The 55,214-nt window shown below is 63.8% G+C and carries 55 protein-coding genes and 1 tRNA gene (2 of these 56 cut by a window edge); 27 read left to right on the forward strand and 29 right to left on the reverse strand.

Annotation, left to right across the window (positions count from 1 at the left end):
- The 5 genes from AC0NIL_RS08130 to argH form a co-directional block, all read right to left on the reverse strand.
- Window positions 1-270, reverse strand: the beginning of a protein-coding gene (locus AC0NIL_RS08130) for a TIGR02302 family protein (RefSeq protein WP_473572626.1). It extends 2,319 nt beyond the left edge of the window; only the first 270 of its 2,589 coding nucleotides appear in the window; its start codon is at window positions 268-270; its stop codon lies off the left edge, out of view.
- Between the two features lie 238 nt (window positions 271-508).
- Window positions 509-1,450 carry a threonine/serine dehydratase gene (locus AC0NIL_RS08135; protein WP_473572625.1) on the reverse strand — a complete coding sequence of 314 codons (942 nt, stop codon included), beginning with the start codon at window positions 1,448-1,450 and terminating at the stop codon, window positions 509-511.
- Window positions 1,451-1,489: 39 nt separating this feature from the next.
- Window positions 1,490-2,758: a diaminopimelate decarboxylase gene (gene lysA / locus AC0NIL_RS08140; protein WP_473572624.1), complete on the reverse strand. Its 1,269-nt coding sequence runs from the start codon at window positions 2,756-2,758 to the stop codon at window positions 1,490-1,492.
- 63 nt (window positions 2,759-2,821) lie between these two features.
- A complete protein-coding gene (gene lptM / locus AC0NIL_RS08145; protein ID WP_023811112.1) occupies window positions 2,822-3,028 on the reverse strand; it encodes an LPS translocon maturation chaperone LptM in 207 nt (68 codons plus the stop codon).
- A 151-nt stretch (window positions 3,029-3,179) separates the two neighbouring features.
- Window positions 3,180-4,580 (reverse strand): argininosuccinate lyase, encoded by a 1,401-nt coding sequence (gene argH, locus AC0NIL_RS08150; RefSeq protein WP_127388293.1) that lies wholly within the window; start codon window positions 4,578-4,580, stop codon window positions 3,180-3,182.
- A 35-nt stretch (window positions 4,581-4,615) separates the two neighbouring features.
- Here argH and tlpA point away from each other — a divergent pair, with 35 nt between their 5' ends.
- Window positions 4,616-5,305: a thiol:disulfide interchange protein TlpA gene (tlpA, locus tag AC0NIL_RS08155; RefSeq protein WP_063169085.1), complete on the forward strand. Its 690-nt coding sequence runs from the start codon at window positions 4,616-4,618 to the stop codon at window positions 5,303-5,305.
- 1 nt (window position 5,306) lies between these two features.
- On the opposite strand, the gene AC0NIL_RS08160 is transcribed toward tlpA, so the two are convergent.
- Window positions 5,307-7,739, reverse strand: coding sequence for a putative bifunctional diguanylate cyclase/phosphodiesterase (locus AC0NIL_RS08160; protein ID WP_473572623.1), 2,433 nt, complete (start codon window positions 7,737-7,739; stop codon window positions 5,307-5,309).
- A 361-nt stretch (window positions 7,740-8,100) separates the two neighbouring features.
- Here AC0NIL_RS08160 and ugpB point away from each other — a divergent pair, with 361 nt between their 5' ends.
- The 4 genes from ugpB (at window position 8,101) to AC0NIL_RS08180 (ending at window position 12,417) form a co-directional block, all read left to right on the forward strand.
- Window positions 8,101-9,411: a sn-glycerol-3-phosphate ABC transporter substrate-binding protein UgpB gene (gene ugpB, locus AC0NIL_RS08165; RefSeq protein WP_013529413.1), complete on the forward strand. Its 1,311-nt coding sequence runs from the start codon at window positions 8,101-8,103 to the stop codon at window positions 9,409-9,411.
- A gap of 158 nt (window positions 9,412-9,569) precedes the next feature.
- Window positions 9,570-10,490: a sn-glycerol-3-phosphate ABC transporter permease UgpA gene (gene ugpA, locus AC0NIL_RS08170; RefSeq protein WP_050580468.1), complete on the forward strand. Its 921-nt coding sequence runs from the start codon at window positions 9,570-9,572 to the stop codon at window positions 10,488-10,490.
- A 9-nt stretch (window positions 10,491-10,499) separates the two neighbouring features.
- Window positions 10,500-11,348, forward strand: coding sequence for a sn-glycerol-3-phosphate ABC transporter permease UgpE (gene ugpE / locus AC0NIL_RS08175; RefSeq protein ID WP_013529415.1), 849 nt, complete (start codon window positions 10,500-10,502; stop codon window positions 11,346-11,348).
- Window positions 11,349-11,355: 7 nt separating this feature from the next.
- Window positions 11,356-12,417, forward strand: a complete 1,062-nt coding sequence (locus tag AC0NIL_RS08180) for a sn-glycerol-3-phosphate import ATP-binding protein UgpC (RefSeq protein ID WP_013529416.1) — start codon at window positions 11,356-11,358, stop codon at window positions 12,415-12,417.
- 36 nt (window positions 12,418-12,453) lie between these two features.
- Here the strand turns inward: AC0NIL_RS08180 and AC0NIL_RS08185 are convergent, their stop codons facing one another.
- From AC0NIL_RS08185 to AC0NIL_RS08195, 3 genes are all read right to left on the reverse strand, one after another.
- Entirely contained in the window at window positions 12,454-13,536 is a 1,083-nt protein-coding gene (locus tag AC0NIL_RS08185) for an ABC transporter ATP-binding protein (protein WP_013529417.1), read from the reverse strand.
- Entirely contained in the window at window positions 13,533-15,113 is a 1,581-nt protein-coding gene (locus AC0NIL_RS08190; RefSeq protein WP_024503777.1) for an ABC transporter permease, read from the reverse strand. Before AC0NIL_RS08190 ends, AC0NIL_RS08185 begins: the two co-directional genes overlap by 4 nt.
- A 174-nt stretch (window positions 15,114-15,287) precedes the next feature.
- Window positions 15,288-16,295: an iron ABC transporter substrate-binding protein gene (locus AC0NIL_RS08195; RefSeq protein WP_013529419.1), complete on the reverse strand. Its 1,008-nt coding sequence runs from the start codon at window positions 16,293-16,295 to the stop codon at window positions 15,288-15,290.
- A gap of 261 nt (window positions 16,296-16,556) precedes the next feature.
- On the opposite strand from AC0NIL_RS08195, the gene AC0NIL_RS08200 reads away from it, so the two are divergent.
- The 3 genes from AC0NIL_RS08200 (at window position 16,557) to AC0NIL_RS08210 (ending at window position 19,922) form a co-directional block, all read left to right on the forward strand.
- Window positions 16,557-17,108: a sigma-70 family RNA polymerase sigma factor gene (locus tag AC0NIL_RS08200; protein WP_013529420.1), complete on the forward strand. Its 552-nt coding sequence runs from the start codon at window positions 16,557-16,559 to the stop codon at window positions 17,106-17,108.
- 1 nt (window position 17,109) lies between these two features.
- Complete coding sequence (locus AC0NIL_RS08205) at window positions 17,110-17,748, forward strand: NrsF family protein (RefSeq protein ID WP_027162893.1); 639 nt, start codon at window positions 17,110-17,112, stop codon at window positions 17,746-17,748.
- Window positions 17,749-17,882: 134 nt separating this feature from the next.
- On the forward strand, window positions 17,883-19,922 hold the full coding sequence (locus AC0NIL_RS08210) for a PAS domain S-box protein (RefSeq protein WP_027162892.1): 2,040 nt from the start codon (window positions 17,883-17,885) through the stop codon (window positions 19,920-19,922).
- 56 nt (window positions 19,923-19,978) lie between these two features.
- On the opposite strand, the gene AC0NIL_RS08215 is transcribed toward AC0NIL_RS08210, so the two are convergent.
- The 7 genes from AC0NIL_RS08215 to AC0NIL_RS08245 form a co-directional block, all read right to left on the reverse strand.
- A complete protein-coding gene (locus AC0NIL_RS08215) occupies window positions 19,979-20,857 on the reverse strand; it encodes a 3-hydroxybutyryl-CoA dehydrogenase (protein WP_013529423.1) in 879 nt (292 codons plus the stop codon).
- 207 nt (window positions 20,858-21,064) lie between these two features.
- Window positions 21,065-21,994, reverse strand: a complete 930-nt coding sequence (locus tag AC0NIL_RS08220; protein WP_027162891.1) for an electron transfer flavoprotein subunit alpha/FixB family protein — start codon at window positions 21,992-21,994, stop codon at window positions 21,065-21,067.
- 158 nt (window positions 21,995-22,152) lie between these two features.
- The gene (locus AC0NIL_RS08225; protein WP_013529425.1) at window positions 22,153-22,902 is read right to left on the reverse strand and encodes an electron transfer flavoprotein subunit beta/FixA family protein; all 750 of its coding nucleotides are present in this window, start codon (window positions 22,900-22,902) and stop codon (window positions 22,153-22,155) included.
- Between the two features lie 198 nt (window positions 22,903-23,100).
- Window positions 23,101-23,901, reverse strand: coding sequence for a rhomboid family intramembrane serine protease (locus tag AC0NIL_RS08230; protein WP_024503780.1), 801 nt, complete (start codon window positions 23,899-23,901; stop codon window positions 23,101-23,103).
- Between the two features lie 28 nt (window positions 23,902-23,929).
- The gene (locus AC0NIL_RS08235; RefSeq protein ID WP_013529427.1) at window positions 23,930-24,511 is read right to left on the reverse strand and encodes a cob(I)yrinic acid a,c-diamide adenosyltransferase; all 582 of its coding nucleotides are present in this window, start codon (window positions 24,509-24,511) and stop codon (window positions 23,930-23,932) included.
- A gap of 25 nt (window positions 24,512-24,536) precedes the next feature.
- Window positions 24,537-24,728, reverse strand: a complete 192-nt coding sequence (locus AC0NIL_RS08240) for a twin transmembrane helix small protein (RefSeq protein WP_013529428.1) — start codon at window positions 24,726-24,728, stop codon at window positions 24,537-24,539.
- A gap of 24 nt (window positions 24,729-24,752) precedes the next feature.
- The gene (locus AC0NIL_RS08245; protein ID WP_082827492.1) at window positions 24,753-25,619 is read right to left on the reverse strand and encodes an SDR family oxidoreductase; all 867 of its coding nucleotides are present in this window, start codon (window positions 25,617-25,619) and stop codon (window positions 24,753-24,755) included.
- 55 nt (window positions 25,620-25,674) lie between these two features.
- On the opposite strand from AC0NIL_RS08245, the gene AC0NIL_RS08250 reads away from it, so the two are divergent.
- On the forward strand, window positions 25,675-26,526 hold the full coding sequence (locus tag AC0NIL_RS08250; RefSeq protein WP_013529430.1) for a YihY/virulence factor BrkB family protein: 852 nt from the start codon (window positions 25,675-25,677) through the stop codon (window positions 26,524-26,526).
- Window positions 26,527-26,636: 110 nt separating this feature from the next.
- Here the strand turns inward: AC0NIL_RS08250 and AC0NIL_RS08255 are convergent, their stop codons facing one another.
- Window positions 26,637-27,533, reverse strand: coding sequence for a DMT family transporter (locus AC0NIL_RS08255; protein ID WP_063169083.1), 897 nt, complete (start codon window positions 27,531-27,533; stop codon window positions 26,637-26,639).
- Window positions 27,534-27,678: 145 nt separating this feature from the next.
- Window positions 27,679-28,554 (reverse strand): tRNA glutamyl-Q(34) synthetase GluQRS, encoded by an 876-nt coding sequence (gene gluQRS / locus AC0NIL_RS08260; protein WP_275954239.1) that lies wholly within the window; start codon window positions 28,552-28,554, stop codon window positions 27,679-27,681.
- Between the two features lie 74 nt (window positions 28,555-28,628).
- On the opposite strand from gluQRS, the gene AC0NIL_RS08265 reads away from it, so the two are divergent.
- On the forward strand, window positions 28,629-29,270 hold the full coding sequence (locus AC0NIL_RS08265) for a DNA-3-methyladenine glycosylase family protein (protein ID WP_275954238.1): 642 nt from the start codon (window positions 28,629-28,631) through the stop codon (window positions 29,268-29,270).
- A 128-nt stretch (window positions 29,271-29,398) separates the two neighbouring features.
- On the forward strand, window positions 29,399-29,956 hold the full coding sequence (locus AC0NIL_RS08270) for an HNH endonuclease (protein WP_006328497.1): 558 nt from the start codon (window positions 29,399-29,401) through the stop codon (window positions 29,954-29,956).
- Between the two features lie 472 nt (window positions 29,957-30,428).
- Here AC0NIL_RS08270 and AC0NIL_RS08275 read toward each other — a convergent pair whose 3' ends face one another.
- Window positions 30,429-30,947, reverse strand: coding sequence for a disulfide bond formation protein B (locus AC0NIL_RS08275; RefSeq protein ID WP_063173147.1), 519 nt, complete (start codon window positions 30,945-30,947; stop codon window positions 30,429-30,431).
- 34 nt (window positions 30,948-30,981) lie between these two features.
- Window positions 30,982-31,569 (reverse strand): YqaA family protein, encoded by a 588-nt coding sequence (locus AC0NIL_RS08280; protein ID WP_013529435.1) that lies wholly within the window; start codon window positions 31,567-31,569, stop codon window positions 30,982-30,984.
- A 274-nt stretch (window positions 31,570-31,843) separates the two neighbouring features.
- Between AC0NIL_RS08280 and AC0NIL_RS08285 the strand changes: the two genes are divergently transcribed.
- Window positions 31,844-31,928 (forward strand) — tRNA-Leu (locus AC0NIL_RS08285).
- Between the two features lie 97 nt (window positions 31,929-32,025).
- Here AC0NIL_RS08285 and AC0NIL_RS08290 read toward each other — a convergent pair.
- The 4 genes from AC0NIL_RS08290 to secA all read right to left on the reverse strand — a co-directional run bounded on the left by AC0NIL_RS08290 (window position 32,026) and on the right by secA (window position 39,455).
- Entirely contained in the window at window positions 32,026-33,309 is a 1,284-nt protein-coding gene (locus AC0NIL_RS08290; RefSeq protein ID WP_224674416.1) for a coiled-coil domain-containing protein, read from the reverse strand.
- A 233-nt stretch (window positions 33,310-33,542) separates the two neighbouring features.
- The gene (locus AC0NIL_RS08295; RefSeq protein WP_013529437.1) at window positions 33,543-34,823 is read right to left on the reverse strand and encodes a GNAT family N-acetyltransferase; all 1,281 of its coding nucleotides are present in this window, start codon (window positions 34,821-34,823) and stop codon (window positions 33,543-33,545) included.
- Complete coding sequence (locus tag AC0NIL_RS08300; RefSeq protein WP_473572622.1) at window positions 34,823-36,223, reverse strand: lipopolysaccharide biosynthesis protein; 1,401 nt, start codon at window positions 36,221-36,223, stop codon at window positions 34,823-34,825. Before AC0NIL_RS08300 ends, AC0NIL_RS08295 begins: the two co-directional genes overlap by 1 nt.
- A gap of 499 nt (window positions 36,224-36,722) precedes the next feature.
- Window positions 36,723-39,455: a preprotein translocase subunit SecA gene (gene secA / locus AC0NIL_RS08305; RefSeq protein WP_013529439.1), complete on the reverse strand. Its 2,733-nt coding sequence runs from the start codon at window positions 39,453-39,455 to the stop codon at window positions 36,723-36,725.
- A 246-nt stretch (window positions 39,456-39,701) separates the two neighbouring features.
- Here secA and AC0NIL_RS08310 point away from each other — a divergent pair, with 246 nt between their 5' ends.
- Entirely contained in the window at window positions 39,702-40,619 is a 918-nt protein-coding gene (locus tag AC0NIL_RS08310) for a peptidylprolyl isomerase (RefSeq protein WP_024503787.1), read from the forward strand.
- A 70-nt stretch (window positions 40,620-40,689) separates the two neighbouring features.
- On the opposite strand, the gene AC0NIL_RS08315 is transcribed toward AC0NIL_RS08310, so the two are convergent.
- Entirely contained in the window at window positions 40,690-41,289 is a 600-nt protein-coding gene (locus tag AC0NIL_RS08315) for a TetR/AcrR family transcriptional regulator (protein WP_013529441.1), read from the reverse strand.
- A gap of 458 nt (window positions 41,290-41,747) precedes the next feature.
- Between AC0NIL_RS08315 and argJ the strand changes: the two genes are divergently transcribed.
- The 5 genes from argJ to AC0NIL_RS08340 all read left to right on the forward strand — a co-directional run bounded on the left by argJ (window position 41,748) and on the right by AC0NIL_RS08340 (window position 44,925).
- Entirely contained in the window at window positions 41,748-42,989 is a 1,242-nt protein-coding gene (argJ, locus tag AC0NIL_RS08320; RefSeq protein ID WP_063169075.1) for a bifunctional glutamate N-acetyltransferase/amino-acid acetyltransferase ArgJ, read from the forward strand.
- Between the two features lie 29 nt (window positions 42,990-43,018).
- A complete protein-coding gene (locus tag AC0NIL_RS08325) occupies window positions 43,019-43,771 on the forward strand; it encodes a GNAT family N-acetyltransferase (protein WP_013529443.1) in 753 nt (250 codons plus the stop codon).
- On the forward strand, window positions 43,764-44,186 hold the full coding sequence (locus AC0NIL_RS08330) for a (deoxy)nucleoside triphosphate pyrophosphohydrolase (RefSeq protein WP_024503790.1): 423 nt from the start codon (window positions 43,764-43,766) through the stop codon (window positions 44,184-44,186). Before AC0NIL_RS08325 ends, AC0NIL_RS08330 begins: the two co-directional genes overlap by 8 nt.
- Before the next feature lie 129 nt (window positions 44,187-44,315).
- Window positions 44,316-44,630 carry a hypothetical protein gene (locus AC0NIL_RS08335; protein WP_013529445.1) on the forward strand — a complete coding sequence of 105 codons (315 nt, stop codon included), beginning with the start codon at window positions 44,316-44,318 and terminating at the stop codon, window positions 44,628-44,630.
- Between the two features lie 109 nt (window positions 44,631-44,739).
- Window positions 44,740-44,925, forward strand: a complete 186-nt coding sequence (locus AC0NIL_RS08340) for a Flp family type IVb pilin (RefSeq protein WP_013529446.1) — start codon at window positions 44,740-44,742, stop codon at window positions 44,923-44,925.
- Between the two features lie 27 nt (window positions 44,926-44,952).
- Here the strand turns inward: AC0NIL_RS08340 and AC0NIL_RS08345 are convergent, their stop codons facing one another.
- Window positions 44,953-45,828 carry a class I SAM-dependent methyltransferase gene (locus AC0NIL_RS08345; RefSeq protein ID WP_473572621.1) on the reverse strand — a complete coding sequence of 292 codons (876 nt, stop codon included), beginning with the start codon at window positions 45,826-45,828 and terminating at the stop codon, window positions 44,953-44,955.
- 65 nt (window positions 45,829-45,893) lie between these two features.
- Here AC0NIL_RS08345 and AC0NIL_RS08350 point away from each other — a divergent pair, with 65 nt between their 5' ends.
- The 5 genes from AC0NIL_RS08350 to AC0NIL_RS08370 all read left to right on the forward strand — a co-directional run bounded on the left by AC0NIL_RS08350 (window position 45,894) and on the right by AC0NIL_RS08370 (window position 48,967).
- Window positions 45,894-46,694, forward strand: coding sequence for a ComF family protein (locus tag AC0NIL_RS08350; RefSeq protein ID WP_013529448.1), 801 nt, complete (start codon window positions 45,894-45,896; stop codon window positions 46,692-46,694).
- A 27-nt stretch (window positions 46,695-46,721) separates the two neighbouring features.
- Window positions 46,722-46,991: a glutaredoxin 3 gene (grxC, locus tag AC0NIL_RS08355; protein ID WP_024503792.1), complete on the forward strand. Its 270-nt coding sequence runs from the start codon at window positions 46,722-46,724 to the stop codon at window positions 46,989-46,991.
- Window positions 46,992-47,001: 10 nt separating this feature from the next.
- Complete coding sequence (locus AC0NIL_RS08360) at window positions 47,002-47,868, forward strand: carbon-nitrogen hydrolase family protein (RefSeq protein ID WP_473572620.1); 867 nt, start codon at window positions 47,002-47,004, stop codon at window positions 47,866-47,868.
- Window positions 47,865-48,290 carry a DUF1178 family protein gene (locus AC0NIL_RS08365; RefSeq protein WP_013529451.1) on the forward strand — a complete coding sequence of 142 codons (426 nt, stop codon included), beginning with the start codon at window positions 47,865-47,867 and terminating at the stop codon, window positions 48,288-48,290. The genes AC0NIL_RS08360 and AC0NIL_RS08365 overlap by 4 nt, the downstream gene beginning before the upstream one ends.
- A 122-nt stretch (window positions 48,291-48,412) precedes the next feature.
- The gene (locus tag AC0NIL_RS08370) at window positions 48,413-48,967 is read left to right on the forward strand and encodes a hypothetical protein (protein ID WP_473572619.1); all 555 of its coding nucleotides are present in this window, start codon (window positions 48,413-48,415) and stop codon (window positions 48,965-48,967) included.
- A 6-nt stretch (window positions 48,968-48,973) separates the two neighbouring features.
- Here the strand turns inward: AC0NIL_RS08370 and AC0NIL_RS08375 are convergent, their stop codons facing one another.
- Window positions 48,974-49,459 carry a MarR family winged helix-turn-helix transcriptional regulator gene (locus tag AC0NIL_RS08375; protein ID WP_013529453.1) on the reverse strand — a complete coding sequence of 162 codons (486 nt, stop codon included), beginning with the start codon at window positions 49,457-49,459 and terminating at the stop codon, window positions 48,974-48,976.
- Window positions 49,460-49,555: 96 nt separating this feature from the next.
- Between AC0NIL_RS08375 and AC0NIL_RS08380 the strand changes: the two genes are divergently transcribed.
- Together AC0NIL_RS08380 and AC0NIL_RS08385 are read left to right on the forward strand one after the other, a co-directional pair.
- Window positions 49,556-50,446, forward strand: coding sequence for a DMT family transporter (locus tag AC0NIL_RS08380; RefSeq protein WP_127387724.1), 891 nt, complete (start codon window positions 49,556-49,558; stop codon window positions 50,444-50,446).
- Window positions 50,447-50,588: 142 nt separating this feature from the next.
- Window positions 50,589-51,107 (forward strand): flavin reductase family protein, encoded by a 519-nt coding sequence (locus AC0NIL_RS08385; protein WP_473572618.1) that lies wholly within the window; start codon window positions 50,589-50,591, stop codon window positions 51,105-51,107.
- A 2-nt stretch (window positions 51,108-51,109) separates the two neighbouring features.
- Here the strand turns inward: AC0NIL_RS08385 and ubiG are convergent, their stop codons facing one another.
- A complete protein-coding gene (gene ubiG, locus AC0NIL_RS08390) occupies window positions 51,110-51,859 on the reverse strand; it encodes a bifunctional 2-polyprenyl-6-hydroxyphenol methylase/3-demethylubiquinol 3-O-methyltransferase UbiG (RefSeq protein ID WP_013529456.1) in 750 nt (249 codons plus the stop codon).
- Between the two features lie 286 nt (window positions 51,860-52,145).
- Between ubiG and AC0NIL_RS08395 the strand changes: the two genes are divergently transcribed.
- Complete coding sequence (locus AC0NIL_RS08395) at window positions 52,146-52,715, forward strand: putative glycolipid-binding domain-containing protein (RefSeq protein WP_473572617.1); 570 nt, start codon at window positions 52,146-52,148, stop codon at window positions 52,713-52,715.
- Window positions 52,716-52,726: 11 nt separating this feature from the next.
- On the opposite strand, the gene AC0NIL_RS08400 is transcribed toward AC0NIL_RS08395, so the two are convergent.
- The gene (locus tag AC0NIL_RS08400) at window positions 52,727-54,583 is read right to left on the reverse strand and encodes a CHASE3 domain-containing protein (RefSeq protein WP_473572616.1); all 1,857 of its coding nucleotides are present in this window, start codon (window positions 54,581-54,583) and stop codon (window positions 52,727-52,729) included.
- 258 nt (window positions 54,584-54,841) lie between these two features.
- Here AC0NIL_RS08400 and AC0NIL_RS08405 point away from each other — a divergent pair, with 258 nt between their 5' ends.
- Window positions 54,842-55,214, forward strand: the 5' portion of a protein-coding gene (locus AC0NIL_RS08405; protein WP_013529459.1) for an aspartate kinase. It continues 881 nt past the right edge of the window; 373 of the gene's 1,254 nt are visible here — the first part of the coding sequence; its start codon is at window positions 54,842-54,844; its stop codon lies beyond the right edge, outside the window.

The raw sequence follows: 55,214 nt of genomic DNA on the forward strand, positions 1-55,214 counted from the left end.
GGCGCCCGGCAGGCGGAAGAAACGCAGGGGATAAAGCGCGGCCAGTGCTGCTATGGCAAAGGCAGCGACCAGGCCGATGCGCGTCATATCCGGCAGCCGGGAGAATAGCCCGAGCCAGGAGATGCTGAGGAACAGGCTGGCAACGATGACCAGGGGAAGCAGCAACGGCCAGCCGCGCTCGACCACCATCGAGACCCGCGTGGCCAGCCTGCTCAAAGCCAGCCGCCTGGCGAGGCCGCGATCGCTGCTGAAGGTGGGTCGTTGCGTCATCGGCCCTTCCTTGAGCCTATGGCATCCCGAAACCGGGATGCGGCCCTATCCCTTTGAGCATGATCTGTTCCGAAAGGGATTCCATGTTTCGGGATCATGCTGTGGAGCGGGCAGATAGCCCGACGCCTCACGACTCAAAGAATACCAGCAAACACGGCAAAGGCGAGGCGGTTCGAAAAAACGTGAAGTGGACCGTTATAGTTCCATCCTGCATACCCTTTAGAAGGTGGTAGGCACTTTAGAAGGTAGCGGGGTCCGCATTCGCCCCGCAAACCAGCACGGCGAGCCGTTCGCCCTGCGCCGGCGCATAGCGGCCCGACAGGATCGCGGCAAAGGCGGCCGCACCTCCCGGCTCGGAGATGATGCGGGTTCGGTTCCACAGCGCCTTTTGCGCGGCGACGATGTCGTCGTCGCCGACCAGGATCGAGCGTTCCACATAGGCCTCGGCGATCGGGAACATCATTTCGCCGACGCGCTTTGGCGCCAGCGAATCGGCGGCGATGCCCTCGGCCGGCGCATCGACGGGGTGTCCGGCCTCGAAGGCGCGATGCAGCGTCGGCGCTCCTTCCGGCTCGACGGCGATGATGCGGATGCGGCCGGCAAACCAGGCAGCGATGCCGCCGATCAGGCCGCCGCCGCCGACAGCGACCAGCAGCGTGTCGATCCGAGGCAAATCGGCCTCGATTTCGAGCCCGAGCGTGCCTTGGCCGACGAGCGTTTCCTCCTGGTTGAAGGCATGGATCTGCAAGGCGCCGGTCTCCTCGGCGAATCGTTCGCTGGCCGCCAGCGCCTCGGCGTAGCGGGCGCCGCCGACGATCAGCTCGGCGCCATAGGAGCGGATTCGCTCCAGTTTGGCTGGCGGGCTCACCTCGGGAACGAAGATGGTAGCCTTGTGGCCGAGCCGCATGGCGGCATAGGCGACGGCCGCACCATGGTTGCCGCCCGATGCGGCGACGACACCGGCTGCGGGAACCGGCCGCTCCAGGAGATTGGTGAAGGCGCCGCGCGCCTTGAACGAGCCGGAATGCTGCAGGCATTCGAGCTTCAGGTCGACGGCCAGCGGCGGCCGGTCGAAGTCGGCCATGTCGACGCGAAGTACTGGCGTGTGCCTGATATAGGGGCGGATGCGCGGTTCCATCGCGGCAATGCGCTCGCGTGTGACGGTGATGCCGTTCGTCATGATTGCTCCCTGTGACGGGTAGGTATGTTCCCAGCGCTTCTATGCAAGCCAGTCGGGCACGGAATCCAGCCTGATCAGGTCGTCATAGGTCAGGCGTGGGCGCACGACGTGGAACCGGTCGCCGTCGACCAGCACTTCCGGAACCAGCAAGCGGGTGTTGTAGGTACCGGCCTGCACCGCGCCATAGGCGCCCGCGGTGGAGACGGCAATCAGGTCGCCGGCCTTCAGCCTGGGCAGATCGCGGTCCAGGCCGATATAATCGCCGGTCTCGCAGACCGGGCCGACGACGTCGACCATCATGCGCGGCGTGTCCGCCGGCGGCTGCACGACTGGACGGATATCGTGGAAGGCATCGTAGAGCGTCGGCCGGATGAGATCGTTCATGGCGGCGTCGACGACGAGGAAGTTCTTGGCGTCGCCTTCTTTTACGAAGATCACTTCCGAGACGAGGATACCGGCATTGCCTACGATCAGCCGGCCCGGCTCGAACATTACCTTCAGCCCGAGCTTGGTGACATGCTTCCTGACGATCTGGGCATAGGCATCGGGCAGCGGCGGCGGGTTGTTGTCGACGCGATAGGGGATGCCGAGGCCGCCGCCGAGGTCGATATGCTCGATGGCATGGCCGTCCGCCCGCAGCGCGCCGACCAGATCGACAAGCAGGGCGAATGCGTCGTCGAAGGGCTGCAGCTCGGTGATCTGGCTGCCGATATGGGTGTCGATGCCGGTGATCCTGATGCCGGGAAGCTTTGCCGCGCGGGCATAGACCTGCCGCGCCCGCTGCCACGGGATGCCGAACTTGTTCTCGGCCTTGCCAGTGGAGATCTTCTTGTGGGTCCTGGCGTCGACATCGGGATTGATGCGCAGCGAGATCGGCGCCACCTTGCCGAGGGCAACGGCTCGCGCCGACAACAGCTCGAGTTCAGGCTCGGACTCGACGTTGAAGCAGAGGATGCCGGCGGCAAGGGCAAAGTCCATTTCGCGCGCGGTCTTGCCGACGCCCGAAAACAGGATCTTGCCGGCCGGAATGCCGGCGGCCAGCGCCCGGCGCAATTCACCTTCCGAAACCACGTCGGCGCCGGCGCCGAGCTTCGCCAGCGTCCGCAGGACGGCCTGGTTGGAATTGGCCTTCATGGCGTAGCAGACCAGCGTGTCGAGCCCGGTGAAAGACTGGGCAAACACCCGGTAGTGCCTGGTCAGGGTGGCCGTCGAATAGCAGTAGAATGGCGTGCCGACCTGTGCGGCGATATCTGGTATCGCCACGCCCTCGGCATGGAGCACGCCATCGCGGTAGTCGAAATGGTTCACGGGAGTGGTTCCGGAAAGTTGGGGCGCGATGAGATCGGTTTGGAGGCCCGGCTCTCGTCGGCTCTAGATCAGCGGGTCGAGGATGAATTTCTTGTCCTTGACCGGTTTTTCCGGCTCCGGCGGCACGGGCTGGTGGGCCTTCGAGGCATCCTTGCGCGCCTGCACGGCCGCCTCATAGGGCGTGTCGAGAGCGCCCCTCCTGCCGCAGGCCGAAACGGCCGCGATCGCCACCAGCAGCGTCAGCGTCACCAAAATCCTGCTTCCGGTCATCGATCCATCCGTCCGAAACGTTTGTCAGCCGCCGCTTTTAGCCGAGTTCTCGGCGCATTGCACCCCGAGATATTGCTCGTCGCAATATCTGGCGCAACGTCCGGATATTGCTGGTCGCATGTCCGGGATATTGCTGGCGCAACATCCGGCATTACGCTTTCGCCAGTCGCTTTTTCCAGGCGCGGATCTGCTTCCTCACTTCCGACGGCGCGGTGCCGCCGAAACTGGTGCGGCTCTTGACCGAGTTCTGCACCGCCAGCACTGAGAATATGTCGGCCGTGATGCCGGGATCGATCGACTGCAGATCCTCCAGCGAAAGCTTCTCCAGCCCCACCTTCTTGTCTTCGGCCAGCGCCACCGCCCGGCCGGTGACATGATGCGCCTCTCGGAACGGCAGGCCGAGCGTGCGCACCAGCCAGTCGGCAAGGTCGGTTGCTGTCGCGTGGCCGGAGCCGGCGGCCTTCTTCATCGCGGCTGCGTTGACCGTCATGTCCGAGACCATGCCGGTCATCGCCGCCAGCATCAGGTCGAGCGTCTCGGCGGCGTCGAATACCGATTCCTTGTCTTCCTGCATGTCCTTGCCATAGGTCAAAGGCATGCCCTTCATCACCGTCAGCAGGCCGACCAGATGGCCGGTGACGCGGCCGGTCTTGCCGCGCACCAGTTCGGCGGCATCGGGATTCTTCTTCTGCGGCATGATCGACGAGCCGGTGGAAAACGAGTCCGACAGCCTGACGAAGCCGAATTGCGGCGTCGACCAGATGATGATCTCTTCGGCCAGCCGCGACAGATGCGTGGCGCAGATCGCGGCAAGAGCGAGGAACTCGAGCGCGAAATCGCGATCCGAGACGCTGTCGAGCGAATTGCGCATCGGCTCGCGGAAGCCGAGCCCCTTGGCGGTCCGGTGGCGGTCGATCGGGAAGCTTGTGCCGGCAAGTGCGGCGGCACCGAGCGGGCTTTCATCCATCCGTTCGATGGCATCGCGCACGCGCGACAGGTCGCGCGAAAACATCTCGACATAGGCCATGCAGTGATGGCCGAAGGTCACCGGCTGGGCCGCCTGCATATGGGTGAAGCCCGGCATCACGGTCGCCGCATGCTCCTCGGCCCGCTCCAGCAACGCCTCAATCAACCCCTTCAACGCCTCGGCGACGCGAAAGCACTCCTCCTTGACCCAGAGCCGCAAATCGACCGCGACCTGATCGTTGCGCGAGCGGGCGGTGTGCAGGCGGCCGGCCGCCGGACCGATCAGATCGGCAAGGCGCGCCTCGATGTTCATGTGGATGTCTTCGAGCCGCGTCGAGAACTCGAAGCTGCCCGCCTCGATCTCTCTCAGGATCGTGTTCAGCCCGTCAGCGATTTTTTCTTGATCGGCCGCCGAAATAATGCCCGTTTGCGCCAGCATCTCGCTATGGGCGATCGAGCCTTTGATGTCCTGCGCATAGAGTTTGCGGTCGAAGGAGATAGACGCGTTGATCGCTTCCATGATGGCGGCCGGACCCGAGGCAAAACGTCCGCCCCACATCTGGTTGCTGGTTTTCTTGTCGCTCATGGCTATAACCCGTGCTTCGGAGCAGTTTTGAGAAAATGGCAGACGGTAGTAGATTCTTCCCGGCCCCGCGCCTGATCCTCGCCGCCTTGGTGGCGGGCGCGCTGGCGGGCGCGGTCGCGGTATATGTCAGCGAGAGCCGGTCTGGCAACAATGCACCGGCACAAGCTGCCGTGGGTGAGAGCAAGGACGACGTGGCCTGCGCGGCCAAGAGCGACCGCGCCAAGAAGGTCGCGGCTTCGGCCACCGGTGAGGTCGCGGCACTTTTGCCGGCCGATCCGCCACAATCCCTGAAGAGCCTTGCCTTCAACGGTCCGGACGGCAAGCCGATGACGATTGCCGATCATGCCGGCAAGACGGTGCTGCTCAATCTGTGGGCGACATGGTGCGCGCCGTGCCGTGCCGAAATGCCGGCGCTTGATGCGCTGCAGAAGGAAAAGGGCAGCGACGCCTTTCAAGTGATCGCCGTCAATGTCGATGCCGGCGACGATGTGAAGCCGAAGAAGTTCCTCAGCGATACCGGCGTCGCGACGCTTGGCTATTACCGGGATTCGACGATGGCGCTGTTCAACGACCTCAAGAAGCGCGGCCTGGCGCTAGGCCTTCCTGTCACCATGCTGGTCGACGGCGAGGGCTGCCTGATCGCCCATATGAACGGCCCGGCCGAATGGTCGGGGCCGGACGCCAGGCGGCTGGTCGAGACGGCACTCAAGCCCGAGAGCCTCTAGTCTAGCGTGTGGCTAGCGCAGGTGCCGGTGCGAAGGCCAGAACGCTTCTGTCGCGCAAGGTAGCGGGTTTGCTGCCGACAGCGGGTGCGACGACACCGGTCAGCTCGCCGAATTCTTCGATGAGAGCTGGCCTGCCGATATAATAGCCCTGGCCGATCTCGCAGGCTTCGGCGTCCAGGAATTTCAGTTCGCCGAGCGTCTCGACCCCCTCCGCCAGAACCGGCAGGCCGAGACCACGTCCAAGTCCCAGGACGGCGCGCACGATCGCCGCGACCTGGCCGTTCTTGTCGACCGACTTGATGAAGGAGCCATCGATCTTGATCTTGTCGAAGGGGAAGGCGCGGAGGTTGGAGAGCGAGGAATAGCCGGTTCCAAAATCGTCCATGGCCACGCGCACGCCCAGCGCCTTGACCTGCCGCAAGGTGGCCAGCGCCCGCGGCATGTCCTTGACAAGCGCCGTCTCGGTGATCTCAAGCTCGAGCCTGCCGGGCGCCAGGCCGGAATTCAGCAATGTTTCGTGGACCTTGCGGCTGAAATTCGTGTTGTGGAGCTGCACCGCCGAAACGTTGACGGCCACTGTCAGCGGATTTTCCCAGCGGGCGGCTTCCTCGCAGGCAGCCGTCAGCACCCATTCGCCAATCTGGCCAATGGCGCCGCTGTCTTCGGCCACCGGGATGAATATGGCCGGCGACACGTCGCCGCGCGTCGGATGCCGCCAGCGGACCAACGCTTCGAAGCCGACCATCTTTCCGCTGCTGATCTCTTTCTGCGGCTGGTAGACGAGATAGAACTCCTGGCGTGCGACCGCCTGGCGCAGTTCGTGCTCCATGACGCGCTTGTCGCGGGCCTCGGCCCCCATCGATGCTTCGAAATAACGGTAAGTGTCCTTGCCTTCGGTCTTGGCCCGGTAGAGTGCCGTATCGGCGTGGCTTATCAGGCTGGCCTGGTTTTCGGCATCCGACGGATACAGCGCAATGCCGATGCTTGCCGACACAAGGCCGCCGCCGACCGAGAGCCGGTTTTCCTCGCGCATGGCGGTCAGCACCGCGTTGGCGATACGGCCCGCCTCCAACGGGTCGGCCAGGTTCGGCGCGATAATGGCGAACTCATCGCCGCCCAGCCGCGCCACCATCTGCCCTGGACGAAGGATACCGGTCGCGCACTGCGCAACTTTCTGCAGCATGGCGTCGCCCGCGCCGTGCCCATACAGGTCGTTGACCTCCTTGAACCGGTCGAGATCAAGCAGCAGAAGCGCAAGCTGGCCGCCTTTCCTGGTCCGGACCATCGCAGCGATTTCCGTCTCCAGCCGGCCGGAAAAGCTGCGGCGATTGGCCAGTCCGGTCAATGGATCGAAATGGGCAAGCCGCAGGATCTCCTGTTCCGCCTTCTTGCGCTCGCGAATGTCGCGGACCGCGACCACGTTGTGCGGTTTGCCACAGTAATCGATGCTCCTGGCGATCAGCTCGACAGGAATGCTCGTGTCATCGCGACCGCTCAATTCGGCCTCCTGCGGCTGTTCGCCGAAGCCCGACATATCGGATCCGAAGAGATCGCCAAGCTGCATTCCGTTCAGGGTCGCTGTTGCTATGCCCGTCAGTGCCGCAATGCTGTCATTGGCACTGATGATGCGGTTGCCGTCGCAGACGATCAGCCCCTCCACGGCGGCATTGGCCAGGCCGTGCATGCGGTCGACCTCGAGCTTCTGGCGACGGAAGCGCAAATCGATCCACAGCGCCGATGCCGACAGAACCAGGATCACCAGTGTGGCGGCGGCGGCGGCGAAAGCCTGCGAGGTCGGCTCGATCGTGTATTCGGATATGACGATCGAGGGATCGGGGAAGATCGAGACGGCACCCATACCGATGAAATGCAGGGTGCAGATCGCCAGCGTCAGCAGCACCGCGCCGCCGGATGTCGCCTTCAAGGAGGGGCGGCGCTGCACGACACGCAGCGCCAGCGCCGCGAGCGTTACGCCGGCCAGCAGGGAAACGGCGACAAGCAAGAGGTTCCACTCGATACGGCCCTGAACCTCGAACGCCGCCATGCCGATGTAGTGCATGGCTGCGATACCGCCGCCCAGCACGGCGCCGCCGACGAGATGATAGTCGAACTCATCCCGCAAGGTGGCGATCCACATGCCGGCTGCCGTCAAAGTGACCGAAGCAGCGAGCGAAAGCACGGAGAGTGCCGGATCATAAGCACTGGGTATGCCCGGTGTGAATGCGAGCATGGCGATGAAGTGCGTTGCCCAGATGCCAAAGCCGGTCGAAGTGGCCGCGATCATCAGCCAGGCAAGCCGGTTCCGATCTGTGGAACGGCTTATGTGCTGAAGCAGGTTGACAGCAGAGAAGCAGGAAATTCCGCAGATCAGCGCGGCGAGTGCGACCAGTCTCAGATCATGTTCGTTGACGATACAATTGTAGACCGTCAGCATTTATTTCACCTGATCTTTGGAAATAAACAGGGCAGCAGGATTGAGTAGCGCGTTGCCGTTGAGGGATCGATAAAGTCGGCTGCAACCTTGGCGTGTCTCTTCGGGTTGCTGCGGCTGCAATCAGGGCTGACACGCCGAAAGCCAGCTTGACAGTCCCGACGGTGCTTCCTGGCGCGCTTGTCGTCGCGCTAAGCCGGCTAACCGTATCGCTCTCCATGCCTCCAAGCGGAGGCGAGCGTTGCGTCAGGTAAAGGGTGAAGTTCGTCGATCTGCAACAAAACCGTTGTCTGATTGTCATGAGCGACACATATTGCCTTCGCGGGAGTGCCCCCTTTCGCCAATGACAAACGGGAGATGAAACATGAAGTCCTTCGGCTTCGCGGCCGGTGTTGCCGCTACCTTTATGACGCTTTCCTCAACCTCCGCTTTTGCCGTCACGCAGATCAGTTGGTGGCACGCCATGACTGGCGCCAATGCCGAAGTCGTCGACAAGATCTCCAAAGATTTCAATGCCAGCCAGAGCGACTATGAGCTCGTTCCGGTGTTCAAAGGCACGTATCCCGAGACGCTGAATGCCGGCATTGCCGCCTACCGCGCGGGCCAGGCGCCAGACATCATCCAGGTGTTCGACGTCGGCACCGGCGTGATGATGGCGGCCGAAGGTGCCATCAAGCCCGCAGCCGATGTGTTGACCAGCGCTGGAATGACCTTCGACAAGAGCCAGTATCTGCCAGGCATAGTCGGCTATTATTCGAAGCCGGACGGCACCATGCTCTCCTTCCCCTACAACTCCTCCTCGCCGATCCTTTATTACAACAAGGATATCTTCAAGAAGGCTGGTCTCGACGTCGATAGCCCACCCAAGACCTGGAATGAAGTGTGGGAAGACGCCAAGAAGATCAAGGCGAGCGGCGCGGCCGCCTGCGGCTACACCTCGACCTGGCTGACCTGGATACATCTGGAGAATTTCGCGGCCTGGAATGACGTGTCATGGGCCACCCAGCAGAACGGTCTGGCCGGCGGCGATGTCGAGCTCAAGATCAACGCGCCGATTTTCGTCAACCATTTCCAGGCGCTGGCGGACCTCGCCAAGGACGGCACCTTCAAATATGGCGGCCGCACCTCCGAAGCCAAGCAGATCTTCCTTGCGGGCGAATGCGGGATCATGACCGAATCGTCCGGCGGACTTGGCGATATCGTCAAGTCCGGCATGAATTACGGCATTGGCCAATTGCCGTATGACAGCGACGCCAAGGGTGCGCCGCAGAACACGACGCCGGGTGGCGCCAGCCTGTGGGTTTTCGCGGACAAATCCGATGAGGAATACAAGGGCGTCGCGGCCTTCTTCGCCTACCTGTCGAAGACCGAGGTGCAAGAATACCTGCACCAGAAGTCGGGTTATCTGCCGGTAACGCTGGCGGCTTATGAAGCGACCAAGAAGTCCGGTTTCTATGACAAGAATGTCGGCCGCGAGACCCCGATCCTGCAGATGACGGGTAAGACGCCGACCGACAATTCCAAGGGCGTACGTCTGCCGAATCTGCCGCAGGTGCGCGATATCCAGAACGAGGAGTTCGAGAAGATGCTCGCCGGCCAGCAGACCGCGCAGCAGGCGCTCGACAATGCGGTTACGCGTGGCAATGCCGCGATCAAGGAAGCGCTGGGGAATTAGAGCGAGCGCAGGTCCTTGCTCTACGGCGCACCTACCTGTCCCGCCGGGCATCTCCCCTCGGTGAGGGGAGTTTTGCCGTGCCTTGCGATTTCGCCAATGGTCGATGATGCCCAGTCCGAGACGCTCATCAAAGCCATCTTGGCGGAGAGGGGTGCCGCATGGTGCCGCCCGCCTCATCACCTCGGAGTGGCTCCGTGACCCCTCGCGTCGTGTTCCCCAACAAGGTCCTTCCCTACCTGCTTGTGGCGCCGCAACTGGCCATCACACTCGTTTTTTTCTACTGGCCGGCCGGTCAGGCGTTCTACCAATCCATGCTCAGGCAGGATCCGTTCGGGCTGAGGACCAAGTTCGTCTGGTTCGCCAATTTCAGGAAAGTGCTTGCCGATCCGGCCTACCTGAACTCGATCAAGGTCACGGTGGTGTTTTCCCTTGCGACCGCTATCGTCGCCATGTGCGTGGCGCTCCTGCTGGCGGTCATGGCAGAGAAGGTGGTGCGCGGCAAAGGTCTCTACCGCACGCTCTTGATCTGGCCCTACGCGGTGGCGCCGGCGATTGCCGGTATGCTGTGGCTGTTCCTCTTCAACCCTTCGATCGGGTCGCTGGCCTACATGCTGAGGAGTTTCGGCATCGCCTGGGATCCACTGCTCAATGGCACCCACGCCATGATCCTGCTGGTGTCCGCCGCTGCCTGGAAGCAGATCAGCTACAATTTCCTGTTCTTCGTCGCCGGCCTGCAGGCGGTGCCGAAAGCCTTGATCGAGGCGGCGGCCATGGACGGCGCCGGCGAGACCAAGCGATTCTGGACCATCGTCTTCCCGCTGCTTGCGCCGACGACCTTCTTCCTGCTGGTCGTCAACACCGTCTATGCCCTGTTCGACACGTTCGGCATCGTCCATGCCGTCACCGGGGGCGGTCCGGGCAAGACGACTGAGACGCTGGTCTACAAGGTCTACAATGACGGCTTCGTCAATCTGATCCTCGGTGACTCGGCGGCGCAGTCGGTCATCCTGATGATCATCGTCATCTCGCTCACCGCCATCCAGTTCCGCTATGTGGAACGCAAAGTCCATTACGGCTGAGGGCGAGCGATGATCGGCCAGTCACCGCTCCGCACCGTCATCGCCCACGCCATGCTGATCCTCGGCATATTGATCGTCGCCTTCCCGATCTACTACACGTTCGTTGCCTCGACGCAGACGCTGCAAACGATCCTCAGGCCGCCATTGCCGCTCCTGCCCGGCGATCAGTTCTGGAACAATTACAGCGAGGCATTGTTCGGCGGTGTCGGCCGCATCGGCGGCGTCAGCGTCGGCAGGCTGCTGCTCAACACGACGATCATGGCGCTCGGCATCGCGGTGGGAAAGATATTCATCTCGATCCTGTCTGCCTATGCGATCGTGTTCTTCCGCTTTCCGCTGCGCATGACCTTCTTCTGGCTGATCTTCATCACCCTGATGCTCCCCGTCGAGGTGCGCATCCTGCCAACCTACAAGGTGATGGTCGATCTCGGCATGATCGACACTTATGCGGGCCTGATCATCCCGCTGATCGCCTCGGCCACCGCCACGCTGCTGTTCCGCCAGTTCTTCATGACGATTCCTGGCGAATTGGTTGAGGCGGCGCGGGTCGACGGTGCGGGGCCGTGGCGCTTCTTCTTCGACATCCTGTTGCCGCTGTCGCGGACAAATATCGCGGCGCTGTTCGTCATCCTCTTCATTTATGGCTGGACACAGTATCTGTGGCCGTTGCTCGTCACCAACAGCAGCAACATGAACACGATCGTCATCGCGCTCAGAAAGATGGTCTCCTTCGCCGATGCCGATACGCAATGGCACCTGGTCATGGTTACAGCGATGCTGGCCATCGTGCCGCCGATCCTGGTCGTGGTGCTGATGCAACGCTGGTTCGTTCGCGGCCTGGTCGATTCCGAAAAGTGAGAAGCTGATGGCGACCGTCGATCTGAAGGATGTGAAGAAGGTCTACCCCAGCGGTTTCGAGGCCGTGAAGGGCGTTTCAATCGCAGTTCCCGACAAGGAGCTTTGCGTGCTGGTCGGCCCGTCGGGTTGCGGCAAGTCCACGCTGCTCAGAATGATCGCCGGGCTTGAAACCATCTCCTCGGGAACAGTTGCGATCGACGGCAAGATCGTAAACTCAACCGGTCCGACCGAGCGTGACATCGCCATGGTGTTCCAGAACTACGCGCTCTATCCGCATATGAAAGTCTACGACAACATGGCCTATGGGCTGCGCAACCGCGGCACGCCGAAAGATGAGATCGACAGCCGGGTCCGCGCGACGGCGAAAATACTGGAACTTTCGGCGCTGCTCGACCGCCGCCCGCGCGAGCTTTCCGGCGGCCAGCGCCAGCGTGTCGCCATGGGTCGTGCCATTGTGCGCAATCCGAGGGTTTTCCTTTTCGACGAACCGCTCTCCAATCTCGATGCCAAATTGCGTGGCCAGATGCGCGTCGAGATAAAGAACCTGCAGCGCTCGCTTGGCGTCACGTCGGTCTATGTCACACATGACCAGCTCGAGGCGATGACGTTGGCCGACATCCTCGTCGTCATGAATGCCGGACTGGTCGAGCAAATGGGGGCGCCGCTCGACGTCTACGAAAGGCCGGCCTCGACCTTCGTCGCTTCCTTCATTGGCGCGCCGCCGATGAATCTCCTGCCCCTTTCGCAAGGCCCGGCTGGTCCGGCGCTGGCTGATGGCAAGACGATTGAATTTGCGCCTGCGAACGCCGTCACGCTCGGCTTCCGCCCCGAGGATGCCGACGTCACCTTCGGGGCCGAGGCACCGTCCGGCGCGCTCATTCTGCCGGCGCTGGTCGAGGCAGTCGAACCGGTAGGCGCCGAAAGTTTCCTTCACTGTGCTGCAGGTGGCAGCAGGATCGTCGTGCGGGTCGCGGGTCGCGCCACCGCCACGGTTGGCAACCAATTGCGCGTGGTTGCCAAGGCAGAAAAGCTGCACTGGTTCGATCAGGCCGGAAAGCGCGTCGGCTAATCAGAAAGATAGGCCTACGCTCCACCCACGCGGCGTTCAGGCGAAGACATGCGCCTTTCCCGATACAGTCAGCCGGACGATCTCGCCGACCGCCGGCGCGTCCATGCCCGGTTTGCGCAGGACCAGCGGCGTGTTGCCGATCGCTGCCGCATCGGGCGGATCGGCATTGTTCAAGAGCCGCACCGCGACCGTGCACATCGAGCCGGCGAATTCGGATTCCGTCACCTCGCCGAACAGCATGTCCGAGGTGCCGGACATACCCTCGCGCGACGTTCTCTTCAGCGCGATCTGCTCCGGGCGAAGCATGATGCGGGCGATATCGCGGCTGTCATGGGTGTCGACCGCGATGCGGCCGAGCGGCGAGTTGGCGAAGCCATTTGATATCTTGGCCGGCAGGATGATGGCGTCGCCGAGGAATTCGGCGATCATCCTGTCCTTCGGCTTGAGATAGAGCTCGCGCGGCGTGCCGATTTGCGAGAACTTGCCGTCGCGCATCACCGCGACCTGGCTGGCGAAGGACAGCGCTTCGGCCTGGTCGTGCGTCACCAGGATGGTGGTGATGCCGGCGGCCTCCAGAAGTTCGGCCACCGCCTTGCGCATCGAGGCGCGCAGGCCGGTATCGAGCGCCGAGAACGGCTCGTCGAGAAGCATCAGCCTGGGCTTCATCGCCATGGCCCGGGCCAGCGCCACACGCTGCTGCTGGCCGCCGGAAAGCTCGTGCGGGCGGCGTTTGAGGATCGCCTTGTCGAGCCCGACGATATAGGCGAGCTCGACGATGCGCTCAGCGCGCTTGTCCTCGCCGCGGCCCATGCCGAAACCGATATTGTCGCCAATGGTCAGATGCGGAAACAGGGCACCATCCTGCGCCACCACACCGATGCCTCGGCGATATGCCGGCACCGCAGCGCCGCCGTTGGCCAATATGGCACCGTCGAGCGTGATGTGGCCCTGGTCCGGAGCCTCGAAGCCGGCAATCAGCCGCAGCAGGGTCGTCTTTCCGCAACCGGAAGGACCGACGATCGCCGTGCGGCTGCCGCTGGCGACGCTGAGGTCGACGCCGGCAAGGGCCGCCACCGGGCCGTATTGCTTGTGCAGGCCGCTGATTTCGAGAAAGCTCATCGTCCGGCCATCCGTTTCGACTGGACATAGAGCAGCCAGGTCAAGGGCAGCGACATCGCCACCATGATGAAGGCGTAGGGTGCCGCCGAGGCATAATCAATCTCGCCACTGTAGGACCAGAAAGCCATCGCCAGCGTGCGGGTGCCGTTGGGCGCCAGCATCTGGGTGGCGGTCAGTTCGTTCATGATGCCGAGCGCCACCAGGGCCATGCCGGCCGCGGCGCCCGGCGCCGACAGGCGGATCGTCGTCGACCACAGCGCCTGCAGCGGCGGCCGGCCGAGGCTGGAAGCGGCGCGTTCGAGCTCGACCGGCGCCTGCGCGATAGACGCCCGCAGGCTGACCAGCGCGCGCGGCAGGAACATCAGCGCATAGGCAACCAGGATGGTGAACAAGGTCTGGTAGAGCGGCAGCGCGATGCGTACGGTGATGGTGACCAGCGCCAGTGCGATGACGACCCCGGGCAGCGAGCCGACGATGTAGTTGCAGCCCTCCAGAAGACGCTGCAATGGCCCCGGCGCGCGGATCGAGATCCAGGCCATCGGCATGGCGGCGACGGTGGCGAGCAACGCGCCGGCGAGCGCCAGGAACAGCGTCTGGCCAAGCGCCAGGCCGATCTCGTCCAAGCGCCAGACAGCGGAGCCGCCGGCGGCAAGCCAGCCGCCAATGGTGACGAACGGCACGCCGAGCGCCAAAAGCGTGATGACGACAAGCAGGAGCAGGCTAGGCAGGGTGGCGCGTCCGAGGCTTGTGCGTTGCTGATGGCGCGCCGCGCCGGAGCCGACACGGGCATAGCGCTCCTCGCCGCGCACCAGCACTTCGAGGCCGAGCAGCACGAAGCAGCAGCTGACCAGCACGCCGGCCAGCATGTTGGCGGCCGGTCCATTGAAGGTCGACTGGAACTGGTCGACGATCGCCGTGGTGAAGGTGTCGAAGCGGATGAAGACATAGAGGCCGTACTCGGCCAGCAGATGCAGGCCGACCAGCAGCGAGCCGCCGCAGATGGCGAGCCGCAATTGCGGCAGCACGACCCGCCAGAACACGCGCCGGGGCCCAAGGCCGAGTGCGGCGGCGGCGTCTTCCAGGGCGGGATCGAGACGGCGCAACGCCGCCGACACCGGCAGATACAGGAACGGGAAATAGGCGATCACGGAAACCAGCACGCCGGCCCACAGGCCGTGCAGTCCCGGCACCATGGTGACCCAGGCATAGCTGTGCACAAAAGCCGGGATGGCGAGCGGCGCCACGCACAGCCAGGCCCAGAGCCGGGCGCCCGGCAGGTCGCTGCGCTCGGTCAACCAGGCCAGCGAAACCGACAGCACGATGGTGATCGGCACCGAGAGCGCGACCAGCAGGACAGTGTTGACCAGAAGCTCGCCGACACGCGGCCGGAAGACCAGTGCCGAGACTGTCTCCCAGCCGGTCTGCACCGCGATCCAGATGATGAAGGCAAGCGGCACCAGCGCCAGCAGCGCAACGAAGATGGCGGCGAGGACCAGCCAAAGCGGTGCGCGTCGCCGAGCCCTTCGGCCTGTGCCCGAAGGCAGGCCCGAATGCGCGAGATCGACCGCGGACTGCATCAGGTCAGACGCCGTGCCGTTGCCGTCCAGCGGCAGCAATTGAAAGACCGCGATCGCGGTCGGGAACACAGCGTGTCGTCATCGACGAATGCCATCTCGAAAAACAAAATCACTCCCGCGGAAGGCGAATTCCCGCGGGAGCGTGGTCGGGTGTCCTTTTAGGACGAATGGCAACTAAAGCAAGCCGGCTGCCGTCATCAGATCGGTGACCTTCTTGGAGTTCAGCGTCGTGGCATCGACCTTCGGCGCCTGCAGATCGGCGAGCGGCACCAGCTTCGGGTTGGAGTCCGCACCCTTGCCGACCGCGTACTCGAAGGAATCGCCGGTTTTCAGCACGTCCTGACCGCCTTTGCCTGTCAGCCATTTCAGGAACGCCTGGGCTTCCTTCGGATGCTTGCTCGAAGCCAGCACACCGCCGCCGGAGATCGAGACGAAGGCGCCCGGATCCTGGTTCTTGAAATAGTGCAGCGCGACATTCTTGCTGTTTTCGCCGGTCTTGGCCTGATCGCCGAAATAGTAATAGTGGTAGATCACGCCGCCTTCGATCTCGCCGGCATTAACCGCCTTCATCACCGTGCTGTTGCCCTTGTAGGCCGTGAAATTGGTTTTCATCGCCTTCAGCCAGTCGGCGGTAGCGGCTTCACCTTTGAGCTGGAGCAGGGCGCTGACGATGGCCTGGAAATCGGCGCCCGAGGGGGAGGCGGCCCAACGGCCTTTCCAGCTCGGATCGGCGAGGTCTAGCATCGACTTGGGCAACTGGTCGGCAGTCAGCTTGGTCTTGTTATAGGCAAAGACCGTGCTGCGCGCGGCAACGCCGACCCATTTGCCGCTGGCCGGCTGATAGTCCTGGGGAACCTGCGCCAGCGTGTCCGCGTCGACCGGCGCGAACAGGCCGGCGCTTTCGACCAGCGCCATGGCCGGTGAGTTTTCGGTCAGGAAGACGTCTGCGGGCGAAGCAGCGCCCTCGGCGACGATCTGGTTGGAGAAATCGCTGTCGCCGCCATTGCGCACGGTGACCTTGATGCCTGTTTCCTTGGTGAAGCCTTCGGCCCACGCCTTGGTCAGGCTTTCGTGCTGGGCGTTGTAGACAATGATGCCATCCTCTTCCGCCTTTGCCGGACCGGCGATGAGGCTGATTGCCAGCGCGGCGGCGCCGGCGAGGGTGGAAAGAGCGTATTTCATGGCATTGTCCTCGATTTCGGGGGTCCTAGGTCTGTCACGGCTGCACCTATCGATACATGACAGCTATAGTCAACATTGTTGATGTGCTTCAATCGGTCGCTGACGTGCAAAGGTCGGTGCCGAACGGACAATTCCGCGTGATGCTCACGGTTCGGCGGTGCCGCAAACTTTCGTGACTTGCCGACAGTTTGGCTTGGACATTATTTCGCCGGCCACGTAACAAATCAGCGCCGAGACGCGAAAATCGGGGAGTGAACTCTTGTGAGCGGCAAGGACGAGGCCGAACTTTCCCGGCTGATGCGGGCCGCGATCGCGGGAGATGAAAGGGCTTACGCCGACTTTCTGCACCGGATTGCCGCGCTGGTTCGCGGTTTTGCCAGGCGCAAGATCGTGCAGGGCGGGGTCGATCCCGAGGATGTCGTGCAGGAAACCTTGCTGGCCATTCATGTGAAACGGCATACCTGGCGTCAGGATGCGCCGGTGTTGCCGTGGGTCTATGCGATTGCCCGCTTCAAGCTGATCGATGCGTTCAGGCGGCGCGGACGGCGCATCGAGATCGACGTCGACGATATCGCCGAGACGTTCGCCGAGCCGGAAACCGAGACCGTCAGCGAGCGCGACATCAACCGTGCATTGGACGGTCTGTCGCCGGCTCAGCGCTCCGTGGTCTCGGCCGTGTCGGTGGAAGGGCGGTCCATCGGCGAGACAGCGGCAAAGTTCGGCATCAGCGAGACGGCGGTGCGGGTGTCGCTGCATCGCGGACTTGCCGCGATAGCCAAGCGATTCGGGCAGGGGCGGTTCGGGCGGGAATGACATGAGAACGGGCGATCTCATCAAGGCGCTGGACGCCGATGCAACCAGCAAGGCGATGCCGCTGCAATCGGCCTGGTGGCTGGCCGCCGGTGCGGCAGCGGTGATCGCGGCCGTCGTTTTCCTGCTGACCATCGGCCCACGTCCGGATTTCATGGCGGCCGCGCACACGATGCGCTTCCTTTCCAAATTTGTTTTCACCATCGTGCTTGCCGTCAGCGCCTTCGCCCTGATCCGTGCCTTGTCGACGCCGGGTGCATCAACGGGCCGGGCAATGGTTGGGATGGCTGCGGCGCCAGTGCTGGTAGCCGTGGCGGTGGTTCTGGAGCTTTTCATGGTGCCGGAGGCGCTGTGGGGAACCAAAATGGTCGGCTCCAACATGATGATCTGCATGGCTTTCATCCCGCTGATCGGCCTCGGTCCGCTTGCCATCTTCCTGTGGATGCTGCGCTACGGGGCGCCGACACGGCCGGTGCTTGCCGGTGCGGTGGCAGGCCTGCTCGCCGGCGGGCTGGCGGCAACCTTCTATGCCGCCCACTGCTTCGACGATTCGCCGCTTTTCGTCGCCACCTGGTACACGATAGCCATTGCAGCGCTCGCATTGCTTGGCGCGCTCGGCGGACGGTTTTTCGTGCGCTGGTAGCGTTGCGCCACGCTAGCCCGCTCGCGCATACCGATCCTTAATCATGCCGGCAATTGTTTGCCGGTTAGCGATGGCACCGGAATGCCTGACGCAACCTTTCCTTAAAATCGATCCGCCAAGGTTGAGGCGAGAACATGCGTTTGCGCACGGGGGTGGCACGTATCGTGATGTGGCGAGGATTGACCAGCCGAGAATCTCTTGGGCGTGCAGGGCTGGCGTTGCTCGTCGCCGGCCTGGGCGTGCTGGCGGCCTCGATCCTGCTGTCGCACCTGGACCTGGGCACCGAAGCCTTGAAACTCTGCCTGCAGATCGCGATGGCGGTGGCGGCGGGCGCGCTGTTCCTCGCCGCCCTGTCCATCCGCAGGATCAGCAGGGATCGCCAACAGATCGCCGAGAGCGAGCTGCGCTTCCGCCGCGCCATGGAGGATTCAGCGATCGGTATCGTCGTTGTCGGTCTCGATGGGCGCATCCGCCAGACCAATCCGGCCTTCGCGGCCATGCTTGGCTACACAAGCGAAGAGATCGAGACGCTGACTTTCTTCCAGATCACGCATCCCGACGACCAGCAGATCGGGCGGAAGACGATGGACGATCTGAAGGCGGGCACGGTCAATTCCTTCCATTTCGAGAAGCGCTATCTCCGCAAGGACGGAACGCCTGTCTGGGCCCATCTTGCCGGTTCGGTCATTCGCGATGAGACCAGCGGCCGCCCGCTCTATCTCGTCTCGCAAATCGAAAACATCGACGCTCGCAAGCAGGCCGAGGCGCGCATTGCCGAAGCGGAAACGCGTTGGAATTTCGCGCTCGCCGGCGCCGGCCAGGGCGTCTGGGACCTCGACATGCGCAAGGGCGGCACGACCTATTCCTCGACCTGGGTCAAGATGCTGGGCTATGCGGATGGCGAGCTCGATGGCGACACCGACCGCTGGCTGACGATGATCCATCCTGATGATCGCGAGACTGTCGCCGAAGCGGATCGCGCTCATCTCGAGGGCAAGACACCGTTCTTTGAGGCCGAGTTCAGGATGCGCCACAAGGATGGCCACTGGGTGTGGATCCTCGACCGCGGCAAGGCCATCGAACGTGATGAGGATGGACGGCTGATCAGGGCCATCGGCAGCTTGACCGACATCACCCGCCGCAAGGAGGCCGAAGAGCGCCTCACCGTGTCGGCGGCAATGCTTGCCGATGAAAAGGAGCGGCTGAGGGTGACGCTGCAATCGATCGGCGATGCCGTGATCTGCACCGATGCCGCAAACCGTATCACCTTCATGAACCCGGTCGCCGAAAAGCTGACCGGGATTGCCGGCGGCGAGGCTCTCGGCAAGATGCTTGGCCATGTCTACTGGGCGGTCGACGAGGAGACGGGGCACAGGATCGGCGTGACCCGGCCCGCGGTTGGCGTTCATGCGCCCGCCGACCAGAACAGCCGCGCCGTCCTCATCCGGCGCGATGACACGCGCTGCAGCATTCGCCAGGTGGTGTCGCCGATCGTCAACGACCGCAACGAATTCTGCGGGCTGGTCATCGTCTTCCAGGACTTTACCGATGCGCGCGCGCTGCAGCGCCAGCTCGCCCACGCCGCGGCACACGATGCGCTGACCGGCCTTGCCAACCGCTCCAGCTTCATCCGCGCCATGGAGGACCTCGTCGGCCAGGCGCGCAAGGACGGCACCGCCGACACGACACGGTCGGTCGGCGACACGACAAGGTCGGTCGGAGGCGCCGGACATCAGTTCATGTTCATCGACCTCGACCACTTCAAACTGGTCAACGACACGGGTGGTCACGCGGCGGGAGACGCGCTGCTGAAGCGGGTCGCCGTGGCTATTCGCGGCGTGCTTGGTCCAGACGACATCGTCGCTCGCCTCGGCGGCGACGAATTCGCGGTCGTTTTGAAATCGGGTTCGGCAGCCGGCGCCAAGATCGCGGCGCGCTCCATCATCGATGCGATCGGCGGGCTAGACTTCACCTGGGACGGCCGTCCTCACGTGATCGGCGCCAGCATCGGGTTGGCTGCGATCAATGCCAATTGTGGCGAGGTCGACGAGATCATCGCCAGGGCCGATGCGGCTTGCTATGCCGCCAAGGCGGCGGGCCGTGGCTGTGTCTCCGTGGCGCCCGACGCACAGATCGTGGATGGCCGGACAGAGCCACTGGCGGTGGCCTCCTGATAGACCCGTCGCCGTTGAACCGAAAGGCTTGTCCCTGATTTGCGCCGACGATCCGCTCAGCGCGTCGGGACGGGATGCTCGCCGCGATAGTCGTAGAAGCCGCGCCCGGTCTTGCGGCCGAGCCAGCCGGCCTCGACATATTTCACCAGTAGCGGGCAAGGGCGGTACTTGGAGTCCGACAGGCCGTCATGCAGCACCTGCATGATCGACAGGCAGGTATCGAGCCCGATGAAGTCAGCCAGCTGCAGCGGCCCCATCGGATGGTTGGCGCCGAGCCGCATGGCGGTGTCGATGGCGTCGACCGAGCCGACACCCTCATAGAGCGTGTAGATCGCCTCGTTGATCATCGGCAGCAGGATGCGGTTGACGATGAAGGCAGGAAAATCCTCCGAGACCGTGATCGTCTTGTCGAGCTGCTTCACATAGGTTTTGGCTGCCTCGAAGGTCTGGTCCTCGGTGGCGATGCCGCGCACCAGTTCGACCAGCTTCATCAGCGGTACCGGGTTCATGAAATGTATGCCGATGAACCGCTCGGGCCGGTCGGTCTGCGCGGCAAGCCGCGTGATCGAGATCGACGAGGTGTTGGTCGCCAGGATGGCTTCGGGATTGAGCTGCGGACAAAGCTGGGCGTAGATCTTGCGCTTGACCGTCTCGTCCTCGGTCGCCGCCTCGATCACCAGGTCAGCACCCGCAAGATCGGCCATCGCGGGCGCGGCCGAAATGCGGCCCATCGCATCGTTGCGCACCTTCTCGTCGAGCTTGCCGGACCCCACCTGGCGGGCCATGTTGCCGCTGATCGTGGCGATGCCCTTCTCGATGCGGTCGGGCGAGATATCGTAGATCAATACCTTGTAGCCTGAAAGCGCGGAGACATGGGCGATGCCGCCACCCATCTGGCCCGCGCCGATGATGCCGATCGTCTCGATCTTGCTCATTACACCGATCCCGTCCTGAACCCTTCCGCTTGAACTGCGAAAGCGCTCCACCTTTTATTTTACCGCAATCCCGGACGCAAAACCGCTGCGCACTTTGCTGGATTGCTTTCAGCCTTTGCGGCCTGCTTTTTGTGCGGTGCAAACTAAAAGGGCGGGGCGACTTCGTCTACCCCACCCTCACCATTTAATACGCTTTGGCAGAAAGCGTCAAAGCGCCTTTTGCAGTTCCGGCAGGATGACGAACAGGTCGCCGACGAGGCCGTAGTCGGCAACCTGGAAAATCGGCGCCTCCTCGTCCTTGTTGATGGCGACGATGACCTTGGAATCCTTCATGCCGGCAAGGTGCTGGATGGCGCCGGAGATGCCGACCGCGATGTAGAGATCGGGGGCAACCACCTTGCCGGTCTGGCCGACCTGCCAGTCGTTCGGCGCATAGCCGGCATCGACGGCGGCGCGGGAAGCGCCGACCGCGGCGCCGAGCTTGTCGGCAACCGGCAGGATGACCTCCTGGAATTTCTCCGAGGAGCCCAGCGCGCGGCCGCCCGAGATGATGATCTTGGCCGAGGTCAGCTCCGGACGGTCGGTCTCGGAAAGCTTGTTCTCGATGAAGGTGGAGAGGCCCGGATTGGCCGCGGCCTTGACGGTCTCGACGGCTGCCGAGCCGCCCTCGGGGGCTGCCTGGAAGGAGGCGGTGCGCACGGTGATCACCTTCTTGGCGTCGCTCGACTGCACCGTCTGGATGGCGTTGCCGGCATAGATCGGCCGCTTGAAGGTGTCGGGCGATACGATTTCGATGATCTCGGACACCTGCGCGACATCGAGGAGCGCAGCCACGCGCGGCGCGACATTCTTGCCCGACGAGGTCGCCGGCGCGATGATGGTGTCGTAGGCGCCCGCCAGCGACACAATGAGCGCTGCCGTCGGTTCGGCCAGGCGCTCGGCAAGCTCGTCGGCCTCGGCCAACAGCACCTTGCTCACGCCCTTCAGCTTGGCGGCAGCGTCGGCTGCCGGCTTGGCGCCCTTGCCGGCAACCAGCACATGCACGTCCGAGCCGATCTGCAGCGCGGCCGACAGCGCCTTGGCGGTCTGGTCGGAAAGGGTTGCGTTGTCGTGTTCTGCAATCAGAAGAATAGCCATTGATGATATTCCTGACTTTCGTCTTCGCGGCTCCCTGAAATCCGGTCAGGCCGAGTCGAAAACGGTTGGTTTCGAGAACCGGAGCGGAGCGTACTTCTGTACGTGAGCACCGGAAGCGGAGAAGCCAGCCGTTTGCAGGCCGGCCTCATCGGATTTCCTTACAGCACGCCGGCTTCGTTCTTCAGCTTGTCGACCAGCTCAGCGACGCTCTTGACCTTGACGCCTGCCTTGCGGCCGCTCGGCTCTTCGGTCTTGATGACCTTCAGCCGCGGCTTGACGTCGGCGCCGTAGTCGGCCGGGCTCTTCTCGTCGAGCTGCTTCTTCTTGGCCTTCATGATGTTGGGCAGCGAGGCATAGCGCGGCTGGTTGAGGCGAAGGTCGGCGGTGACGATCACCGGCATCTTCAGTTCCACCGTCTGCAGGCCGCCATCGACTTCGCGCGTCACCTTGGCCTTGTCGCCGTCGAGCACGATCTTGGAGGCGAAGGTGCCCTGCGCCCAGCCTAACAGTGCCGCCAGCATCTGGCCGGTCTGGTTGGAATCGTCGTCGATCGCCTGCTTGCCGAGGATGACGAGGCCGGGCTGCTCGGCGTCGACGACGCCCTTCAGCACCTTGGCGACGCCGAGCGGCTCGGTCTGTTCGTCGGTCTTGACCAGGATGGCGCGGTCGGCGCCCATGGCGAGCGCCGTGCGCAGGGTTTCCTGCGCCTGCTGCGGGCCGATCGAGACGACGATGATTTCTTCCGCCTTGCCAGCTTCCTTCAGCCGGATCGCTTCTTCAACCGCGATCTCGTCGAACGGGTTCATCGCCATCTTGACGTTGGCGAGCTCCACCGCCGAACCATCAGCCTTCACGCGAACCTTGACGTTCGCATCCACAACCCGCTTCACGGGCACAAGGATCTTCATTTGCCTGTCACCTCTTCACGCTAATTGGGCGCGCTATAACAGCCTGCGCCCGTTCTGAGTTGTCGAAAGCCGACATTCCAGGTGGAAATTCTGGCCGGATGGAAATTCTGGTCTTTGCCCGCCTTAGGTTGCGGCGGAGACGTTTCCGTAGTTGCGGCAACCCTGCACGTCAATACGCTGCAAGTGGCTCAAATCGGTTCAGTCCGAACTGGAAGCGTTTCCGCGTCCCCAGCGCGGTGTCGCGGCGGGTTGATCGGGGATCAGCGGTTCCGTGGCAACCGGCGGCTGGTCGGGCGCGGCGGGCGCGACGTCTTCGTCGGCGCCGGCAAACAGCGGCACGCCGCGGCTACGCAAGACAAGCACCAGAACGGCGCCGGCGATGATGCCGCCGATATGGCAGGCCCAGGAGATCTGATCCTCGCCGCCGGCGGCAAACATCACCACCTGGAAAAGGACCCACAGGATGAGCGGGATGAAGGCCGGAATGCGCAGCGGGATGCGGGCGAAGGCCAACACCCAGACCTTCACCCTGGGATAAAGGATCAGATAGGCGACGACCACGCCGGCGATGGCGCCCGAGGCACCGATCAGCGGCACCTGCGAGTCCCAGGCGACGAGGCCCTGGAAGGCGGCGCCGGCGATCGCGCACAACAGGTAGAAGATGAGGTAGCGGATGTGACCGAGCGCGTCCTCGACATTGTCGCCGAACACCCACAGGAACAGCATGTTGCCGCCGAGGTGGAAGATGTCGGCATGCAGGAAGGAATAGGTGAGATAGCTCAGGCTTTCGGGGATGACGATAAAACGGGGATCGAGCTCGGCGGTGTCATGGACGACCGACGGGATGAAGCCGAGACCAAGCACGGCGGCATTGGAGAAACTCTCGCCGCCGAGCGCGGTGGCGAGGTAGACCAGGGCGTTGACCACGATCAGCCCGATGGTCACATATTGCAGGCGGATGTGGCGCAGCCTGTTGGTGTCGTAAAGCGGGATGAACATGCCCCAGGCCCTCTTCCGCTTTCGACAATCAGCGGTTCTTGCCGGGAACCCATAGCACGTCGGCGTTTCCGTTGTCATTGACCGCCCGGGCGGCGACAAACAGGAAATCCGAGACGCGGTTGATGTATTTCAGACCGTCGCGGTTGACGTGCTCGTTCGGGTCCTGGGCCAGTGCGACCATCAGCCTTTCGGCTCGCCTTGCCACGGTGCGGGCAAGGTGAAGTGCCGCCGCCGCCGCTGTGCCGCCATTGAGCACGAAGGATTTGAGCGGCTGAAGCTCCTTGTTGAGAAGGTCGATGTCCTTTTCGACCCGGTCGGTCTGCACGGCGACGATGCGAAGCGGCTCATAGCCGAGCGGCTTGCCGTCGTCGGGTACGGCGAGATCGGCGCCGAGATCGAACAGATCGTTCTGGATGCGGGACAGCATGGCGTCGATCGCGGGATGGGCCGCGGCCGTGTGGACCCTTGCGATGCCGATGCAGGCATTGGCCTCGTCGACCGTGCCGTAGGCCTCTACCCGCAGATCGGATTTCAGCCGCCTCTCGCCGGTGCCGAGACCCGTGGTGCCATCATCGCCGGTGCGGGTGTAGATCTTGTTGAGCTTGACCATTTCGCCTCCCCGGCCGCCGGCATCCTCACTTGCGGGTGAAATACACCGCCAGCAGGATCAGCACCAGCGCCACGGCCTGCAGCATGACTCGCGCCTGCATCAGCTTGTTCGAGGTGACGCCGGAGCCGCCGCGCATCATGTTGATGAGGCCGCGAACAAGCACGACCGCAACGGCGACCATGACCAGAATGGCGAGAATGTTGAAGACGGTTGCCATTGCTTCGTTCCAGTTGGTTGGCGTTCAGGCGCGTTTGGCCATCAGGCGGTAAAGCATCGATGCCGGCAGGATGCGTCTGAGCACCGCGCCGATCCTGGCGGGCACTGTTACCACATAGTGCGGGCGTGGGCGCCGCGACAGAAGTGCATGGCGCAGCGCCGCATGAACCACTTCCGGCCCTGGCTTCAAGGCCGATTGGCTGCCGCCGGCCCGCAGTCGCTCGAGTTGCGCCGCATAGTCCACGCGGTGCACGGAATTCTCGTGGTCGATGTTGCTGAGAAACCAAATGAGGCCATTGCTGGCGATCTTCGACTTCACCGGCCCCGGCTCGATCAGCGAAACGTGGACGCCGCTGCCGGCCAGTTCCTGGCGCTGGCAGAGCATCAAGGCCTCCAGTGCGTGCTTCGACGCCGAATAGGCGCCGCGAAAGCGCACCGGCACGAGGCCAAGGATCGAGGAGCAGTGGACGATGCGGCCCTGACCCTGGCGGCGCATCACCGGCACCAGCCGGCGGGTCAAATCATGCCAGCCGAAGAAATTCGCCTCGAACTGCTGCTTGAGCGCGGCAACGGGCAGATCCTCGACGGCGCCCGGCTGCGCATACGCGCCGTTGTTGAACAGGGCGTCGAGCCGGCCGCCGGTGCGGTCGAGCACCGCCGTCACCAGCGCGGCGATGGAGTCCGGCTCGCAATAATCGAGATAGAAGGCCTCGATGCCATCGGCTTCGAGCGCGGCGATGTCCTGTGGCTTGCGCGCCGTTGCGAACACCCGCCAGCCTTCCGCCTTCAACGCGCGGGCGCAGTACGCGCCTATTCCCGAAGACGCACCGGTGATGATAATCGAGCGCAACTTCCGCGCCGGACCGTTCGTGGTTTCGCCAAGGGTTGCCATTTGCCGCAATCCCTTCCCATATTCCCGGCGTGGAGACAATTGGAGGGCGCGGTTCTTGTTGCGGAAGATCGTAGCCCTCAAGCGGGTCCTCTACGACGCACTTGGCCATTTCAACACCGATGACGGCTGGGCGATGGCCAGCCATCTGGCGATCACCTCGCTGATGGCGCTGTTCCCGTTCCTGATCTTCGCGACGACGCTGGCGAGCTTCCTCGGCGCGCAGGCGTTCTCCGACACGGCCGTGCATCTGGTCTTCGACACCTGGCCCGAACAGATCGCCAAGCCGATCGCGCGCGAAGTGCTCAATGTGCTGACCGTCAGGCGCACCGACCTTTTGACCTATGGTGTGGTGCTTGCGGCCTATTTTGCCTCGAACGGCATCGAGGCGCTGCGCACGTCGCTCAACCGCGCCTACCGCGTCTCGGAAACGCGCGGCATCATCTACCGCCGGGTGCAGAGCATCATCTTCGTGCTCATCGCCACGGCCGGTTTCCTGGCGATCAGCGTGCTCCTGGTGTTCGCGCCGCTGCTGGCGCGGCTCGCCGAAGCCCATATCGACTGGATCAAGCCCTATATGGGCACCATTACGCTATGGCGTTACGTCATCGCTTCGGCGGTCATTGTCGGCGGATTGTTTGCCGTCCATTTCTGGCTGCCGGCGGGCAAGCGCCGCTTCGTCTCGCTGGTGCCGGGCATCGTCTTCACGCTGGCGGCATGGCTTATCGGTTCGACTATCTTCGCCACCTATCTCGACCACTTCTCGTCCTATGTGACGACCTATGCCGGCCTGGCCTCGATCATGATCGCCGTGGTCTTCCTCTACATGGTCTCGGCGATCTTCATCCTCGGCGGCGAGCTCAATGCCGCGATCAGCCGCTACCTGGAGGCGCGCGCGCGGGTCGGATGACAGGTCGAATTGAGGAATTGAAGAACTGAAGAATTGGAGAAAAAGCGGGCCATATCCGGCGCTGTCTGTGCTTCTTCCTCAATTCCTCAATTCCTCAATTCCTCAATTCCTCAATTCCTCAATTCCACAGTTCTTCCCTTGGCCTGCCGCGCCGTTGCCAGGCCGACGCCGAATGTCGTGATCGCCATGCCGGCAATCTGAAGTGCGTTGAGCTGCTCGTCGAACAGGGCCCAGGCGATGATCGCCGTCACCGCCGGCACCAGGTAGAACAGCGAGGCCACCTTCGACATCTCGCCGTCGCGGATCATCACCATCAGCAGGAAGATGGCGCCGAGCGACAGCACCAGCACCAGCCAGGCCATGGCGAAGATGAGTTCGCCATTGATGACGACCGTGTGGGTTTCGAAGGCGAGGGAGGCGACGAGCATCAGCGAGCCACCGCCGACATATTGCCACATGGTCGCCGCGACGAGGTCGCCGCCGGAGGCAAAGCGCTTCTGCCAGATGGTGCCGGCGCTCATGCCGAGCACCGAAACCAGCGAGGCGGTCAATGTCGCCGCGGTCACGCCGCCGCCGAGCGCGCCGAGCTTCGGCCACAGCACGATGACGATACCGATGAGGCCGATGCCAAGGCCAAGCCAGTGACGCGGCAGGATCGCCTCGCCGAGGAATTTGCCGGCCAGCACCGCCGTGATCAGCGGCTGCAGGCCGACGATGAGGGCCGAAAAGCCGGCCGGCATGCCCCTGTGGATGGCCCAGAACACAGCGCCGAGATAGACGCCATGCATCAGGATGCCCGCGCCGGTGGCATGCAGCGCCTCCTCGCGGGTGGCTTTTTTCGAACCCAATACAAGCATCAGGACGGCCAGCAGGATGGCGGCGATGACGAACCGCGCGGCGAGGAAGGTGAACGGCTCCGCCCATGGCATGGCGTAGCGCGCGCCAATGAAGCCGGTCGCCCACAGAACGACGAAGGTGGCGGGAATGAACCGCTTGATGCTGTGCATGTTCCGGAGTCCGCCGCACTGGAGAGAATTGCCGTGGCGATGCTCTAATCCCGTTCACCCCGGCGCGCAAAGCGAAACGGTTGATCCATAGATCACCGGAATTCAACGCCGGCCCATCTGGGGTGGCTTCTTGGTCTCACCGGGCTCAAAGCCCGACCATTCGCCTGATGTCGTCAGGCGATGCGCCGGCATGGCGCAAGGCGGCAAGGCCGGTATCGCCCAGGCTCTTCGACAGTTTTCGCCCGTCGGGCCCGAGGATGAGGCGATGATGGAAATAGGCCGGTTGCGGCAGTCCCAGGAGTTGCTGCAGCAGGCGCTGCACGCCGGTGGCGGAAAACAGATCTTGTCCGCGCACGACGTGGCTGACACCTTGCAGGGCATCGTCCATGACGACGGCGAGGTGGTAGCTGGTCGGGATATCGCGGCGCGCCACGATCACGTCGCCCCAGTCCTGCGGACGGGCTTCGATCGAGCGTGTCGCGGAAAGCGTCTCGTCGGCGAATTCGGTCCAAGACAGGTCCTTGCCGACACGCGCCAAGGCGGCATCGACATCCAGCCGCCAGGCGAAGGGCGCATTCCCGGCGATCCGCCGCTGGCGTTCCTTGACTGGCAGCGCCTTGTCAGCGGCGGGGTAGAGCGGCACGCCATCGGGATCGCGCGGCCAGTCGCGCCCACGCTTTTCACTGTCGGTGATGAAGGCGCGGATCTCGCCACGGCTCATGAAGGCGGGATAGACGAGTTCCTCCCGGACCAGCCGCTCGAGCACCGCCTGGTATTCGGCGAAATGCTCGGATTGGCGGCGCACCGGCTCTTCCCAGCCAAGCCCCAGCCATTTCAGGTCGGCAAGCACGCCGGCCTCGAATTGCGGCGTGCAGCGCGTCGTGTCGATATCCTCGATGCGCAGCAGCAGGCGGCCGTCCGCCCGTGCCGCCAGCTTCCGGTTGAGCAGCGCCGAATAGGCGTGGCCGAGATGCAGGTCGCCATTGGGGCTGGGCGCGAAGCGGAATGTCAGGAGTGTCATCTCTGCGGCGGCAATCGGGTTGTGCGGCGGTTTTGCCAATTGCTACCGTGCTGCCGGTTCAGGAACAAGAAAGCATGCAGCGTATCGCGACATCGGACGACATTGCCCGGGGGCTCGATGCGCTTTGCGTGATCGACCCGCGCCTGGAAAAGGTGCGCGGCATGGCCGGCGAGGTGCCGCTGCGGCTGTCCGAACCGGGGTTTCGAAGCCTGGCGTCGATCGTCGTCTCGCAGCAAGTGTCCCGCGCCAGCGCCGATGCGATCTTCGGCCGGCTGACCAAGCTCGTCGATCCGCTGACGCCGCAGGCCATCCTGGCCGCCGGCGAGGACATGTTTCGCGAGGCCGGCCTGTCGCGGCCGAAGCAGCGTGGCCTGATCGCAATTGCCCAGGCCGTGGTCGACGGCCTCGACCTGCATCACCTCTGTTCCCTCGATGCCCAGGAGGCGATCACGACGATGACGGCGGTGTCCGGCATCGGTCCGTGGACGGCGGAAGTGTACCTTTTATTCGCCGCCGGGCACCCCGACATTTTCCCCGCGCGTGATGTCGCGCTGCAGAGCGCGGTCGGCCACGCGCTCGGCATCGAGCCGCGTCCGCCGGAGAAAACGCTGATCGCATTGGCCGAATCATGGAGCCCGTGGCGAGGTGTCGCATCGCGGCTTTTCTGGTCCTATTATCGTGAAACCAGAGGGCGGGACGCCGCGCCGCCGGCCTGAATCCGCGAAAAATCATAAAAATCATGCATTTTTGGCGCTTTAGCGACGCGACAATCCGCTTCACATCCCTGTCATGTCGGGCTTACAGTATCCGTGCCGTTCGGGTCTAGAACCAAGGAGGTGAACACGTGACGGTTGCCGTATCTCCGGATGGGCTTCCAGCACTGGTGCTGAATGCGGATTACCGTCCGCTCAGCTATTACCCCTTGTCGCTCTGGTCGTGGCAGGACGCTATCAAGGCGGTGTTCCTCGACCGGGTGAACATCGTCGCCGAATACGAGCACGCCGTCTCCTCGCCGACCTTCTCGATGAAGCTGCCGAGCGTTGTCAGTCTTAAGGCCTATGTGAAGCCCTCCAGGCACCCGGCCTTCACCCGCTTCAACGTCTTCCTGCGCGATCGCTTCCAGTGCCAATATTGCGGCACGCCGGAGGACCTGACCTTCGATCACGTCATCCCCCGCCATCGCGGCGGCGCGACGACGTGGGAGAATGTCGTTGCCGCCTGCTCGCCGTGCAATTTGAGGAAGGGCGGCATGATGCCGGCGCACGCCAAGATGTGGCCGCTGCAGAAGCCTTTCCAGCCGACGGTGCACGATCTGCACAACAATGGCCGCCTGTTTCCGCCCAACCATCTGCATGAAAGCTGGATGGATTATCTGTACTGGGATGTCGAACTCGAACCCTGAGATCGTTCGAGAATTCGGGAGGCTGGCCGCCTGAAGCGATTTTCTGCGCTTCCGGCCTTCGCCGGCCGAAGCACTCGTGGTGTTCGTGGCGGTTGAGGCTACGGTCGGCATAGGCCGGTGCTCACGGGTTCCTCAGACCATGATAATCTGACGCTCCCCGATATCGCGGGCTCAGTCGCGCTTACTTATCAGCGGCTTCGCGCTTAAGGACCGGCTTCCCCCACTCCGTCGCTGCTTCGCAGCGCCACCTCTCCCCCCTCCGGAGGGAGAGGAAGGGAGCCTCTCTTAGAGGAGTCCTGGCTACAACAGGCTCGCGCCCTTCCTCTACCCCGTCGATCGGGGGAGAGGTGGCTCGGCGAAGCCGAGACGGAGTGGGGGTCGACTTGGCTCGGATGTCGAAAGCCGCGCCTATCCGACTCAGCCCGGCGAATTTTTGCGCGAACTCTGCGTCACGCCGTTCAATCGAATTGGCTTAGTCGCGGGTGAGGGCGCCGCGGAAGGCGACGGCGGCGAGGATCAGGCTGGCGATGGCGTTCCAGCCGGCCAGCGACAGGCCAAGGATGCGCAAGGCGGCCTTGTCGCAGGATGGCGGCACGAATTTGTCGAGCGCGTCGAGCACGCCCTTGCCGCCGGTGTCGACCGGCCCGGCGCCCGCCGTGCAATCGGTCGGGCCGGCCCACCACTGCCATTCGACGCCGGAGTGGTAGACGCCGAGATAGAGGCCGTAGAGCATCAGGATGCCGCCGACGGCCAGCAGGCCGCGTGTCAGCCATGCCGGTGCGTGCAGCATCGACGCAATCACCGCCAGCACCATCAGCGGCACGCCGATATAGTAGGGTGTGCGCTGTTCGAGGCAGAGGTGGCAGGGGATGTAGCCGCCGAGATACTGGAAGCCGAGCGCCGAGCCGACAGTGGCGGCCATGGCGACGGCGAGGAACAAGGCGGTCAGCGTGCGCTGGCGTCCGGTGTCGGCATTCATGGTCGCTGTCATTTCAATCGGTCCGTCCGGCTCGCAATGGTAATGTTCAGAACGCGTATTTGACCAGGATATAGAGCAAAATCAGGGCAACCGCGCCGGCGCCGGCGATCAGGCCGAGGCGCTTTTCGATGAATTCGCGGATCGGTTCGCCATAGCGGCGCAGCAGCCAGGCGAGCAGCAGGAAGCGGGCGCCGCGGGCCACGATCGCCAGCACGATGAACAGCAGCAAATTGACGCCGATGACACCGGACAGGATCGTCACCACCTTGATCGGCGGCAGGTGGGCGGCACCCGATGTGATCAGCATCAGGACGATGAAGCCGACGCCGGCGCCCGCGCGCAGTTGCTCGAACTCGTCGTACTTGCCGTAGAATTCGAGGATCGGCCTGGCGACCGCGTCATAGGCATAGTGGCCGATGAACCAGCCGGCGATGCCGCCCAGCACCGAGGCGACGGTGGCGATCAGCGCATACCGGTAGGCGCGATCCGGCCGCGACAGCGCCATCGGCAGATAGAGCACGTCGGCCGGCACCAGGAACACCGAGCTTTCGACGAAGGCGATGAAGGCCAGCCACCATTCGGCGGATTTGCGGGCCGCCAGCGACAGGGTCCAGTCGTAAAGTCCGCGAAGCATCGGCACTCCTAATGCGTGTCGTTCAATTGCGCAGGCAGGTTGGGGTGTAACGGCATGCACAGAACAAAGACCCAGCGCACGCCATCCGTCCCCGCAGACGTGCCGCGCTTTGATGCGCCGCCTGTCTAGAAAGATTTTCCGCGCTGCACAATGGCAGCCCCGTCACGAAATCGAAAGGCGCAGTTTGGTCGCATCCGGGGCGACGAGGAATTGGCCAGTTGACGAACAGGCCTCCAACCGTATAGTCCCGCGCCATCCAGGCCGCCCGGCCTGAGCCCCTATGGCGGAATTGGTAGACGCGCTCGACTCAAAATCGAGTTCCGCAAGGAGTGCTGGTTCGATCCCGGCTAGGGGCACCACCCTTCGCTCTCCGAGCTTCGGGTGGCGGGCCACTCGAAGTTCAATAGACGAAGGGCGTCACGGTCGCTTTGGCTCCCGATACGTCTCAGCAGGCGATCAACACGCTTTGCGCGCCACGCTGGGGTCGCCGTCATTGGCCGGGCCGATCTCGCCAGCTGCCAGCAATTCGTCGAATGTCCGTTCTAGGTCGGCGCTGTCATCGGCTGCCGGTCCGCTGGGCGGATCCTGGCGTGTCAGCGTTTCCAGCCTTTGGTGAAGCTGGCGGTTCTCGTTGCGGCAACGGGCATGCGCGAGTTCGTCGGTCATGCCGCGCAAGCGGAGATCGGCGAGTTGAACCTTCACCGCGCCACAGTCCCGGCGCGCCGCGTCGCGCTCCTGGCGTAATTTCGCAATCTCGGTTTCCGAGGTTTGGCGCCGATGCTCGGCCACGTCCTCGGCGCGCTGCCCGGCGCTCGGCGTTGCGCGGACCACGCTTTGATCGGGGGCGTTGCGCTGGAGCAAGCGCAAGCTCTTTTCAAGTTCCACGGCCCGTTCCTGCGCGGCGGCGGCGCAATCGCCGAGAACGCCGCGCTGATGCTCGACCGTGGACAGCCGCGCCTGCAGGTCCTGCTGTACAAGCATCTGCGCAGATAGTTTGCCGGTCAGTCGTTCGTTGTGGAGCTGGTAGTCCGCGACCTTGGACCGAAGCAGCATGGCGGCCTGTTGCAAGCTGGCGAGCCGCGATGCAACGTCCTCACGCGCCTGCTCGGCGGCTTGCCTGGCCATGGTCTCGTCGCGAAGTTGCCCCGACACGCGCGCCAGGTTCCGTCCCAGGCGCTCGACCTCGACATTCGCTTCGAGGAACCGTGTTGCGCGCTGGCCGGCATGCCTATCCGCCTGCGCAATGGTCTGCCGTGCCCTGTTGAGTTGGACCTCCAGGTCGGCGATGGTCTTGCTTGCGATCGATAGCTCGCGCGATTTTCGCCCAAGCTCTTTCGAGGTGCGATCCTGCAAGCGTTGCAGCTTCGCCACCTCTTCCTGCAAGTCCCATTTGTCCGTATCGTGAGCGTCGGCATCGTGCGTTTGCGCATCGAGCCTGGCCACATAGTCCTCAACCAACGACCACGCCAAGTCGTCATCGTTGGACAAGAGCGAGGAGCCGCGCATGGCGTGGGCCTGACTCGAGCCCGTCCGGGCCGAAGTCGAGCCGAGGGAGGCGGCCAGCGTGTCTGACTGGGCCAATCCGGTCACGGGCTCCTCTTCGAAGAGAGGCAAAGCTTGATGCGTGGCGGCTCGGATGCTTCGAATCAGTTCTTCGAAGTCTTCGTCGGCCCTTCGGACAACGGCGCTGTCGTTCGCACTGATGTGCCGGGCGCCGTTGGCCTCATGATTCAGCGACATTTTTCTCTCATCGCGGACCGAATCACTAGACTATCGTGCATCAAGGACAAGAATGCGAGTAGATCTTGCCGGGTTTCACCGGAAAATTGCTGCAAAAAATCTCGTTTTTTTGAAGCGGAAGTCGATCTTAGCGCTTGCCTCTTGGGCAATCGAAGTAAAGTCCCGGCCCACCTCTGTGTCAAATATTGCAGCGAAAATGTGCCATCCTTCCAGAACCGCACCCTTGCCTTTTCTCAGCGCCGCCCCAACAAGCTCTTCATGCGGTTGCGCAGCAGGCGGGCCATGTTGCGGGTTTCGCGGTAGAGGTGCAGTTGCGAGGCGGCCTGGCGGGTGAGGCGGTCGGCGTCCGGCGTCAGGCCGATCACCAGCGTGCCCATCGGCTTGCGCTCGGCCCATAGCCGGCTCATCACCGGATGGTCGGGCACGGCGCAGGAATCGGTCATCATGATGTTGGGATCGTCGAGATGCTGCCTGGTCACCTCGATCATCAGCAAGGTGCCCGGCGAATAGCTGGCCAGCGTCTCGTCATAGGCGGTCTTCCAGGTGTAGGCGATGCCGGCTTCGACGAAGACGATCAGGCAGGCGATGGTGCGGCCGTCGAGCGTCAGCGAATGGATGCGGCACATGTCCTGCTCGGCCAGCCGGTGCACGGCCTCGCGGGCGAAGGCGGCGCGGAAACGGTCGATCGCCATGGCGGTGCGTTCGCGGCCCTTCCAGCCGGCCGCCTCCAGCGTCAGGAAGTTCTCGATGGCGTGGCGGATGTCTTCGGGGCCGCGCGCCACGACATGCTCCAGCCTGCCGAGGTCGCCAAGGCGCCGCTTCAGCCGCCGGAACTCGCGATAATGGTGCGAACGCAGCGAGGCCTTCAGATAGTCATCGCCGTCGCGCTCGCTCTCCAGCGCCGGGCGCAGGGTCTGGCCGGTGGTGACCAGCATCAGGCCGCGCGTCTCGGCCACGGTGGCAAACAGGCTCGCCACCGGGCCATCGAGCCGGACATCGGGCAGGACGAACACTTTCGGCAGCTTGAGATGCGGGCGCGACAGCATCGAGAAGAAATCCTCGACGACGCCCACCGGGTCGTCGCGGTCGACCAGCGGCGTGCCGAGCGGACCGAACGGGCTCGACCATGTGCGCATCACCGGCACGCCGAGCGGTACCACCGGCCGTTCCACCGAGAACGGCACCAGAAGGCGCAGCCGGTTGCGGTATTCGTCGCCGTCGCGGATGACCGCCAGCCGCACCTCGCGATCCTCCAGCCGCGGCATGGCGGGCGCAAGGAAACGCGGGTTGAAGAACACGTTGGGCTCGACCGTGCGGGCGCAGAGATAATCCAGTTCCTCGACAAGGTCGAAGCCGGCGGATGCCGGGTAGATGGCGAGCTTGCGCTCGGGCCGGTTGTTGGCGAGAATCTCGATATGGGCGGGGTCGGCGTCACGGGTCAGCCCGGCAAGGCCCGACACCATGGCGCCGGCGGTGCCGCCGCTGGTTTCCTCAAGCAACGGGATGGCAGCCATCACGCGGCTCCTTTCGCAGGCACGAAGATAAGCATGACGATGCCGAGCTTGCGCCACACCGTGAAGGACAGCGCGCCGGCTTCGAAGATCATGGCAAAGGCGGTGGCCATGGCCGCGCCCCACAGGCCGAACATCGGGATCAGCATCACGTTGAGGGCGATGTTGAAGGCCAGCGTCATGGCATAGACGGCGGCGCAGATGTTCTGGTTGCCGCTCATCGTCAGCAGGCTTTCGCAGGGGCCGACGGCGGCGCGCGCCGCGACGCCGAAGACGAGCAGGAACAGCAAGGGATAGCCGCTGCTGAATTCCGGGCCGAACAGCACCAGCATCGGCTCGCCGAGCGCCAGCACCAGCAGCGCCATCAACAGCGAAGGCCAGAACGTCCACGACACCGTCTCGCGGGCAAAGGCGGCGAGCCTTTGCGGGTCGCCATGGGTGAACTGGGCGTAGCGCTGGGCAACGCCGGCCTTGACGGCGAAGTAGACGAAATGCACCAGCGCCAGGGTCTTCACCGTGGCGAAATAGACGGCGACGTCATTGGGGTCCATATAGGCGCCGACCATCAGCACGTCGGCATTGGTCAGCAGGAAGAAGAAGCTCTCGACCAGGAAGATCGGCAGCGAGACGACGAACCATTGCGCAAAATGGACCTTCATCGGCCCGGCCGGGATCTGCCGTTCCATGCGCTGGGTGACACCGATAAGCTGGCCGAGCGTTGTGGCGTAGGTGGCGGCGATCGAAGCAAAGATTGCGGTCCTGGCGTCGGGTGCGTAGCCCGCAAACAGCATCAGCGCCATGAACAGCAGGATCAGCACCGGCCGCACCAGATAGGTCGGCGACAGGGCAAACAGCGCCCAGCTGTTGGCGCGTGCCAGGCCCGACAGAAGGTCGGACATGGCGATCATCGGCAGGCAGATGACGCCGAGGATGAACGGGATCACATAGTAGCTCTCGATCCAGGGTGCCGCCAGCCAGACGCCGAGCGCGCCGAGCCCGGCGATCAGCGTCGATGCGATCAGCACGAACAGACGGCTGGCCAGCACGATGCCGCGCAACTCGTCCATCAAGCCGCGCTCGCGGTATTCGGGAATGTAGCGGATGACGGAGGTGTGGAAGCCCAGGCAGGCGAGATTGCCGACGATGACCATCGTCACCCAGACGAGGACGAAGATGCCATATTCGAACGAGCCCATCCAGCGTGCCATCAGCACCTGGCTGACGAAGGCAATGACGGCGCTGACGATGCGGACCGAGAAGGCGATAACCGACATGCGGCTGGCCTCGCCGCGCTCGTCGGCGGTGAACAGCACGGCATCGATGCGGCCAAGCAACGGCCCCATGCGCAGCGCCCAACGCTGCGGCAAGAACCGCCCGGCAGTCGTGGCCGCGGAAAAGCGCACCCCGATTTCTCTCCGTTTTCCGCTTCTTTTCAGGCGTTGGTGTAGCGGAGACACATTAAGAAACGGTTGGGTGAGAAGTTCCTTCGCCCCGTCCCTATACGAGGAGAACGTGCCGGCAGGCGGATGAGGGGCGGCGCAGGCGTTTGAGGTTGCGCCGCTGTTTCATCATCGCCGAGGCGTGCAGCACGGAGACGTTGCCGATCAGGATAGCACCCAGCTTTATCGATCGTGCCTCAGATGGTGCCTTGGCTGCCAGAGGAAGAGGCCGCGCAGCTGAAGTTCGAGTTCGAGGCGGCTTAGTCGGCGGGACAGCGCCCCCCCTCTGGCCTGCCGGCCATCTCCCCCTCAGGTGGGGAGATGGGCTAATCGCGAACGTCGGCACTCCAGCCCTTCGCTATCGCTCCGGGCGTTCGTCGTTCGAAAAGCCAAGCAATTGGCTTTTCGTCCGTTACGCGGACCACGCCTCACCCCCGTGAACGGGGAGAAGGAAAAGCGCCCCTTACGCGAACGCCCCGTGGCAGTGCTTGTACTTCTTTCCCGATCCGCAGGGGCAGGCTTCGTTGCGGCCGACTTTGCCCCAGGTGGCCTGGTTGTTGGGGTCGCGGTCTTCGGGGGCGACGATTGCGGTTGTCTCCGGGCGGACCAGGAGGGCGGTTTCGCCGCCTTCGAAGTCGTTCTCGCCGGTTGTGCCGTCGATATGGGTGCCGAACATGTCGGGGGCTTCCGGAGGCGGGGCTTCGGCGGCCTGGCGGACCAGTTCGACGCGCATCAGCTGCGCGGTGACGGCCTGGCGCAGATTGCCGAGCATGGCCTGGAACAGCTCGAACGCCTCGCCCTTGTACTCCTGCAGCGGATCGCGCTGGGCGTAGCCGCGGAAGCCGACGACCGAGCGCAGATGGTCGAGATTGACGATGTGCTCGCGCCACAGATGGTCGAGCGTCTGCAGCACCACCGAGCGCTCGACGTAATTCATCACCTCGGGGCCAAAACGCTCGGCGCGCTCCTTGGCGGCGGCTTCGGCGGCCTGCGCGATGCGCTCGCGGATGTCGTCCTCGGCGATGCCCTCTTCCTTGGCCCAGTCCTCGACCGGCAGGTCGAGGTTCAGGAACTCGGCAATCTCGGCCTTCAGCCCGGCAACGTTCCACTGCTCGGCATAGGCATTTTCGGGAATGGCCTTGGCGACGATCTCGTCGATGACGCCTTCGCGCATCTCGGCGATCGTTTCGGAGAGGCCTTCGCCGTCCATCAGTTCGATGCGCTGCTCGAACACCACCTTGCGCTGGTCGTTGGAGACGTCGTCATATTTCAACAGGTTCTTGCGGATGTCGAAGTTGCGCGCCTCGACCTTCTTCTGCGCCTTTTCCAGCGCCTTGTTGATCCACGGATGGATGATCGCCTCGTCTTCCTTGAGGCCGAGCTTCTGCAGCATGCCGTCCATGCGCTCGGAGCCGAAGATGCGCATCAGATCGTCCTGCAGGGACAGGAAGAATTTCGAGCGGCCGGGGTCGCCTTGTCTTCCTGAGCGACCTCTAAGCTGGTTGTCGATGCGGCGCGATTCGTGGCGTTCGGTGGCCAGCACATAGAGGCCGCCGGCGGCCAGCGCCTTTTCCTTCAGCCGCTCAATGTCGGCAATGATTTCCTTTTCCCGCGCCTCGCGTTCGGGGCCGGCCGGCATGTCGCCCAGCTCTTCCTCGATCCGCATCTCGGCATTGCCGCCGAGCTTGATGTCGGTGCCGCGGCCGGCCATGTTGGTGGCGATGGTGATGGCGCCGGGCTTGCCGGCCTGGGCGACGATCGCCGCCTCGCGCTCGTGATGGCGGGCGTTCAGCACTTCGAAATCGGTAAAACCTTCCTTGCGCAGGCGCTCGGCCAGCTGCTCGGATTTTTCGATGGAGGTGGTGCCGACCAGCGTCGGCTGGCCCTTGGCGCTGGCTTCGCGGATCTCCCTGACGATCGCCTTGTATTTCTCCTCGACCGTCCGATAGACCTCGTCGTCCTCGTCGATGCGGATCACCGGCAGATTGGTCGGGATCTCGGTGACTTCGAGGCCGTAGATGTTGCCGAATTCCTCTGCCTCGGTCAGTGCCGTGCCGGTCATGCCGGACAGCTTCTTGTAGAGGCGGAAATAGTTCTGGAAGGTGACGGAGGCGAGCGTCTGGTTCTCCGGCTGGATCGCCACATGCTCCTTGGCTTCGAGCGCCTGGTGCAGGCCTTCCGAATAGCGGCGGCCCGGCATCATGCGGCCGGTGAACTCGTCGATGATGACGATCTCGCCGTTGCGGACGATATAGTCCTTGTCCTTCTGGAACAGCCGGTGCGCCTTCAGCGCGTTGTTGACGTGGTGGACGATGGCGACGTTCTCGACGTCGTAGAGCGACTCGCCCTTGAGCAGGCCGGCGTCGCGCAAAAGGTTCTCGAGCTTCTCGGTGCCTTCCTCGGTGAAGATCGAGGTCTTCTGCTTCTCGTCGATCTCATAATCCTGCGGCTGCAGCTGGATGATGAAGGTGTCGATGGTGTTGTACATTTCCGAACGGTCCTCGAGCGGACCGGAAATGATCAACGGCGTGCGCGCCTCGTCGACCAGGATGGAATCGACTTCGTCGACGATCGCGTAATTGTGACCGCGCTGCACCATCTGGGCGCGCTCGTATTTCATGTTGTCGCGCAGATAGTCGAAGCCGAGCTCGTTGTTGGTGGCGTAGGTGACATCGGCGGCGTAGGCGGCGCTGCGCTCCTCGTCGGACAGGCCGTGGACGATGACGCCGACCGAGAGGCCGAGGAATTTGTAGACGCGGCCCATCCATTCTGAGTCGCGGGTGGCCAGATAGTCGTTGACGGTGACGACGTGGACGCCCTTGCCGGCAAGCGCGTTGAGGTAGACCGGCAGCGTCGCGACCAGGGTCTTGCCCTCGCCAGTGCGCATCTCGGCAATGCCGCCATTGTGCAGCACCATGCCGCCGATCAGCTGGACATCGAAGGGGCGCATGCCGAGCACGCGGCGCGCGGCCTCGCGGGCGGTGGCGAAGGCCGGCACCAACAGGTCGTCGAGCGTGGCGCCGTTGGCGATGTCCTGGCGGAATTTCGCGGTGCGGCCGACCAATTCCTCATCGGAAAGCGCCCGCATCTCGTTTTCCATGGCGTTGATCGCCTCGACACGGGGCCGGGTCGATTTGACCCGACGGTCGTTGGAGGAACCGAAAACCTTACGGGCGAGACCGCCGAGACTGACCATCCAATGGTCCTTTCGATAGAATTCTCAATCTTGAGATGAGCGCCGGGCGGCCCCATCAATTCCACGTGAACGTGGACAAACACAAAAAGCGCCCGGAAAACGGTTCTGGACGCAAAGTCGTTGGACAGATAAGAGGGGGCTCAACTGATGTCAACGCCGCGCTGGCCCTGCTGGCTGCGCCAAATTCCGCCACAATCTGGCCGATCTGGAAGCACCCCTCTTAACAATCCCCACCGGAGTCCCCCTATGTCCCTGTTGTTTCGCCGCGCGTCGCTCGCCAGCCTTGGCTTGGCCGTCGGCCTGTCGGCCCTTTCGCTCTCGCCTGTGATGGCGCAGCAAACCGCTCCCGCTCCAGCGGATGCAGCAGCGCCAGCCGCGGCACCGGTCGATCCCAATAAGGTTATCGCCACGGTCAACGGTCAGCCCCTGACCGAAGCAGATCTGGTGCTTGCCGAAGGGGAATTGTCGCAGCAGTTCGCACAATTGCCGCCCGAGCAGCGCCGTGCCGCCGCCCTTTCGGCTGCCATCGAGATCCGCGTCATGGCCGCCCAGGCGGTCACCACAGGGCTCGACAAGGATCCCGACTTCCAGCGCCGCATGGCCTTCCTGCAGCAGCGCGCGCTGCATGGCGAGATGGTCGAGAAGGGTGTCGTCGACAAGGTCACCGACGCCGAGGTCCGCGCCCGTTACGACCAGGAAATCGCCAACACGCCGCCCACCAACGAGCTGCATGCCCGTCACATCCTCGTGAAGACGAAGGAAGAGGCCGAGGCGATCATCAAGCAGCTCGACGGCGGCGCCGACTTCCAGAAGCTCGCCAACGAGCACACCAGCGATCCGTCAGGCAAGACCAGCGGCGGCGATCTCGGCTGGTTCGGACCTGGCCAGATGGTGCCGGAGTTCGACAAGGCTGCCTCCGCGCTCGAGGTCGGCAAATACACCGAGCAGCCGGTGCAAACGCAGTTCGGCTGGCATGTCATCAAGCTCGAGGACAAGCGCACCAAGCAGCCGCCGGCCTTCGACGACGTCAAGGACCAGGCCAAGCAGGCGGTCATCCGCGACAAGTATTTCGCGCTGGTCAAGTCGCTGCGCGCCGGCGCCAAGGTCGAGATCCCCGACGCCAACCTGAAGAAGGCGGTCGATACGCTGGAAAGCGCCAAGTAAGACTGGCAGCTTTTTGAAAAGGGGCGCGGCAGCCAGGGGTTGCCGCGCCCTTTTTCATTCATTGCCGTCTTTACGAGGCAGGCGCCGCTATGCCTCGCATCACGTAGTTGACGGCCTTGCCGATGGTCGCTTCGTCCTCGTCGAGCCGGTTGGTCAGCAGATGTCTCCAGGCGAAGGAGGCGATCAGGTCGGCGACAACAGCTGAATCGATTTCGGCCGGGATTTCGCCCCTTGCCTTGGCGCGTTCGATGATCTGGGCGGTATGGGACCGTCGGCCCAGTGAGTAGTCGGCAAGGGCCGCGGCCGCGGTCTCGTCCGACTGTGCCTCGGCGATCAGCGACCGGAACACGCTTCCCGACGATGTCTCGCGCCAGTGGGCGAACAGGTTCTTCAGGAAGCCGACGAGATCCTCCTCCAACACCCCGGTATCGGGAACATCGACGCGCTTCTGGCGCTGGTAGACCTCAAGCAGCAACGCCGCCTTGCTCGGCCACCAGCGATAGATGGTGGGTTTGCCGGCGCGGGCCCGCCGCGCCACCGCCTCGATCGAGAAACCGGCATAACCGGCTTCGACCAGCACGGTCTCGGCGGCTTGGAGAATGGCCTCGGCGCTGTCGGGATTGCGCCGCGCACCGATCGATCTGCGCGCCGGATCGGCGTCCTCGGCCATCTCTGTCGTCCTCGCCAAACACTTCGCCGGCAATATAGGTGACCCGACGCTCAAACGAAACGGCGCGTTTTGAAGCTTCTGGAGGCTGGCAAGGTCGGGGCAGGGGTTGGTCGTTTTTCTGGAATCTTACCGGCGTCTCGGTTGGTGAGCCCCCAAAAGCAAAACCCGCCGGAGGCGGGTCACTGGCGCAAATCAGCACCATGGACGAAAATGTAGCATAGCTGCTCTCACCCTGTCAAGAATAAATTCCTACTAACATGAACGCGGCCGGCGCAAACTGGCTGACACCGCCGGACCGGCCGTCGGACGATGTCTACTGCATGGCTTGCGACGTCTCGGAGCCCTGCTCCCAGGGGCGAGTTCGAGCTCCCGGACAAGAGCGACGAAAACGCCCTTGCGCCGGCGCGGTCTATCGGGCAAACCGGCCTTCCCTTGCGATTTTCCCGCCCGAGGCCTCCATGTCCACGACGATTTCGCCGCTTGCGCCGAAGAAATACCCGAAAATGCCAGAAATCGAGGGGGTGCGCATCGCCACCGCCGAGGCAGGGATAAAGTACAAGGGCCGCACCGATCTTTTGACCATGGTCTTCGATGAAGGCACTGCGGTCGCCGGCGTGTTCACGAAATCGAAATGCCCCTCGGCGCCGGTCGATTTCTGCCGGCAGAATCTCGGCGCGGGCAAGGCGCGGGTGCTGGTCGTCAATTCGGGCAACGCCAACGCCTTCACCGGCAAGAAGGGCCGCGAGTCGACCGCACTGACCGGCGAGGCGGCGGCGAAGGCGGCCGGCTGCACGGCAGCGGAGGTTTTCATGGCCTCGACCGGCGTCATCGGCGAGCCGCTCGACACCAGCAAATTCAGCCATCTGCTCGCGGGGCTGGTCAGCAAGGGCAAGCCCGAGCTGTGGACCGAAGCGGCAAAGGCGATCATGACCACGGATACCTATCCGAAAGTGGCGACCGCGACCGTCAAGCTCGGCGACACCGATGTCACCATCAACGGCATTTCCAAGGGCGCCGGCATGATCGCGCCCGACATGGCGACGATGCTCTCCTTCATCGCCACCGACGCGCCGATCGCCGCCCCTGTCCTGCAGGATCTGTTGTCGCGCGGCACGGCCAAGACTTTCAACGCGGTCACCGTTGACAGCGACACCTCGACCAGCGACACGCTGCTGATCTTCGCCACCGGCAAGGCCGCCAGGCGCGGCGCGCCGGAGATAACCGATCCCAAGGATGCCCGTCTCGGCACGTTCCGCCGGGCGCTCGGCAAGGTGCTGAAATCGCTGGCGCTGCAGGTGGTGCGCGACGGCGAAGGCGCCCGCAAGCAGGTCGAAGTCACCGTCACCGGCGCCAAATCGGCGCGCTCGGCCAAGCGCATCGCGCTGTCGATCGCCAATTCGCCGCTGGTCAAGACGGCAGTCGCCGGCGAGGACGCCAATTGGGGCCGCGTCGTCATGGCCGTCGGCAAGGCCGGCGAGCCCGCCGATCGCGACCGGCTGTCGATCTGGTTCGGCGACAACAGGCTGGCGCATGAAGGCGAGCGCGACCCCGGCTATTCCGAGGCGGCGACGTCGGCCTACATGAAGCGCGACGACATCCGCATCCGCGCCGATATCGGCATCGGCCGCGGCAAGGCGACGGTGTGGACCTGCGACCTCACCAAGGAATATGTCGCCATCAATGGCGATTACCGGAGCTGACGGTTTTGAGCTCCAGGCATCCGGCAAGCATGCTGGCGATCGTACGCCGTTACGAGGCGGCCGGCTTTCGCGCCTGGCCGGCGGCCGCCGTCCACTATGACGGCACCTGGGTAGTGCGGCTGACCGCCGGCCATCCGGCCAAGCGGCTGAACTCGGTCAATCCGCTCGATCCCGGCGACATCCAGCACATTGCCGACCGTATCGGCCGGGCCAGCCGCCGTTTCGATGCCTATGGCAGGCCGCTGACATTCCGCATGTCGCCGTTGTCGGGTCCCGATCTTGCCAGTCATCTCGACCGTGAGGGATGGAGCCGGTTCGACGAGTCGCTGGTCATGCGGCTGCCGCTGGCCGATGCGCAACTCGACGCTGCCATGGACCAGATCCCGCTCAAAGACATCAGCCGCTTCATCGGCGCGTCGCTCAAGGTCAGCGGTTCGGATGTTTCGCTGCGCCCCGGCCTGTCGGAGATCATCGGCGCCATCCAGCCCGAAGCCGGGCTGTTCGCGCTCGAAGACGGATCAGAAGCGCTGGCGACGCTGATCTGCGTGCATGACGGCGATCTCGCCGGCCTGTTCGAGGTCGCCACCGACAAGTCGGCACGCAACAGGGGCCACGGCCGCAACCTGATCCTGTCGGCACTGAAATGGGCACGGCTGCGGGGCGCACGGGAAGCCTGGCTGCAAGTCGAGGCCAACAATGTGCCGGCACTGGCGCTCTACCATTCGCTCGGCTTCGAGGAAGTCTATCGCTACCACTACCGCCGGCCGCCGGGTCATGAATGATGTCGTGATTGCCGGCAAGCGCCTGCTGCTGGTCGCCGCCTGCGCGCTTGTCGATGCCGACGGCCGGGTGCTTTTGGCGCAGCGGCCTCAGGGCAAGCAACTTGCCGGGCTGTGGGAATTTCCCGGCGGCAAGGTCGAGCCGGGCGAGACGCCCGAACAATGCATCATTCGCGAACTGCATGAGGAAATCGGCATCGAAACCGACATCCCGTGCCTGGCGCCGCTCACTTTCGCCAGCCATTCCTACGACGATTTCCACCTGCTGATGCCGCTGTTCATCTGCCGCCGCTTTCGCGGTATCGCGCAGCCCAGGGAAGGGCAGGCGCTGAAATGGGTAAGGCCGAAGCAGATGCGCGATTACCCGATGCCGCCGGCCGATGAGCCGCTGATCCCGTTCCTCATCGATCTTCTCTGAGGCTCCCGTCCGGCCGGTTCCTGGCCGAGGCGTTGTATCAGCCAGCATTAATGGAAGATTTATCTCGTCGTGAAAAATTGAAGCATGGCCGTTCGCGGCCGAGCCGTCGATTTGCCGGGGAGCGATAGCATGAGCCTAGACAGGGATTGGGACTCGATCAGGCCCGAGCGCGGCTTTCGCGCCGCCGATGCGGGCATGGGCATATTGCGCATAACGCTTCTGTTCGGTTCGGCCGCGGTGGCGCTGGCGCTGATCGCAACCCCTTTCCTCGACAGCCAGACACGCTCGCTGTCGGCCCGTGACGGTTTCGGCGGGCTCGACATGGCGGCCACAGGCTCGATCGGCCATCGCGAAACCTACACGCTGCGCCGCAGCGTGCTGCAGCCGCAGCCGAGCTCGGTCTGCATCATCAGGTCCAATGGCCGGAGCAGCGGCGACTGCTGACATGGTTAAGAAATTTCGCAAAGGCGGCGGTTTCACCGCCTGTTAAGCCTTTGCCGTTAACCTTTCTTAACAGGTCGGCTGTAAGGTCCCGGACAGAGGGGTTGAGGCCATGAAAGCAGTGCTGCTGGGTTTTCTGAACGACGAGACCGGCGCCACGGCCGTCGAATATGGCGTGATCATCGCCGTGCTGTCGCTGGCCATCGTCGGCGGTATCGGTGAGGTCCGCGACGGGATCATCTGGCTGTTCAGCGACAACAACAGCAAGCTTGCGAACGCCTTCGCACCCACTCCCTGATCCGGCTTTCCCGCGCCTGGGGCAGGATCATTGCCCGTCGGGCGCCTCCAGGATTGTTTTCAGCGAGACCTTGGCCGACCCTGGCTTCAGCGGTTTTTGCTGCGAAGCGTCGGGCGCCCAGCCGGACATCCAGACAATCGAGAAACTTGCCCTGACGCGGCCGTCGGGGTCGGAAAACCGCTCGGCGTAGATTTCCGCCGCACGGGCAAACAGCTTGCGCGAGCCCGGGCGCCGGCTGCGATCGGTGAGCGCATTGGTCTCGCCCATGGCCCGCAGATCCGCGATCAGGTTGAACAGGCTGGCATAGCGCACCGTCACCGTCTCGACGTCGGCGACCGGCAGAGCGAGACCGGCGCGCTGCAGCAGCGCACCGGCATCGCGCACGTCGGTGAACGGGGCGACACGCGGGCTGGCGCCGCCGTAAAGCTCGGTCTCGGCCGCAAGCAGGCTTTCGCGCAACTCGAAAAGCGTACCGGCGCCGGCAAAGGCGCCGAGGAAAAGCCCATCCGGCCGCAACGCACGGCGGATCTGGATCAGTATGCCTGGGATGTCGTTCATGGCCTGCAGCGACAAGAGCGACACCGCCAGATCGAGGCTTTCCGGCTCGAACGGCACGGTTTCAAGCGGTGCGATCAGGCCGGCATCGCCACCGCTCAGGAAAGCCGTATCCGTCTCGACGCGGACAATGTCGGCGACCTTGCCGCTTTCGGCGAGCGTTTCGGCCGCCGCCGGCGTCTGGCAAAACAGCACGGCCGCCTTGCCGAACCGGCGCTCGACGGCGCCCAGCCGTTCGGCAAGGTCCTCGGCCGTGCGGCGCATGAGGAAGTCCGCGCCGTCGACCGGACGGGCAAGCGCGCGCCGCTTGTGCGTCAGCCACAGAGAGGTATCCATTATTGGCTGCAACGGGCAGATCCTTTGTTTGTCCACGCTCCGAGATCGTTGATATAGTGGCGCGCAGGAGCAACCACGTGGCCGATCCGATGCCCAAGATCAAGTCCATCGGGATCACGAACCTGGCCCGGTCGGTTGTCGGCTGGCCGGCGCGGATGCTGTTTCCGCCGGTCTGCGCCGGTTGCCGCCGGCATGTCTCGCAGCCGGGCGTGCTGTGCGGCGCCTGCTGGCCGAAGCTCAGGCTGCTGGAGCGGCCATGGTGCCCTGTCATGGGTACGCCGTTCACCCACCATATGGGCGAAGGCTTTCTGTCGGCCGAGGCGATTGCCGATCCGCCGCCTTTCGAGCGGGCGCGGGCGGCGGTCGCCTATTCCGGCGTTGCGCGCCAGATGGTGCAAGGGTTGAAATACCAGGATCGCACGGATCTGGCACCTTGGATGGCGCGCTGGATGATGCGTGCGGGTGCCGATCTCATCGCCGAGGCGGATGTGGTGGTGCCGGTGCCGCTGCACTGGCGACGGTTTTTCAGGCGGCGCTTCAACCAGTCGGCGGAACTGGCAAGGGCGGTCTCGGCACTTAGCGGATTGCCCTTCGCCCCGTCGGCGGTGCGGCGCGTGAAACTCACCCGCCAGCAGGTTGGGCTGGAGCGCGGCGAACGCGAGGAGAATGTGCGGGCCGCGTTCCGGGTGCCCGCCGAGGCGGAAATCGAGATCGCCGGCCGCAGGGTACTTTTGATCGACGATGTCTACACCACCGGCGCCACGGTGCGTTCCGCCACCAAGGCGCTGAAAAGGGGAGGTGCGGCCGCCGTCGACGTGCTGACCTTTGCGCGTGTGTTGCCGGGGGACTTTCGGGCGGACGAGTCCGCGACTATATAAGTCGGCAACGAACAGCGGAAATTCGTCATGACCGATGTCACGATCTACACCCGCATGATGTGCGGCTATTGCACGGCAGCCAAGCGGCTGCTCGAGCGCAAGGGCGTCGCCTTTACCGAGCACGATGCCTCCTTCTCGCCGGAATTGCGCCAGGAGATGATCTCCCGGGCGCATGGCCGCACGACCTTTCCGCAGATTTTCATCGGCGATACGCATGTCGGCGGCTGTGACGACCTCCACGAGCTGGAGGCCGAAGGCCGGCTGGACAAATTGCTCGCCAACGGCGCGACGAATTGAGGGAATGACGATGGGTGTTTTCAAGGCCGCTGCGATCCAGATGCGTTCGGGCGAGAGCCCCGAGCGCAACGCCGTCGATCTCGAACGGCTGGTGCGTGAAGCAGCCAGCCTGGGTGCCACCTACATCCAGACGCCGGAAATGACCGGGGCGCTGATCCGCGACAAGGAAGCTCGCGCCGCATCGTTCACGTCGGAGGACAAGGACATCATCGTTGCGACCGCGCGCAGGCTGGCCAAGGAGCTCGGCATCTTCCTGCATATCGGCTCGACCGCCATTCTGCGCGCCGACGGCAAGCTCGCCAACCGGGCGCTGCTGTTCGGGCCGGATGGTGCTGCGCTCGCCGCCTACGACAAGATCCACATGTTCGACGTCGATCTCGACAATGGCGAGAGCTGGCGTGAGTCCGCCGCCTATGAACCGGGAACCGAGGCCGTCGTCACCGACATCGAGGGTGCAAAGCTCGGCTTCGCCGTTTGCTACGATCTGCGCTTTCCGCAACTCTTCCGCGCCGAGGCGTTGGCCGGCGCAGACCTGCTTTCCGTACCGGCTGCCTTCACCCGCCAGACGGGCGAGGCGCACTGGCACGTGCTACTCAGGGCGCGCGCCATCGAGAACGGCGCCTATGTCGTCGCCGCCGCGCAAGGCGGCTTGCATGAAGACGGCCGCGAGACTTACGGCCATTCGCTGATCGTCGATCCGTGGGGCCGGATCATTGCGGAAGCCGCGCATGACGAACCGGCGGTGATCGTCGCCGAGATCGACCCGGCGCAGTCGCTTGCCGCGCGCAAGAAGATCCCCAATCTCAGGAATGCGCGGGATTTCGCCGTCAATGCCGGCTCGGGCGAGGCGCCGCGGCTCAGGGGTGCAGCCTCTTGATCCGCTTTGCCCTGATCTGCGAGCACGAGCACGAATTCGAAGGCTGGTTCCGCAGCAACGACGATTTCGACACCCAGAAGAAGCGCGGCTTCGTCGATTGCCCGAGCTGCGGTTCGCACAAGGTGCAGAAAGCACTGATGGCGCCGGCCGTCTCCACGGCGCGCAAGCAGGAAACCATAGCGCTGGCCATGGGCGAGGCGCAGAAGCAGGCTTTGGCGCAGCTGAAGGCGATGGCCGAGAAGGTGCGCGAGAATGCCGATTATGTCGGCGACAAGTTCGCCGAGGAAGCGCGAAAGATCCATTTCGGCGAGAGCGACCCGCGTGGCATCTATGGCGAGGCGACGCTGGACGAAGCCAAGAGCCTGGTCGAGGACGGCGTCGAGTTCATGCCGATCCCGGTGTTTCCCGACGACCGCAACTGAGTTCCGAGGGAGCTTTGCGCGACCCAGAAGCGATTGAGCCGCGACGCAGCATAAGAGCCGTCGTTGGCCGATTGGCCCGCTGGGGCGCCGTCAAGCTTAGCGGTACCCGAACGATCGACGGGTTGCTCATCATCAGCGACAAGGGCACCGACAAGATCGTCGAGGCGCTTCAGCTTATTCGTGATTTTTATCCAGTGCGCTACAGACGGCTGCTTGGTGACGTAAGACAGGTATTTGTCACAACCCTTCCTGCTTCCGTCGCGCAATGGGCAAACTCTTCCAAGGCATGCGAATTGGACGAGCGCCATATCATCAGCGAAGGGACGACGCCGGAATTGGTCGCTTCGATTATCGTCCATGAAGCCACCCACGCGCGGCTTATGCGATGTGGTATCGGCTACGAAGAGGCGCTGCGGGATCGCGTGGAGCAGGTCTGTCTGCGTCGAGAAATAGCCTTTGCGGCCAGATTGCCGACCGGAAAGGGCCGGAGCCAGCAAGCCGAAGCGACACTCGAGGCCATGCCGGACTTTTCCGACAAGGCGATGAGTGAGCGCTATCTCAGCGGTTTGCGGGATGCTCTGCTCTACCTCAACATGCCGACCCGGCTTGTCGACCTCACCGTATCATACCGCCGCTGGAAACACCGGCGCCGGTTCTCGCGGCAGCCTACGAACTGACCCGGCTTAGCTCACGCTCCCGATCAATTTCTCAAGCAGCCGAGAGAGCGTCTCCCGTTCGGCCGGTGTCAGGCCGGAAAGAATCTCATGCTCGTTGGCAACATGGGCGGCAATAGCCTCATCGATCAACGCGAGACCCTTTTCGGTCAGCCGCACGACAATGCCGCGCCGATCGTTGGGGTGCGGCCCGCGCAAGATCAATCCGGACGTTTCGAGCCGGTCGAGCCGGTTGGTCATGGCGCCTGACGTCACCATCGTCGCTTCATAGAGGGCGGTCGGCGTCAGGGCGTAGGGTGATCCAGAGCGGCGCAGCGTTGCCAGCACGTCGAATTCCCCGGACTGCAATCCATAACGGGCAAACAACGGCGCCAGGCGCTCGCGGGCGATCAGCGAGGCGGCCTCGTTCAGCCGCCCGAGCACACCCATCGGCGAGACGTCCAGATCGGGTCGTTCCCGCTTCCATTGCTCGATCGCCCGTGCTGCCCTGTCCAACTGTCTCACCATCATTTATCTTGACGTTAAGAATCTTTCCGTTATCTTACTGCAAGATGCAATGCCGGCCAAGAGCCGCGCTACAGGATTCGGTCAATGAAGCTTCTCTGGGATTCGGCGCTCGGCCTGCTGGTCGTCACCGGGGGCCTGCTCGGCCTGACGCTGCCGTTCGGCAAGCTCGCCACGGCTGCCGGCGTGCCGGCCATGGTCTGGGCCTTCGTCATCTCGCTCGGCGCCGGCGGGGTCTTGCTGTGCATGCTCTTGGCTCGCGGCAAGCGGGTCCGGCTCACCGCGCACAAATTGCGCTATTTCTTCGTCACCGCCGCGGTGTCCTATGCTGTCCCCAATCTCCTGATGTTCTCGGCCATCCCGCATCTGGGCGCCGGCTACACCGGCATCATGTTCACCCTGTCGCCGGTCATCACGCTGGTGTTCTCGATCCTGCTGCGTGTCCGGCGCCCCAACATGCTGGGCATTGTCGGCATCGCCGTCGGCTTCGTCGGCGCCGTCATGGTCGCGGTGACGCGCGGCGAGGCCGGCCAGCCGGCCGATTTGTTCTGGGTGGCGATGGGGTTGCTCATCCCGGTCAGCCTTGCCGCCGGCAACATCTATCGCACGGTCGACTGGCCGGACGGTACCGGCCCGATCGAGCTTGCCGTCGGCAGCCATCTGGCGTCGGCGGCGATGCTGCTTGCCGGCATTCTCCTCCTGTTCGGCGGCGAAGCTTTCGTCCCACTCGGCGGCGTGCCGCTGGTCGTCGTCGCGCAGGTCGCGTCGGCATCGGCGATGTTCGCGTTCTTCTTCCGGCTGCAGGCGGTCGGCGGTCCGGTCTATCTCAGCCAGATCGGTTATGTGGCGGCGGCCGTCGGCCTGTTTGCCGGAACCCTCTTCCTCGGCGAGCACTATCAACTGCTGACCTGGGCAGGCGCGCTCATCATCACCGCCGGCGTGTTCATCACCACCAGGGCACAAAGCCAGAAGGCGTGAGCGGTCGCAGGGGATCCGAACTGCCTTCGCGCCTGGAGCCGATCTCACCTGAATTTGTATCCAGATCTGCTTTATCTTCTTGTTTGAGCGTGGTCTTTTCCGAGGACCTTGCCCTTTTTGGAATCGTGCTCTGGAGCAAGCCATGACCGAACCGAAGACATCCGAGGGGACTGCCGTCGATGTAGCGGATTTTCGCGCCGCGATGCGGCTGATCGTCGGCAATGTCAGCGTCATCACCGCCGGCACCGGGGAGGACCGCTCCGGCCTGGTGGTCATTTCGGTCGTCTCGCTGTCGGCCGAGCCGCCCAAGGTGATCGCCTGCGTCAACCGGTCATCGTCGACCTGGCCGGTGATCGAACGCTACCGGCATTTCGGCGTCAACTCGCTTGGCCCCCAGCATCAGCGCGTGGCCGAGCGGTTCTCCGGCTTCGGCGGCATCAAGGGCAAGGACCGCTATGAGGGCGCCGAATGGGTGACGCTCAAGACCGGAGCTTTGCTGCTTTCGGATGCGGTGGCCGCATTCGTCTGCAGCCTCGATGAAATGATCGATCGCGGAACGCATTCCATCGTCATCGGTTCGGTTGAGGCCGTGCGCACGTCCGATGCCGGCCAGGCGCTGATCTACTGGCGCGGCGGCTACAGGCCGCTGAATTCTGAATAAGGTCAGACCGAGCCTTTTTCCGCCAGGACCATGTAGTTGACGTCCATGTCCTTCGACCGCGCCCAGCGGTCGGCCAGCGGATTGTAGGTGACGCCGGTGCGGTCGATGATGGTCAGGCCGGCGCCGGCAAGCGCCTTTTCGAGCTCTTCCGGGCGCACCAGCTTGCCGAACTGGTGGGTGCCGCGCGGCAGCCAGCGCAGCACATATTCGGCGCCGATGATTGCTAAGCCCAGCGCCTTCAGCGTGCGGTTGATGGTGGCCACGAACATGATGCCGCCGGGCCGCACCATCTCGCCGCATTTGGCGACGAACAGGTCGATGTCGGCGACATGCTCGACCACTTCCATGTTGAGGATGACGTCGAATTTCTCGCCGGCGTCGGCAAGGTCCTCGGCCGTCGTGGCGCGATAGTCGACGCTGACATTGCCTTCGGCGGCGTGCAGCTTGGCCACTTCGATGTTGGTTTCGGAGGCATCCGCGCCCACAACCTCGGCGCCAAGCCGCGCCATCGGCTCGCACAAAAGTCCGCCGCCGCAACCGATGTCGAGGATGCGCAGTCCCTCGAAAGGCCTTGCAGCGCGTGGGTCACGGCCGAAGCGCGTCGCTATCTGGTCGCGGATATAGGCCAGCCGGACCGGATTGAATTTGTGCAGGGGACGGAACTTGCCGTTCGGGTTCCACCATTCGGCGGCAAGGGCGGAAAAGCGTTCCACTTCTCCGGCATCGATCGTCGATCGTCGGGGCTCTGGCATAGGTTGGTCTCCTCGACACTACAGCGCCGCGCGTCCTCTTGGACGCGCAAAGGACGCTGTAGCACTTTAGATTCTGCGCATGATCCTTTCCGAAATCGACTTCGATTTCGGGGCCATGCGCTAGGAAGTCGGGCGTGAAGCCGCGAATGTCAAGGCAACAATTTTCCTCTGCCGGCAGGGAGCCGGATTCTGTCAGGGCATGTCAGCTGGAGTGCGCCGCGGTGAAACACAATTGGCCTGGCGGGCGAAGGAACACATCATCGTTTTGAACTCGAAGGAGGTGACGATGACAGCAATGACGGCTTCGATCCTCTGGCATCGGCTGGACGTGGAGGGGCATGATGCCTGTCTGCTTGCGCAGACCGATGGCGGGCACAGCCTCAAGGGACAAGCCATCTTCATCCAGGACGGCAAGCCGTGCTGCCTCGCCTACGGGGTGGATTGCGATGCCGGCTGGCACACACGGGCGGCGCTTGTCGAAGGCTTTCTCGGCACGCGCCAGCTGCATTATGCGATCGAACGCGATTTCAACGGCCAGTGGACGCTGAACGGCGAAGTCCAGCAGGGTGTCGACGGTCTTGTCGACGTCGATCTTGGCTTCACACCGGCATCGAACCTGCTGGCGATCCGCCGGTATGGCCTCGGGATCGGCGAAGCGTCGCCTGCCCCGGCCGCCTACCTGACTTTCCCTGAACTGAGGCTGGTGCGCCTCGATCAGACCTATCGGCGTCTCGACACGGTTCGCTATGCCTATGCCGCGCCGGTGTTCGGCTATGACGAGACCCTCAACGTCTCGCCGCACGGCTTCGTTTTCGACTATCCCGGCCTTTGGAGACGCGCGGCTGCGTCAGGCTGAAGCGATTGTGATCAGCCCGCTGCGACCTGCGTCGTGCCAAGCACGTCACGCAGTTTCGCTGCCAGTTGCTCGATGGTGAAGGGCTTGGCGAGGAAATGCACGTCGTGGTCGAGCACGCCGTTGTGGACCACGGCGTTCCTGGTGAAGCCGGTGGTGAAGATCACCTTCAGCAGCGGCATGCGGGCAACGGCCTCTTCCGCCAGCTTGCGGCCGTTCATGACGGGCATGACGATGTCGGTGAACAGCAGGGCGACCTTCGGGTTTTCCGCCAGTTTCTGCAACGCTTCCTCGCCACTCGCGGCATCAATGACGGTGTATCCGAGTTCGCGTATGGCCTCGGTGGTGGAGACCCGCACGCGGGCATCATCCTCGACGACAAGGATCGTTTCGGCGACCGGTGCGGCGGGGTTGTCGCCGCGCCCGGTGGGCACGGCCGGCTCTTCGGCGCCGAAATACCGCGGCAAGTAGATCTTGATTGTCGTGCCTTCGCCGGGCTCGGAATAGATGTTGACGTGGCCGCCCGACTGTTTGACGAAGCCGAACACCTGGCTCAATCCAAGGCCGGTGCCCTTGTTGACCGGCTTGGTGGTGAAGAAGGGTTCGAAGGCCTTGGCCATGACATCGGGGGTCATGCCCGAACCGGTATCGCTGACGGCGATCATCACATACTGGCCGGCCGCGACTTCGGCATGGGCGGCGGCGTAGCTGTCGTCGAGATGGCTGTTGGCGGTCTCGATGGTCAGCTTGCCGTCATCGCCCATGGCGTCGCGGGCGTTGACGGCCAGGTTGAGAACGGCGTTCTCGATCTGGCTCGGGTCGGCATGGGTTTTCCACAAGCCTCCCGCCAGCACCGTTTCGATGCGGATGGTTTCGCCGAGTGCCCTACGGATCAGGTCGGACATCCCGGTCAGCAGGCGGTTGGCGTCGACGATCTGCGGCGCCAGCGGCTGCTGACGCGAGAAGGCGAGCAGCCGGGCCGTCAGATTGGCGGCACGGGTCGCGGCATCGATCGCCGCGTCGATGAATTGTGCGATGTCGTGCTCGCCGCGCGCCAGCTTGCGCTGGGCGAGGTTCATGGCGCTGATGATCACCGCCAGCATGTTGTTGAAGTCGTGGGCGATGCCGCCTGTAAGCTGGCCGACTGCCTCCATCTTGTGCATCTGGCGGATCTGGGATTCTGCCTTTTCACGTGTCTCGATCTCACTGCCGAGCGCGACGTTCTTGCGCACCAACTCCTCCTGGGCGACGACCACCTCAAGGAAGCGGCGGCGCGATTCCCTGATCGCGTAGCCGGCAAGCAGGAAGATCGCCAGCAGTGCCGCCACCGAACCGATGCGTAGCCAGGTCTCGACCTGGTCGGTATGCGCGTCGCGCGCGGCGACGGCTGCGGCGCTGATGCGTCGGACCGTATCCATGCTGGTTCGGATTTCGTCCATGACTGCCTTGCCCTGGCCGCTGCGAATCAGATCCAGCGCTTTCGTCGCATTGCCCTGGTCGTACAGGGCAATCGTCTCGGCCAGTTCAGCCTGCTTTTGCGAAAGCGCGTCCTTGATGTGGTTGATCGGCTGGACGAACTGGTCGTCGGGGGCGGTCAAGCTGTCGATACGGGCAAGTTGCCCCGGAATGGCGCCGACAGCGCTCCGATAGGGTTCGAGATAGGATTTCTCGCCGGTCAGCAGGTAGCCACGCTGGCCGTTCTCGGCTTCCTGTGCCAGAGAAAGCAGACCCGAAAGCAATTGCTGATATTCGATTGCCTCGCGCGCGGCGGCGCGGTTGGCCCGCTGTTCTTCGACCAGCATGGCACGGCTGCCGACAATAAGCGCCAGCACCGCAAAGCCTGCGACAAGCGGGAGCGATTGCCATCGCATGGCACGTCGAAACCGAGCAATCATCATCTGCTATGCCGAACCAAAAGAATTCCCCGCAGGCAGCATTTCGTAGGCGGCGCCGGGGCGGAAGGCAATATGCCGGCTTCTGGAGCCGGCAATTGGCCGCCAGCCTTGCGAAACCTTCGTCATTTGGCTAAGGAGGCCGCGCATTCAGCGGCCGGCGTCAGCCGGCCTTCCGCTTTTCGGGATTCCGGCTTTTGGCTGGGATCCGGCTTCAGTCAAAGGCATTTCGCTCCCATGGCGCGCATCGTGATGAAATTCGGCGGAACCTCCGTCGCCGACATCGCCCGCATCCGCAACGTGGCGCGTCACGTCAAACGCGAGGTCGACGCCGGCCATGAGGTGGCGGTGGTCGTTTCGGCGATGGCCGGGAAGACCAACGAACTGGTCGGCTGGACGCGCGAGGCCTCGCCGATGCATGACGCACGCGAATATGATGCGGTCGTCGCTTCCGGCGAGCAGGTCACGGCCGGCCTGCTGGCCATCACTTTGCAGAACATGGGCGTGCACGCCCGCTCCTGGCAGGGCTGGCAGATCCCGATCAAGACCGATAATGCGCATGGGGCGGCGCGCATCCTCGATATTGACGGTGCGTTCCTGATCAAGCGCT

The sequence above is a fragment of the Mesorhizobium sp. WSM1343 genome, assembly GCF_055901535.1.

Excerpts from the sequence above, each read along its gene's own strand:
- AC0NIL_RS08330 (WP_024503790.1), top strand. The coding sequence starts at position 43,764 with ATGAATGATGTCGTGATTGCCGGCAAGCGCCTGCTGCTGGTCGCCGCC.
- AC0NIL_RS08280 (WP_013529435.1), bottom strand. The coding sequence starts at position 31,569 with ATGCTTCGCGGACTTTACGACTGGACCCTGTCGCTGGCGGCCCGCAAA.
- AC0NIL_RS08400 (WP_473572616.1), bottom strand. The coding sequence starts at position 54,583 with ATGCGATGGCAATCGCTCCCGCTTGTCGCAGGCTTTGCGGTGCTGGCG.
- lptM (WP_023811112.1), bottom strand. The coding sequence starts at position 3,028 with ATGACCGGAAGCAGGATTTTGGTGACGCTGACGCTGCTGGTGGCGATC.
- AC0NIL_RS08290 (WP_224674416.1), bottom strand. The coding sequence starts at position 33,309 with ATGTCGCTGAATCATGAGGCCAACGGCGCCCGGCACATCAGTGCGAAC.
- AC0NIL_RS08135 (WP_473572625.1), bottom strand. The coding sequence starts at position 1,450 with ATGACGAACGGCATCACCGTCACACGCGAGCGCATTGCCGCGATGGAA.
- argJ (WP_063169075.1), top strand. The coding sequence starts at position 41,748 with ATGTCCACGACGATTTCGCCGCTTGCGCCGAAGAAATACCCGAAAATG.
- ugpB (WP_013529413.1), top strand. The coding sequence starts at position 8,101 with ATGAAGTCCTTCGGCTTCGCGGCCGGTGTTGCCGCTACCTTTATGACG.
- AC0NIL_RS08380 (WP_127387724.1), top strand. The coding sequence starts at position 49,556 with ATGAAGCTTCTCTGGGATTCGGCGCTCGGCCTGCTGGTCGTCACCGGG.
- AC0NIL_RS08310 (WP_024503787.1), top strand. The coding sequence starts at position 39,702 with ATGTCCCTGTTGTTTCGCCGCGCGTCGCTCGCCAGCCTTGGCTTGGCC.
- AC0NIL_RS08245 (WP_082827492.1), bottom strand. The coding sequence starts at position 25,619 with ATGGCAACCCTTGGCGAAACCACGAACGGTCCGGCGCGGAAGTTGCGC.
- AC0NIL_RS08325 (WP_013529443.1), top strand. The coding sequence starts at position 43,019 with ATGCTGGCGATCGTACGCCGTTACGAGGCGGCCGGCTTTCGCGCCTGG.
- AC0NIL_RS08335 (WP_013529445.1), top strand. The coding sequence starts at position 44,316 with ATGAGCCTAGACAGGGATTGGGACTCGATCAGGCCCGAGCGCGGCTTT.
- AC0NIL_RS08235 (WP_013529427.1), bottom strand. The coding sequence starts at position 24,511 with ATGGTCAAGCTCAACAAGATCTACACCCGCACCGGCGATGATGGCACC.
- AC0NIL_RS08255 (WP_063169083.1), bottom strand. The coding sequence starts at position 27,533 with ATGCACAGCATCAAGCGGTTCATTCCCGCCACCTTCGTCGTTCTGTGG.
- AC0NIL_RS08240 (WP_013529428.1), bottom strand. The coding sequence starts at position 24,728 with ATGGCAACCGTCTTCAACATTCTCGCCATTCTGGTCATGGTCGCCGTT.
- AC0NIL_RS08190 (WP_024503777.1), bottom strand. The coding sequence starts at position 15,113 with ATGCAGTCCGCGGTCGATCTCGCGCATTCGGGCCTGCCTTCGGGCACA.
- argH (WP_127388293.1), bottom strand. The coding sequence starts at position 4,580 with ATGAGCGACAAGAAAACCAGCAACCAGATGTGGGGCGGACGTTTTGCC.
- grxC (WP_024503792.1), top strand. The coding sequence starts at position 46,722 with ATGACCGATGTCACGATCTACACCCGCATGATGTGCGGCTATTGCACG.
- AC0NIL_RS08395 (WP_473572617.1), top strand. The coding sequence starts at position 52,146 with ATGACAGCAATGACGGCTTCGATCCTCTGGCATCGGCTGGACGTGGAG.
- AC0NIL_RS08195 (WP_013529419.1), bottom strand. The coding sequence starts at position 16,295 with ATGAAATACGCTCTTTCCACCCTCGCCGGCGCCGCCGCGCTGGCAATC.
- AC0NIL_RS08220 (WP_027162891.1), bottom strand. The coding sequence starts at position 21,994 with ATGGCTATTCTTCTGATTGCAGAACACGACAACGCAACCCTTTCCGAC.
- AC0NIL_RS08180 (WP_013529416.1), top strand. The coding sequence starts at position 11,356 with ATGGCGACCGTCGATCTGAAGGATGTGAAGAAGGTCTACCCCAGCGGT.
- AC0NIL_RS08275 (WP_063173147.1), bottom strand. The coding sequence starts at position 30,947 with ATGACAGCGACCATGAATGCCGACACCGGACGCCAGCGCACGCTGACC.
- AC0NIL_RS08315 (WP_013529441.1), bottom strand. The coding sequence starts at position 41,289 with ATGGCCGAGGACGCCGATCCGGCGCGCAGATCGATCGGTGCGCGGCGC.
- secA (WP_013529439.1), bottom strand. The coding sequence starts at position 39,455 with ATGGTCAGTCTCGGCGGTCTCGCCCGTAAGGTTTTCGGTTCCTCCAAC.
- gluQRS (WP_275954239.1), bottom strand. The coding sequence starts at position 28,554 with ATGACACTCCTGACATTCCGCTTCGCGCCCAGCCCCAATGGCGACCTG.
- AC0NIL_RS08340 (WP_013529446.1), top strand. The coding sequence starts at position 44,740 with ATGAAAGCAGTGCTGCTGGGTTTTCTGAACGACGAGACCGGCGCCACG.
- AC0NIL_RS08205 (WP_027162893.1), top strand. The coding sequence starts at position 17,110 with ATGAGAACGGGCGATCTCATCAAGGCGCTGGACGCCGATGCAACCAGC.
- AC0NIL_RS08215 (WP_013529423.1), bottom strand. The coding sequence starts at position 20,857 with ATGAGCAAGATCGAGACGATCGGCATCATCGGCGCGGGCCAGATGGGT.
- AC0NIL_RS08210 (WP_027162892.1), top strand. The coding sequence starts at position 17,883 with ATGCGTTTGCGCACGGGGGTGGCACGTATCGTGATGTGGCGAGGATTG.
- ugpA (WP_050580468.1), top strand. The coding sequence starts at position 9,570 with ATGGTGCCGCCCGCCTCATCACCTCGGAGTGGCTCCGTGACCCCTCGC.
- AC0NIL_RS08295 (WP_013529437.1), bottom strand. The coding sequence starts at position 34,823 with ATGGCTGCCATCCCGTTGCTTGAGGAAACCAGCGGCGGCACCGCCGGC.
- AC0NIL_RS08385 (WP_473572618.1), top strand. The coding sequence starts at position 50,589 with ATGACCGAACCGAAGACATCCGAGGGGACTGCCGTCGATGTAGCGGAT.
- tlpA (WP_063169085.1), top strand. The coding sequence starts at position 4,616 with ATGGCAGACGGTAGTAGATTCTTCCCGGCCCCGCGCCTGATCCTCGCC.
- AC0NIL_RS08160 (WP_473572623.1), bottom strand. The coding sequence starts at position 7,739 with ATGCTGACGGTCTACAATTGTATCGTCAACGAACATGATCTGAGACTG.
- ubiG (WP_013529456.1), bottom strand. The coding sequence starts at position 51,859 with ATGCCAGAGCCCCGACGATCGACGATCGATGCCGGAGAAGTGGAACGC.
- ugpE (WP_013529415.1), top strand. The coding sequence starts at position 10,500 with ATGATCGGCCAGTCACCGCTCCGCACCGTCATCGCCCACGCCATGCTG.
- AC0NIL_RS08225 (WP_013529425.1), bottom strand. The coding sequence starts at position 22,902 with ATGAAGATCCTTGTGCCCGTGAAGCGGGTTGTGGATGCGAACGTCAAG.
- AC0NIL_RS08265 (WP_275954238.1), top strand. The coding sequence starts at position 28,629 with ATGCAGCGTATCGCGACATCGGACGACATTGCCCGGGGGCTCGATGCG.
- AC0NIL_RS08230 (WP_024503780.1), bottom strand. The coding sequence starts at position 23,901 with ATGTTCATCCCGCTTTACGACACCAACAGGCTGCGCCACATCCGCCTG.
- AC0NIL_RS08185 (WP_013529417.1), bottom strand. The coding sequence starts at position 13,536 with ATGAGCTTTCTCGAAATCAGCGGCCTGCACAAGCAATACGGCCCGGTG.
- AC0NIL_RS08360 (WP_473572620.1), top strand. The coding sequence starts at position 47,002 with ATGGGTGTTTTCAAGGCCGCTGCGATCCAGATGCGTTCGGGCGAGAGC.